This is a genomic window from Lysinibacillus sp. UBA5990, assembly GCF_002429815.1.
Taxonomy (GTDB): Bacteria; Bacillota; Bacilli; order Bacillales_A; family Planococcaceae; genus Lysinibacillus; species Lysinibacillus fusiformis.
Genome location: NZ_DJAY01000007.1, coordinates 115,344 through 173,014 on the forward strand (window position 1 = coordinate 115,344; position 57,671 = coordinate 173,014).

At 37.7% G+C, this 57,671-nt stretch carries 56 protein-coding genes (2 of these 56 cut by a window edge); 48 read left to right on the top strand and 8 right to left on the bottom strand.

All coding sequences use genetic code 11. The features are described 5' to 3' along the window. From B3D94_RS04790 to B3D94_RS04985, 40 genes are all read left to right on the top strand, one after another. Positions 1–294 carry the 3' portion of an ABC transporter ATP-binding protein gene (locus B3D94_RS04790; protein ID WP_069479982.1) on the top strand. The gene continues 501 nt to the left of window position 1, outside the view, so 294 of the gene's 795 nt are visible here — the last part of the coding sequence; its start codon lies beyond the left edge, outside the window; it ends in the stop codon at positions 292–294. Between the two features lie 46 nt (positions 295–340). Further along, a complete protein-coding gene (locus tag B3D94_RS04795) occupies positions 341–1,393 on the top strand; it encodes a FecCD family ABC transporter permease (protein ID WP_069479983.1) in 1,053 nt (350 codons plus the stop codon). Next, positions 1,390–2,424, top strand: a complete 1,035-nt coding sequence (locus B3D94_RS04800; RefSeq protein WP_069479984.1) for a FecCD family ABC transporter permease — start codon at positions 1,390–1,392, stop codon at positions 2,422–2,424. Before B3D94_RS04795 ends, B3D94_RS04800 begins: the two co-directional genes overlap by 4 nt. A 90-nt stretch (positions 2,425–2,514) precedes the next feature. Further along, complete coding sequence (locus tag B3D94_RS04805; protein ID WP_069479985.1) at positions 2,515–3,564, top strand: NAD(P)/FAD-dependent oxidoreductase; 1,050 nt, start codon at positions 2,515–2,517, stop codon at positions 3,562–3,564. 182 nt (positions 3,565–3,746) lie between these two features. Further along, complete coding sequence (gene rpmE / locus B3D94_RS04810) at positions 3,747–3,950, top strand: 50S ribosomal protein L31 (RefSeq protein WP_025114780.1); 204 nt, start codon at positions 3,747–3,749, stop codon at positions 3,948–3,950. Positions 3,951–4,066: 116 nt separating this feature from the next. Further along, positions 4,067–4,639 carry a thymidine kinase gene (locus B3D94_RS04815; RefSeq protein WP_069479986.1) on the top strand — a complete coding sequence of 191 codons (573 nt, stop codon included), beginning with the start codon at positions 4,067–4,069 and terminating at the stop codon, positions 4,637–4,639. Positions 4,640–4,809: 170 nt separating this feature from the next. Then, a complete protein-coding gene (prfA, locus tag B3D94_RS04820; protein ID WP_069479987.1) occupies positions 4,810–5,886 on the top strand; it encodes a peptide chain release factor 1 in 1,077 nt (358 codons plus the stop codon). Next, the gene (gene prmC, locus B3D94_RS04825) at positions 5,873–6,733 is read left to right on the top strand and encodes a peptide chain release factor N(5)-glutamine methyltransferase (RefSeq protein ID WP_069479988.1); all 861 of its coding nucleotides are present in this window, start codon (positions 5,873–5,875) and stop codon (positions 6,731–6,733) included. The genes prfA and prmC overlap by 14 nt, the downstream gene beginning before the upstream one ends. A 44-nt stretch (positions 6,734–6,777) precedes the next feature. Beyond that, positions 6,778–7,368: a stage II sporulation protein R gene (locus B3D94_RS04830; RefSeq protein WP_069479989.1), complete on the top strand. Its 591-nt coding sequence runs from the start codon at positions 6,778–6,780 to the stop codon at positions 7,366–7,368. A 101-nt stretch (positions 7,369–7,469) separates the two neighbouring features. Then, the gene (locus tag B3D94_RS04835; protein ID WP_069479990.1) at positions 7,470–8,504 is read left to right on the top strand and encodes an L-threonylcarbamoyladenylate synthase; all 1,035 of its coding nucleotides are present in this window, start codon (positions 7,470–7,472) and stop codon (positions 8,502–8,504) included. Positions 8,505–8,668: 164 nt separating this feature from the next. Continuing rightward, positions 8,669–9,166, top strand: coding sequence for a manganese efflux pump MntP family protein (locus B3D94_RS04840; protein ID WP_025114775.1), 498 nt, complete (start codon positions 8,669–8,671; stop codon positions 9,164–9,166). 27 nt (positions 9,167–9,193) lie between these two features. Further along, positions 9,194–9,628 (top strand): low molecular weight protein arginine phosphatase, encoded by a 435-nt coding sequence (locus B3D94_RS04845; RefSeq protein ID WP_291755281.1) that lies wholly within the window; start codon positions 9,194–9,196, stop codon positions 9,626–9,628. 14 nt (positions 9,629–9,642) lie between these two features. Continuing rightward, a complete protein-coding gene (locus tag B3D94_RS04850; protein WP_069479992.1) occupies positions 9,643–10,926 on the top strand; it encodes a methyl-accepting chemotaxis protein in 1,284 nt (427 codons plus the stop codon). 339 nt (positions 10,927–11,265) lie between these two features. Next, positions 11,266–11,703 carry a ribose 5-phosphate isomerase B gene (rpiB, locus tag B3D94_RS04855; protein WP_069479993.1) on the top strand — a complete coding sequence of 146 codons (438 nt, stop codon included), beginning with the start codon at positions 11,266–11,268 and terminating at the stop codon, positions 11,701–11,703. Between the two features lie 85 nt (positions 11,704–11,788). Beyond that, complete coding sequence (locus B3D94_RS04860; protein ID WP_069479994.1) at positions 11,789–12,331, top strand: TIGR01440 family protein; 543 nt, start codon at positions 11,789–11,791, stop codon at positions 12,329–12,331. Positions 12,332–12,359: 28 nt separating this feature from the next. After that, on the top strand, positions 12,360–13,601 hold the full coding sequence (glyA, locus tag B3D94_RS04865) for a serine hydroxymethyltransferase (RefSeq protein ID WP_069479995.1): 1,242 nt from the start codon (positions 12,360–12,362) through the stop codon (positions 13,599–13,601). A 269-nt stretch (positions 13,602–13,870) separates the two neighbouring features. Beyond that, positions 13,871–16,027: an EAL domain-containing protein gene (locus tag B3D94_RS04870; protein ID WP_291755292.1), complete on the top strand. Its 2,157-nt coding sequence runs from the start codon at positions 13,871–13,873 to the stop codon at positions 16,025–16,027. 124 nt (positions 16,028–16,151) lie between these two features. Next, complete coding sequence (upp, locus tag B3D94_RS04875) at positions 16,152–16,781, top strand: uracil phosphoribosyltransferase (RefSeq protein ID WP_008180557.1); 630 nt, start codon at positions 16,152–16,154, stop codon at positions 16,779–16,781. A 166-nt stretch (positions 16,782–16,947) separates the two neighbouring features. Beyond that, positions 16,948–18,069, top strand: a complete 1,122-nt coding sequence (gene wecB / locus B3D94_RS04880; RefSeq protein WP_291755297.1) for a non-hydrolyzing UDP-N-acetylglucosamine 2-epimerase — start codon at positions 16,948–16,950, stop codon at positions 18,067–18,069. Positions 18,070–18,605: 536 nt separating this feature from the next. Then, positions 18,606–18,977 (top strand): ATP synthase subunit I, encoded by a 372-nt coding sequence (locus B3D94_RS04885; RefSeq protein ID WP_008180553.1) that lies wholly within the window; start codon positions 18,606–18,608, stop codon positions 18,975–18,977. A gap of 36 nt (positions 18,978–19,013) precedes the next feature. Beyond that, positions 19,014–19,724, top strand: a complete 711-nt coding sequence (atpB, locus tag B3D94_RS04890) for a F0F1 ATP synthase subunit A (RefSeq protein ID WP_069479998.1) — start codon at positions 19,014–19,016, stop codon at positions 19,722–19,724. Positions 19,725–19,789: 65 nt separating this feature from the next. Then, entirely contained in the window at positions 19,790–20,014 is a 225-nt protein-coding gene (gene atpE / locus B3D94_RS04895) for a F0F1 ATP synthase subunit C (RefSeq protein ID WP_004269474.1), read from the top strand. Between the two features lie 173 nt (positions 20,015–20,187). After that, positions 20,188–20,709, top strand: a complete 522-nt coding sequence (gene atpF, locus B3D94_RS04900) for a F0F1 ATP synthase subunit B (RefSeq protein WP_008180548.1) — start codon at positions 20,188–20,190, stop codon at positions 20,707–20,709. Beyond that, positions 20,706–21,242 carry a F0F1 ATP synthase subunit delta gene (locus B3D94_RS04905; RefSeq protein WP_193830895.1) on the top strand — a complete coding sequence of 179 codons (537 nt, stop codon included), beginning with the start codon at positions 20,706–20,708 and terminating at the stop codon, positions 21,240–21,242. The genes atpF and B3D94_RS04905 overlap by 4 nt, the downstream gene beginning before the upstream one ends. 28 nt (positions 21,243–21,270) lie before the next feature. Further along, positions 21,271–22,779 carry a F0F1 ATP synthase subunit alpha gene (atpA, locus tag B3D94_RS04910; protein ID WP_008180544.1) on the top strand — a complete coding sequence of 503 codons (1,509 nt, stop codon included), beginning with the start codon at positions 21,271–21,273 and terminating at the stop codon, positions 22,777–22,779. A gap of 47 nt (positions 22,780–22,826) precedes the next feature. Continuing rightward, positions 22,827–23,684: an ATP synthase F1 subunit gamma gene (atpG, locus tag B3D94_RS04915; protein ID WP_008180542.1), complete on the top strand. Its 858-nt coding sequence runs from the start codon at positions 22,827–22,829 to the stop codon at positions 23,682–23,684. Positions 23,685–23,732: 48 nt separating this feature from the next. Beyond that, positions 23,733–25,148 (top strand): F0F1 ATP synthase subunit beta, encoded by a 1,416-nt coding sequence (atpD, locus tag B3D94_RS04920; protein WP_025114766.1) that lies wholly within the window; start codon positions 23,733–23,735, stop codon positions 25,146–25,148. 24 nt (positions 25,149–25,172) lie between these two features. Continuing rightward, a complete protein-coding gene (locus tag B3D94_RS04925) occupies positions 25,173–25,580 on the top strand; it encodes a F0F1 ATP synthase subunit epsilon (RefSeq protein WP_025114765.1) in 408 nt (135 codons plus the stop codon). Between the two features lie 77 nt (positions 25,581–25,657). After that, entirely contained in the window at positions 25,658–25,897 is a 240-nt protein-coding gene (locus B3D94_RS04930; protein WP_008180537.1) for a DUF1146 family protein, read from the top strand. A gap of 366 nt (positions 25,898–26,263) precedes the next feature. Next, a complete protein-coding gene (murA, locus tag B3D94_RS04935) occupies positions 26,264–27,577 on the top strand; it encodes a UDP-N-acetylglucosamine 1-carboxyvinyltransferase (protein ID WP_069480000.1) in 1,314 nt (437 codons plus the stop codon). 136 nt (positions 27,578–27,713) lie between these two features. Then, positions 27,714–28,598, top strand: coding sequence for a stage II sporulation protein D (spoIID, locus tag B3D94_RS04940; protein WP_254664216.1), 885 nt, complete (start codon positions 27,714–27,716; stop codon positions 28,596–28,598). A 37-nt stretch (positions 28,599–28,635) separates the two neighbouring features. Next, positions 28,636–29,313, top strand: a complete 678-nt coding sequence (locus tag B3D94_RS04945; protein WP_036123068.1) for a M23 family metallopeptidase — start codon at positions 28,636–28,638, stop codon at positions 29,311–29,313. Between the two features lie 156 nt (positions 29,314–29,469). Continuing rightward, entirely contained in the window at positions 29,470–29,730 is a 261-nt protein-coding gene (locus B3D94_RS04950; protein WP_025114760.1) for a sporulation transcriptional regulator SpoIIID, read from the top strand. A 210-nt stretch (positions 29,731–29,940) separates the two neighbouring features. Beyond that, on the top strand, positions 29,941–30,936 hold the full coding sequence (locus tag B3D94_RS04955) for a rod shape-determining protein (RefSeq protein WP_008180529.1): 996 nt from the start codon (positions 29,941–29,943) through the stop codon (positions 30,934–30,936). Between the two features lie 21 nt (positions 30,937–30,957). Continuing rightward, complete coding sequence (locus tag B3D94_RS04960; protein ID WP_069480002.1) at positions 30,958–31,791, top strand: flagellar hook-basal body protein; 834 nt, start codon at positions 30,958–30,960, stop codon at positions 31,789–31,791. 30 nt (positions 31,792–31,821) lie between these two features. Further along, positions 31,822–32,661 carry a flagellar hook-basal body protein gene (locus B3D94_RS04965; protein ID WP_291755326.1) on the top strand — a complete coding sequence of 280 codons (840 nt, stop codon included), beginning with the start codon at positions 31,822–31,824 and terminating at the stop codon, positions 32,659–32,661. Positions 32,662–32,703: 42 nt separating this feature from the next. After that, positions 32,704–32,988: a DNA-directed RNA polymerase subunit beta gene (locus tag B3D94_RS04970; RefSeq protein ID WP_069480004.1), complete on the top strand. Its 285-nt coding sequence runs from the start codon at positions 32,704–32,706 to the stop codon at positions 32,986–32,988. A 55-nt stretch (positions 32,989–33,043) separates the two neighbouring features. After that, positions 33,044–33,487: a 3-hydroxyacyl-ACP dehydratase FabZ gene (gene fabZ / locus B3D94_RS04975; protein ID WP_069480005.1), complete on the top strand. Its 444-nt coding sequence runs from the start codon at positions 33,044–33,046 to the stop codon at positions 33,485–33,487. 149 nt (positions 33,488–33,636) lie between these two features. Further along, entirely contained in the window at positions 33,637–34,020 is a 384-nt protein-coding gene (locus tag B3D94_RS04980; RefSeq protein WP_069480006.1) for a hypothetical protein, read from the top strand. A gap of 108 nt (positions 34,021–34,128) precedes the next feature. Then, the gene (locus B3D94_RS04985; RefSeq protein ID WP_069480007.1) at positions 34,129–34,521 is read left to right on the top strand and encodes a hypothetical protein; all 393 of its coding nucleotides are present in this window, start codon (positions 34,129–34,131) and stop codon (positions 34,519–34,521) included. A 189-nt stretch (positions 34,522–34,710) separates the two neighbouring features. Here B3D94_RS04985 and B3D94_RS04990 read toward each other — a convergent pair whose 3' ends face one another. Continuing rightward, on the bottom strand, positions 34,711–35,136 hold the full coding sequence (locus B3D94_RS04990) for a YwpF family protein (RefSeq protein ID WP_069480008.1): 426 nt from the start codon (positions 35,134–35,136) through the stop codon (positions 34,711–34,713). Between the two features lie 297 nt (positions 35,137–35,433). Here B3D94_RS04990 and B3D94_RS04995 point away from each other — a divergent pair, with 297 nt between their 5' ends. Next, a complete protein-coding gene (locus B3D94_RS04995; protein ID WP_069480009.1) occupies positions 35,434–35,832 on the top strand; it encodes a single-stranded DNA-binding protein in 399 nt (132 codons plus the stop codon). Between the two features lie 244 nt (positions 35,833–36,076). On the opposite strand, the gene B3D94_RS05000 is transcribed toward B3D94_RS04995, so the two are convergent. After that, positions 36,077–38,848 carry a DEAD/DEAH box helicase gene (locus tag B3D94_RS05000; RefSeq protein ID WP_414673975.1) on the bottom strand — a complete coding sequence of 924 codons (2,772 nt, stop codon included), beginning with the start codon at positions 38,846–38,848 and terminating at the stop codon, positions 36,077–36,079. After that, a complete protein-coding gene (locus B3D94_RS05005; protein WP_069480011.1) occupies positions 38,848–40,422 on the bottom strand; it encodes a hypothetical protein in 1,575 nt (524 codons plus the stop codon). Before B3D94_RS05005 ends, B3D94_RS05000 begins: the two co-directional genes overlap by 1 nt. Before the next feature lie 205 nt (positions 40,423–40,627). Between B3D94_RS05005 and B3D94_RS05010 the strand changes: the two genes are divergently transcribed. Together B3D94_RS05010 and B3D94_RS05015 are read left to right on the top strand one after the other, a co-directional pair. Next, entirely contained in the window at positions 40,628–41,104 is a 477-nt protein-coding gene (locus tag B3D94_RS05010; protein WP_069480012.1) for a transcriptional regulator, read from the top strand. Positions 41,105–41,307: 203 nt separating this feature from the next. Next, positions 41,308–42,138: a flagellin gene (locus tag B3D94_RS05015; RefSeq protein WP_291755339.1), complete on the top strand. Its 831-nt coding sequence runs from the start codon at positions 41,308–41,310 to the stop codon at positions 42,136–42,138. Positions 42,139–42,178: 40 nt separating this feature from the next. Here the strand turns inward: B3D94_RS05015 and csaB are convergent, their stop codons facing one another. The 5 genes from csaB to B3D94_RS05040 form a co-directional block, all read right to left on the bottom strand. Next, a complete protein-coding gene (gene csaB, locus B3D94_RS05020; RefSeq protein ID WP_291755343.1) occupies positions 42,179–43,258 on the bottom strand; it encodes a polysaccharide pyruvyl transferase CsaB in 1,080 nt (359 codons plus the stop codon). Continuing rightward, the gene (locus tag B3D94_RS05025; RefSeq protein ID WP_291755345.1) at positions 43,258–45,171 is read right to left on the bottom strand and encodes a DUF5693 family protein; all 1,914 of its coding nucleotides are present in this window, start codon (positions 45,169–45,171) and stop codon (positions 43,258–43,260) included. Before B3D94_RS05025 ends, csaB begins: the two co-directional genes overlap by 1 nt. Positions 45,172–45,191: 20 nt before the next feature. Continuing rightward, complete coding sequence (locus tag B3D94_RS05030; protein ID WP_069480016.1) at positions 45,192–46,748, bottom strand: putative polysaccharide biosynthesis protein; 1,557 nt, start codon at positions 46,746–46,748, stop codon at positions 45,192–45,194. After that, the gene (locus tag B3D94_RS05035; RefSeq protein ID WP_069480017.1) at positions 46,745–47,467 is read right to left on the bottom strand and encodes a WecB/TagA/CpsF family glycosyltransferase; all 723 of its coding nucleotides are present in this window, start codon (positions 47,465–47,467) and stop codon (positions 46,745–46,747) included. The genes B3D94_RS05030 and B3D94_RS05035 overlap by 4 nt, the downstream gene beginning before the upstream one ends. A gap of 347 nt (positions 47,468–47,814) precedes the next feature. After that, a complete protein-coding gene (locus B3D94_RS05040) occupies positions 47,815–49,662 on the bottom strand; it encodes an S-layer homology domain-containing protein (RefSeq protein ID WP_291755351.1) in 1,848 nt (615 codons plus the stop codon). Positions 49,663–50,286: 624 nt separating this feature from the next. Here B3D94_RS05040 and B3D94_RS05045 point away from each other — a divergent pair. From B3D94_RS05045 to B3D94_RS05065, 5 genes are all read left to right on the top strand, one after another. Then, positions 50,287–53,529: an S-layer homology domain-containing protein gene (locus tag B3D94_RS05045; protein WP_069480019.1), complete on the top strand. Its 3,243-nt coding sequence runs from the start codon at positions 50,287–50,289 to the stop codon at positions 53,527–53,529. Positions 53,530–54,032: 503 nt separating this feature from the next. Next, entirely contained in the window at positions 54,033–54,554 is a 522-nt protein-coding gene (locus B3D94_RS05050) for a tetratricopeptide repeat protein (RefSeq protein ID WP_069480020.1), read from the top strand. Then, positions 54,547–56,094, top strand: a complete 1,548-nt coding sequence (locus tag B3D94_RS05055; protein ID WP_291755354.1) for an O-antigen ligase family protein — start codon at positions 54,547–54,549, stop codon at positions 56,092–56,094. The genes B3D94_RS05050 and B3D94_RS05055 overlap by 8 nt, the downstream gene beginning before the upstream one ends. Positions 56,095–56,099: 5 nt before the next feature. Then, positions 56,100–56,867: an ABC transporter permease gene (locus tag B3D94_RS05060; protein WP_291755357.1), complete on the top strand. Its 768-nt coding sequence runs from the start codon at positions 56,100–56,102 to the stop codon at positions 56,865–56,867. Between the two features lie 12 nt (positions 56,868–56,879). Beyond that, on the top strand, positions 56,880–57,671 hold the 5' portion of the coding sequence (locus tag B3D94_RS05065) for an ABC transporter ATP-binding protein (RefSeq protein WP_069480023.1). 465 nt of this gene lie beyond the right edge of the window; the window shows 792 of its 1,257 coding nt (coding positions 1–792); its start codon is at positions 56,880–56,882; the stop codon falls past the right edge of the window.

Genomic DNA, 57,671 nt, shown 5'->3' on the forward strand with positions numbered 1-57,671 from the left:
ACATATTTAGATTTAGCCCATCAGCTAGATATTTTATTGCTTTTACAAAAGTTAAATAAAGAAGAAGGTCGAACAATAATCATGGTATTACATGATTTGAATCATGCATCACGCTTCTCCCACTTTATCATGGCCATGAGAGACGGGAATTTAATGGTGGATGGAAGTCCAGAAGAAGTGATGACAAAGGAAAATTTACAAAAAGTGTTCAATATTGATGCTGAAATGGCTGTTTGTCCATATAGTAAAAATCCAATCTGCCTATCCTATCAGCTATACGATATGAAGAAATAAAATCTAGTCTGTATGTTTATTGGGAAGTTTATAAGGAGGAAATAAAATGACTACGTCGACAGGAGTAGGAGAGCTCAACGATTTAGAGGAGCTACAGAAACGATCTCATCCGATCCGTGGAGTAGTAGCTTTAATTGTAGGAGTAATTGGATTAATTTTAGCTATTGGCTTATCGATCTCTTTTGGTGCAGCAGATATTTCACTGGGTACTGTTTGGACAGCAGTTACCCATTTTTCACCAGAATTAACTACACATCAAATTATTCATGATATCCGCTTACCTCGAGTACTCGGGGCAGCTCTAGTAGGAGCAAGCTTTGCAGTAGCGGGGGCGATTATGCAAGGTATGACACGTAACCCGTTAGCAGATTCGGGATTGTTAGGCTTGAACTCGGGAGCCGCATTTATGTTGGCAGTGTGCTTTGCCTTTTTCCCTGGTATGCCTTATATGTTTTTAATTTTATGGTCCTTTATAGGAGCAGGTCTTGGGGTGGCCATTGTTTATGGTATTGGGTCACTGTCTAAAGGTGGCTTAACACCTATGCGACTTGTTTTGGCGGGTGCAGCTGTTAGTGCGTTGCTTGGAGCGCTAGGAGAAGGAATTGCCCTTTATTATCGTATTGGTCAGGATCTTGCCTTTTGGTATGCGGGCGGTGTTTCGGGAACAAAATGGAGCCATCTACAAATATTATCACCTTGGATTCTTATTGCGATGATAGGAGCTCTTATTTTATCACGGTCAATCACTGTACTGAGCTTAGGAGAAGAAATTGCTGTTGGGCTCGGACAACGTACGGGTGTTGTAAAAGTATGGGGAATGATCATTGTGTTAATTTTAGCGGGTGCAGCAGTTTCTGTTGTAGGAGCAGTTGGTTTCGTAGGCTTAATAGTTCCTCATTTAACGAGATACATAGTTGGTCATGATTATCGATGGATTATCGTTTGTTCTTTAGTATATGGAGCATTGCTGGTTGTGTTAGCTGATTTAGTAGCACGTGTTATCAATCCACCTTATGAAACCCCGATTGGTGCTTTAATTGCCTTTATTGGTGTTCCTTTCTTCCTGTATTTAGCACGTAAAGGAGGGAAAGAACTATGAGAAACAGCTATTTAACGCCAAGTCAGCAGAAGACAAAAAAGAAAAATTTTATCATTATTGCTACATTGCTTGTTTTAATCTTCATTACCTTTGTTATTAGTATGAATACTGGGGTGATTAAGCTAACACCAATGGAGGTTTTTAAGACTCTTTTTGGACAAGGAGATGCACAACAACAATTAATCTTATTTGAATTTAGGCTTCCGCGAATTGTGATAGCTGTATTAGTAGGGATGGGCTTAGCTATATCAGGTGCTATTTTACAAGGTGTTTCCAAAAATGCTTTAGCAGACCCAGGTATTTTAGGGATTAACGCGGGTGCTGGTCTTGCAGTTATGCTGTATATTTCATTTTTTCCAACAACGAAGGCGGCACCTGTCTATTTACTGCCAGTACTTGCCTTTATAGGAGCAGGCTTAACTGCAGTTCTGATTTATTCACTTTCTTATAAACGACATGAAGGTATTACACCAATGCGTTTAATTTTAACGGGTGTAGCTGTAGCAGCAGGTATTAGCTCAGCGATGATTGTGCTAACACTACGCCTATCACCTGAAAATTATCAGTTTGTGGCAACATGGCTGGCAGGGAGCATATGGGGTTCAAATTGGAGATTTGTTCTTTCATTGTTACCATGGTTAGTGATCTTGTTACCATTTGTTTATGCGAAATCGCGGGTATTAAATATTTTGAATTTAGGTGAATTAACAGCTGTCGGATTAGGTGCCTCGATTGAAAAAGAGCGCCGTTGGTTATTAGCCGCAGCTGTTGGTTTAGCAGGCGCTAGTGTTTCTGTAAGTGGTGGCATTGGCTTCGTAGGACTCATCGCCCCACATTTGGCTCGCCAGCTGGTTGGGGCCAAACATCAATTTTTACTCCCTGCGGCGGCATTATTAGGTGGTTTTCTCGTATTAATGGCTGATACGATAGGTCGTTCTATTCTCGAGCCTTCAGAAATTCCAGCAGGGATCGTAGTAGCCGTTATAGGCGCTCCTTATTTCTTGTATTTATTAGCACGATTAAAGGAATAAAAAGCGAAGGCATCTTAGTGAATAAAATAAGTGGATTAGCCGAGTGCATGTAATATTTATGGATAAAGATGAAGGGGATGGAATCTAAAAATGGAGAAAGAACTATATGATGTAACGATTGTTGGCGGTGGTCCAGCAGGTCTCTATACAGCCTTTTATAGTGGTATGCGAGATTTAAAAACGAAAATTATCGAGTATAGCTCTCAGCTCGGTGGTCGTATGTTAATTTATCCCGAAAAGATGATTTGGGACGTTGGTGGAGTTACACCTATTTTAGGTGGACAGCTTATCAAACAGCTTGTTGAACAAGCTCAAACTTTCGATCCGACAGTTGTTTTAAATCAAAAGGTGGAAGGATTAGAAAAACAACCGGATGGAACATTTATATTAACTTCTTCAACGGGAGAAAAGCATTATTCCAAAACAGTGATTTTGGCAGTTGGTTATGGCGTTCTGACGATGCAAAAGCTTGAAATAGAAGGAGCAGATCGTTATGAAGTAACTAATTTACACTATACTGTACAGGAATTAGAGATTTTCCGGAATAAACATGTCTTAATTTCAGGCGGTGGTAATTCAGCTGTTGATTGGGCGAATGAGTTAGAGCCAATTGCAGCGAGTGTTACAATCGTTCATCGCAGAGAAGACTTTGGTGGTCATGAAAAGAACGTTTTACGGATGAAGGAATCCTCCGTATGTGTAAAAACACCATATGAAGTAGTGCAATTACATAGTGATGGAGATTTAATACAGTCTGTATCGATTATGAATAAAGAGACGGATGAGATAGAGCGAGTTGAAGTAGATGCCGTTATTGTGAACCATGGCTTAAAATGTGATTATGGTGCACTAGAAGAATGGGGATTACATATAAAAGATGGAGTAGCACTCGTCAATGAAAAGAGGGAAACTAATATAGAAGGAATCTATGGTGCAGGTGATTTTATTGATCATCCAAGTAAAGTTAGGTTAATAGCAGGGGCCTTTACAGATGGCATATTAGCGTTAAATAGTGCAAAACTATTAATAGAACCTGATGCACCAAAAGTTGCTTATGTTTCTTCCCATAATATCCGTTTCAAAGAGCGAAATGAAAAAATAGGGTTACACGACAATGATTATCGTGAAGTTCGTGGATAAAAACTATTGAAAACTTTCTTTTGATATTTTTTTCTTGAAAATAATAAAACGTCTATGCTATACTTCATAAGTATGCAACGTGTACATATATAGCTGATGGTTTCACTCATATTCGGGCTATGTAAGGTACAGTTCGATAATACTCTGTTCCAGATGGTTCAGGGCGAGAGGAGAAAACGAATATGAAACAAGGAATTCATCCAGACTACAAAGAAGCAACAGTAACTTGCTCTTGTGGGAACACTTTCAAAACTGGTTCAGTAAAAGAAAACATCGTTGTCGAGTTCTGCAACGAATGTCACCCATTCTATACTGGCCGTCAAAAATTCGCGTCTACTGATGGTCGCGTGGATCGTTTCAACAAAAAATACGGTCTTAAAAACTAATGTTAGTTTAATACCTGCCAAGCATGTGCTTGGCAGGTATTTTTTTCAGTAAATATGACACGTTGATGCAAGTCTTTTCAAAATACAGATCGACCAAAAGAAAGGGAGAAGACAGTATGGCGCAGCTATATTTTAAACATGGTGCAATGAATAGTGGAAAATCAATAGAGATTTTAAAAGTTGCTCATAATTATGAAGAACAACAGAAACCTGTAATGATGTTTACATCAGGTTTAGATACACGTGATGAGGTTGGTTTTGTTTCTAGTCGAGTAGGTTTAAGACAGCAAGCCATTCCTGTTTATGAAGATACAAATATTTTTGAACTTGTGCAAAGCAATGTGGTTAAACCATATTGTGTACTTGTGGATGAAGTTCAATTTTTAAAAAAAGCTCATGTTTTACAATTAGCTAACATTGTGGATGAATTAGATATTCCGGTCATGGGCTTTGGCTTAAAAAATGATTTTCAAAATGAACTGTTCGAAGGCAGCCAATACATGCTTACATATGCAGATAAAATTGAAGAAATGAAAACCATTTGTTGGTTCTGCCATAAAAAAGCAACGATGAATTTACGAGTAGATGGAAATGGACAGCCTGTATATACGGGGGATCAAATTCAAATTGGTGGAAATGATTCGTATTATCCAGTATGTCGAAAATGTCATGCTCATCCTTCGCTATAATGGAAGATCCTAGTATGAAGCACTAAGAAAAAGTGGCGTATATGCGAAAAGTTTTTTATACTAAGTAGTGGACATAAACATTGTAAATAACCATTATGCTTTAGCGTAATTTTAATGGAGAGCTCTTGGAAAATAGGAGCAATTTAAGAAACTAAATAGAGGTGAAATCCATGTTTGATCGATTACAAGCAGTGGAGGATCGCTATGAAAGGCTGACAGAGCTTTTAAGCGATCCTGATATTGTTAATGACAGTAAGAAATTACGTGAATATTCGAAGGAACAATCAGATATCCAAGAAACTGTGGATGCGTATCGTGAATATAAAAATGTCAAAGAACAATTAGTAGATACACGTGAAATGTTAGATAGCGAAAAAGATCCTGATATGCATGAAATGGTAAAGGAAGAATTTAACCTATTAAAAGCCCAGCAAGAAGAACTTGAAGAACGTTTACGTATTTTATTAATTCCCAAAGATCCTAATGATAGTAAGAACGTTATTATGGAAATTCGTGGAGCAGCTGGTGGAGACGAGGCAAATATTTTTGCTGGTGATTTATTCCGCATGTATTCCCGTTATGCAGAAACACAAGGCTGGAAAATTGATATTATGGAAGCCACTCCAAACCCAATGGGCGGCTATAAAGAAGTGATCTTTATGATTAACGGACAAGGTGCTTATTCAAAGTTCAAATTTGAAAACGGTGCACACCGTGTACAACGTGTACCAGCTACCGAATCACAAGGACGTATCCATACATCTACAGCAACAGTAGCATGTTTACCTGAGGTAGAGGAAGTAGACGTTGAAATTCATGAAAAAGACATTCGTGTAGACACATTTGCATCTTCTGGTGCGGGTGGTCAATCCGTAAATACAACGATGTCTGCGGTTCGTATGACCCATTTACCAACAGGTGTTGTAGTTTCCATGCAGGATGAGCGTTCTCAAATTAAAAACCGTGAAAAGGCAATGAAAATTTTACGCGCTCGTGTAGCAGATATGTATATGCAAGAAGCGCAAAAAGAGATCGATGCCACACGTAAGTCAGCTGTGGGTTCTGGTGATCGCTCAGAGCGAATTCGCACATACAATTATCCACAAAACCGTGTAACAGACCACCGTATCGGTTTAACAATTCAGAAACTAGATCAAATCGTCGAAGGTAGATTGGACGAAATTATCGATACTCTTATTTTAGAAGAACAAGCATCGAAGTTAGAGCGTTTAAATGATGACTTATAAAAATGTGATGGAGGCCCTTGAGTGGGCTTCTTCTTTTTTAATGGATAATGGTCGGGAGCAAACTGCGGCACGTATTGTTATGCAGCATATACTTGGTACAAGTTATTCAGAGGTTATGCTACATTTACAGGATACATTAACAGAAGAACAGCAAGTAAAATTTAAAGCCCTTATAGAGGAACATGTCAATGGCCGCCCAGTTCAGTATTGTGTGGGAAGTGAGGAGTTTTATGGTCGTTCATTTATAGTCGATGAATCAGTATTAATTCCTCGACCAGAAACGGAAGAACTGATTCTTGGCACTATTAATCGTATGACTAAACTATTTCAACATCAAGCATTGAAGGTAGCTGATATAGGTACAGGTAGTGGTGCTATTGCCATTTCAATGAAGCTGGAATGTCCTGCGTTAACGGTAGTAGCTACTGATTTATCCGAAGATGCATTAGCAACAGCACAAAAAAATGCACAGAGATTAGAGGCCGATATTGATTTTAGGTTGGGAGATTTAACGGCTCCGCTCGCAGGTGAGAAATTTGATATTGTTTTATCGAATCCTCCATATATCGCTTTTGATGAGGTACATGCTATGTCAGATGTTGTACTAAAGCATGAGCCCCATAGCGCACTATTTGCGGAGGAAGACGGTCTTATTTTATATCGACAATTAGCAGAGCAATTGCCAACGTATATGAATAGACCCGCATTAATTGGGTTAGAAATCGGTTATACACAAGGTGAAAAAGTAGCAAAGTTCTTTCAAGATAGTTTTCCACAGGCTACGATTTCGATAGAAAAAGATATTAATGGGAAACCGCGAATGATTTTTTGTGAAATTCATGTATAAAGTGTCTTGATCTTGCCAACAATGTTGAGCAAGGAGGGATTTACATGTTAAATGAATACAAGATTATTAGATTGCCTAAACAAAATATTTTTCTAGCGTTTGCTAGATTAGTAGTAGTGGCCATTGCCTTACAGCTATGTGTTTTATATATTCCATCATTAGTAGGTTTTGCAAAAGAGGCTACTAATCAAGAACAAGAAAACGATTTTAGAATTCGGGTAATTGCTAATAGCAATACAGCACAAGATCAGCATGAGAAAGAGCAGCTTGTTGAAGAATTAAAGCCTTATTTTATGCAAGTAGTAACTGCAGGAGTTGCAGGGAATGAGCAAATTCAAACGTTAAAGCAACAAATTGAAGCGGAATTAAGCGAAAATTATCCACAGATCGATACACAGGTAGTGGTTGGGGATAACTTATTTCCGCCTAAAAGACAGGGAGCAGTATTATATCCACAAAATGTGTATCACTCCATTGTAGTTAAAATTGGTGATGCGCGTGGTGATAACTGGTGGTGCAGTATATTCCCATCCATTTGCGAGCCAGAAAAAGAAGAAGTAAAAGCAGAAGAGCCAGAAGAGGAAGAGCAAGTAACATTCTTTATTTGGGAATGGATTAAAGGGCTTTTTGCATGAATTGTTCACAAATTCAGATAACTTATGCACATTTTTTAAGAAGTTATAAACAATATGTGGATAATTCAGTAAGAATCAATAATTGAAGGTAGGTTTTAATCATGGAAACCGTTTGCAAGGTTGTGGACAGTAATGTGAATAGTCAAATTAATTATACACAAGCTGTGGATATCTTAAATGCGGGAGAGGTAGTAGCATTTCCGACAGAAACGGTTTATGGGCTAGGAGCTGTTGCAACAAATGATGTGGCAGTGAAGAAGATATTTGAAGCGAAGGGCCGCCCTTCAGATAACCCTTTAATTGTCCATGTTGGTACAAAAGAGGAAGTAACGAACTATATAGAACATATTTCTGAAATAGCCAAACAATGCATGGATTTATTTTGGCCAGGACCATTAACGCTTGTGATGCCTGCTAAACCAAATATCCTGGCTCAAAGTGTAACGGCTGGATTATCGACTGTCGGCATCCGGATGCCAGACCATCCAGTAGCGCTTGCCTTATTACAGCAGCTACAAAAACCACTTGCTGCACCAAGTGCTAATCGTAGTGGTAAGCCGAGTCCAACAGAAGCTATCCATGTTTTAGATGATTTGGGAGGGTACATACCTTATATTTTAGATGGGGGTTCCACAGGTATTGGGCTAGAGTCCACAGTATTAGATGTGACACATGAGCCTCCGGTAATTTTACGTCCAGGTGGCATTACGAAGGAGATGCTTGAGGCTAAAATTGGCCTGGTTATTCAACCAACCAAAATAGAGCAGAAACTAGAAGAGACACCAAAGGCTCCAGGCATGAAATATACACATTATGCACCAAATGCGCCGGTATACTTAATCAATTGTCATGACAGGGAAGTAAGTGAAGCTGTTCAACAATTACAGCAGCAAGGACATGCCGTAGCACTTCTTGCACCTAAAAATTTCCAACATATTAAAGCTGATTTTTACTTTTCAATAGGTGAAGAGGGAAGTAAAGAAGAAATGGGTGCTTCGTTATACCATGCACTCAGAGCATGTGATAAAACAACAGCTACCGTTATTTTAGCTACGACAACTTCGACGGAAGGCGTTGGGGCAGCTATTATGAATAGACTTGAAAAAGCCTCTGGAGGAAAATGGTATTCATTATAAATAAAGTTGAGTGACAAAAGACATTGAAAATTCACATGTCTTTTGTCCTTTTTTTATATGCATGGTCATATTAATAAAAAGGAAAATCTTATGTGGACAAATATGATAATAATGTATTTTCGAGCATAAAATGATAAAATATTAGGGAGAGAAGGAGTGCATTCTTGCAGGGAATTCTTGCAGGTATATTAACGTCTGTAGATGTTATTGGTCTATATGTATTGCTGCCGAATGTTAGATATCGCTTATTTTTATCATTATGGACGGCTGCGTTGCATATGATTTTTCCTTTATTGGGATTTGAATTAGGAAACTATTTAGTTCGTTTTCTATTAGAATGGGGACAGTGGATATCGAGTATTTTGTTATTTTGCATTGGCGTGCATTTACTATTATTCTCTCATCGGGATGAAAAAGTTACAATTTCCCCCGTACTTTTAGCTGTGACTGCAAGCCTAGATACCTTTTCAGTTAGTGTTTCTTTTGGTATGCTAAACTTAGAAAAAACAATTTTTATTATGAGTGCAGGCTTGAGTGCCTTGATTTGCGCCTATGGGTCATTAGTCATTGCACGTAGGAGCCAAGTCTTTTTTGGGAATAAAATTCAAATCGTTGCTGGCATTATTTTTATAATCATGAGTATCCTAGCTATTCAGCAATAATTCATATAAAAATGGAGAGTGATAAGTGTGAAAATATTATTTGTTTGTACAGGCAATACTTGTCGCAGTCCAATGGCAGAAGTCATATTAAAACATAAACAAATAGACAATTTAGAAGTACGTTCTGCAGGTATTTATGCTATGCCTAATGCCCAAATGTCAGCACATGCGCAACAAGTGTTAAATGATGCCGGAATGTCTCATCAGCATTCTGCAACACAATTATCCATGGTAGAAATGGACTGGGCAGATTTAGTCCTTACGATGACTACCGCTCACAAAGACACTGTCATTTCAAGTTTCCCAGGAACTGATCATAAAGTATTTACATTGAAAGAGTATACGAATAAAGGCAGCCTGGAGAATGTAGTAGATCCTTACGGTGGTAATAGAGCAATATACGAAGCAACATTTGCGGAATTACATGAATTGGTTGATCAATTAATAAAAAAACTAAAATAGAATTGAGGAGCCCTATGAAAAAACAATTTGGTTTACGACTAAAATTGGTGTTATTTGTGAGCGTGCTAGCATTAATTACTTACAGTATCAGTTTTATATTTATTGAATATTTACAACCGACCTTCTTCCCAAGTATTAATGGAAAAGTGTTTCAAGTGGTGACTTATGCATTAGGAATTACATGGTCAGGCATATTGGCTGCCATTTTTAGCGTAATTTTAATTAAACCTTTACAACAACTTGAGCATTCTGCAACTCTAGTAGCAGAGGGAAAAATTGGACAGGATGTTCAAATGCCTAAAACAAACGATGAGATTCGTTCGGTTGCAGAGGCATTCCAACAAATGGTGCTAAATTTACGTCAAATGGTGGAAAGTATTGATCAAAATTTCCAACAGACCAACCAATCGATCATTCAGCTCTCAGATGAAGCGGGAGTCGCAACTCGAAAAGCAGAAGGTATTGCGAAAACAGTTAAGCATATTTCGGCAGGAGCTGAAGCATCTGCGACAGCTGTACAAGATACCGCTGAGGCAATTGAGGATGTACGAGCTCTTGCAACAGAAGTAAATAGTAGAGCAGAGGCATCTGCATCACAATCTACAGAGATATTACATAATTTATCGACAACAACAAACGCAATCGAAACATTAGTTAATAGTATTCAACAAATAGCTACTGGTAACAATGAGGCCTTAAAAAGCATCCATGCTTTAGAAGAAAATGCTGGACAAGTGGAGCGCATTATAGGCTTAGTTGGTGATATTGCGGCACAAACAAATTTACTAGCTTTAAATGCATCTATTGAAGCAGCTCGTGCAGGAGAACATGGAAAAGGTTTCGCTGTAGTTGCGGAGGAGGTTCGTGGTTTAGCAGATGAAAGTGCAAAAGCTGTCCAAGGGATTACAGCTCTGATCCAGTCTATGCAGCAAAACGTTGAGGTTGTAGTTAAACAAATGAATGAACAGGTAGCCTTTGCAACGAAGGAAGCAGATCGAGTATCAGAAACAACGACAGCTGTAGAAGGTATGTCATCTAATGTACATGAAATGGCAACAGCGATTGTAGAGATATCTTCACTAATTGAACAGCAAATGCATAATATTGAGACAACTGCACGTCAATCACAAGAAGTGGCTGCAATTGCAGAAGAAACATCAGCAGGTGCACAAGAAGTTCGTAGTGCGGCTGAAGAGCAAGCCTATGCTATTGAACAGGTAGAGCACCTAGCACAAAGTTTAAAAAAGCAATCAGAAGCTTTGCATAAAGTGATTCAACAATTTGATCGACAGGCTTAGTCCTTAAAGGCTGTTTATAAATGCGATGAAAAATCGGATTTATAGACAGTTTTTTTATTTTTGGAAAAAATAATGCTATAGTTTGTCCACTGTATATAAAAAGTGAAAAAAACTTTAGTAGATAGAATATTACAACAAAAGACCGTTATCCGAATTTATTAACATGATATTCACACTATCCACAGAAAAAACAACTTAAAAGTGAATGATTTTTAAATAGTTAACAATAAATGTTCGTCTTTTAGGAGAAATCAGCATAAAAAAACAAGAAAAATCGTGTTATTCTTCAGAAAGAAGTGGTACACTAAGGTTGACTATAATTCGAAAAGAGGGAACCCAGTGAGAATAGCAATTTCTTCTGATCACGGAGGCAACAACCTACGTCGTGAGATCATGCAGCTACTAGATGAGCTTCATATTAACTACGAAGATTTTGGTCCACAATCTGCGGATTCAGTAGACTATCCGGATTACGCAAAGCCAGTTTCTGAGGGTGTAGCGAACGGAGAATTTGATAAAGGCATTTTAATTTGTGGCACGGGAATTGGTATGTCGATTGCTGCAAATAAGGTGAACGGTATTCGTTGTGCGCTAGTACATGATGTATTTAGTGCGAAGGCAACGCGATGCCATAATGACTCTAATGTTTTAGCTATGGGTGAACGTGTTATTGGCCCAGGTCTTGCACGTGAAATTGTCCAAACGTGGCTAGAAACTGAGTTTGAAGGTGGTCGTCATACACGACGCATCGAAAAAATTACTGAACTTGAGCAATAAATGATTGTTATTCCATATATGGCATTCTTCAAGGATGTCATATATGGCATGATTTTAATGGATATAGATGAAGGAGCTGAGCTTAATGGTTGTAAAACAAATACGAACGCATTTGACTCAGTTACTCAGTGAATTTGAAGAGCAGGTAACATTACGACCTCATACTATTTTTGTCGTAGGTTGCTCTACATCTGAAGTGATTGGTCAGAAAATTGGCACAGCAGGTGCATTGGAGATAGGAGAAGCGATTTTTGAGCCGTTACAAGAATTTGCAATGAAACACCAGCTACATTTGGCGTTTCAAGGCTGTGAGCATATTAATCGTGCTATTACGATGGAGGCATCAACAGCTGAACGCTTTGGCTATGATCCTGTGGCGGTAGTTCCAGTACGTACTGCGGGTGGCTCTATGTCCGCATACGCCTATACGCGTCTTGCTAATCCAGTGGTTGTTGAAACTATTCAGGCACATGCAGGTATTGATATTGGACAAACATTAATTGGTATGCATTTGAAAGCAGTAGCTGTCCCAGTTCGCACATCAGTGAAAATGGTGGGAGAAGCAGTTGTGACGATTGCAACAACACGTCCAAAGCTAATTGGCGGGGAACGTGCTGTATATAAATAATAGAGGATACTAGGAGGCTTTTTCTAACATGGCATATGAAAAATTAGCAGTACAAGACAAAGCAGTATTAGAAGGAATTCTTGCAGAAAAAAAACGTCAACAAGCAAATATTGAGTTGATTGCATCTGAAAACTTTGTTTCTGAAGCAGTTATGGAAGCTCAAGGTTCTGTACTGACAAATAAATACGCAGAAGGTTATCCAGGCAAACGCTACTATGGTGGCTGTGAACATGTAGACGTAGTTGAAGATATCGCACGTGATCGTGTGAAAGAGATCTTCGGAGCAGAATACGCAAACGTGCAACCACACTCTGGTGCGCAAGCGAATATGGCTGTATACCACACAATTTTAGAACCAGGTGACACGGTTCTTGGTATGAACCTTTCGCATGGTGGTCACTTAACGCATGGATCTCCTGTAAACTTCTCGGGTATTCTTTATAATTTTGTGGAATATGGTGTAACAAAAGACACACAAGTTATCGATTATGAAGATGTGCGTCAAAAAGCATTAGAGCATAAGCCAAAACTTATTGTTGCGGGTGCTTCTGCATACCCACGTGAAATCGATTTCTCTAAATTCCGTGAAATCGCAGATGAAGTAGGTGCATACTTCATGGTGGATATGGCACATATTGCTGGTCTTGTTGCTGTTGGCGAACATCAATCTCCAGTTCCATATGCAGACTTTGTTACATCAACTACACATAAAACATTACGTGGACCACGAGGTGGATTAATTCTTGCTTCGAAAGAATGGGAGCAAAAATTAAACAAATCTGTATTCCCAGGAATTCAAGGTGGACCATTAATGCATGTCATTGCTGCTAAAGCTGTTGCATTTGGCGAAGTGTTACAACCAGAATTTAAAGACTATGCAAAACAAATAAAATTAAATGCAAAGGCTTTAGCTGAAGTACTTATTGAAGAGGGCGTTGAAATTGTATCAGGTGGTACAGATAACCACTTATTACTATTAAACGTTAAATCTCTTGGTCTAACAGGTAAAGTAGCAGAACATGCATTAGACGAAGTGGGTATTACAACTAACAAAAATACAATTCCTTTCGATACGGAGTCTCCATTTGTTACTTCAGGTATTCGTATCGGTACACCAGCCGTTACATCTCGGGGCTTTAAAGAGGAAGATATGAAAGAAGTAGGTGCAATTATTGCAGCTGTTCTTAAAAACCCTGAAGATGAAGTGGTTAAAGCGGACGCAAAAGATCGCGTAAAAGCATTAACAGATAAACATCCATTATACGCTTAATAGCATTTATAGACTGTGTTTAGAGTGGAAATTTCACTTTAAACACAGTTTTTTATTTCAAAACAACAAAATACATATTTTTCTAATTAAGTAGAATAACCATCTTTATTTTGAATAAATTTACATATAATCGGTAGAAAGGGATATATTATAGTAGGCTGAGGACGGATAGTGTCCAAGAAAAGAAGTTTTTTTTAATAAAAGTGAAAATTTAATTAAATATTATGTACAATGGAAATGGGATGAAGTGATAGAGACGGAGGGGTAGGATGGTCACTAAATCGATAGGTGTAGATAACGATGTTTTATTAAACAGTATTATTAAATTAGGGGATAATTCTAAGGAAAGCTATGTAATTTTTGATGCAACAAATCATCATATTATAGTAGAATGTAATGAATCTTTTTGTAACCTTACAAATGCTTCGAGGTCACAAATCCTAAAAACAAATTATTTTTCATGGCTATCAGATGAAAAGATGACAACCATTAAAATGATAAAAGAAAAAATACATAACGGTATCATGGTGCAAGCGAAGCTACATCATAAAGGTATCAATAAACCCCTATTTTGGGCAGAAATACAAGCACTACCATTTCGAAATGATGCAAATATTACGCAATATGTGTTAGTCCTTATGAAGGACGTTACGTATTATCATACAGAAGATTTCTTAATGCGTTTAGAAAATGATATGTATAAGGCGATAGAGAGAGATAGCTCTTTTGAGCAAAAGATGCATATTATTTGTCGTGGACTTGATGAGTTTTTTATGCCGAATACTTCAAGTATGGTTCTCATCAAAACAGAGAGCCATCTATTACAAGTTTTTACAGATAATTGTAGATCAAAAGATGTACCGAGATGCTGTGAAAATAATGATTTTTTTACGAAGGTTATGCAATCAGAAACCTCTATTTTCATTGAAAACCTGAATGAGATCCATGTTCCGGATGAACATAAACAGTTTGCTGCCTCTTCTCACAAACAGTATGGATTATTTATACCTATACGCAATCAACAGAGGCAAGTAATAGGGCTTTTTTCAATATATTATGAGCAAGCACATAATGACTCCGCATATTTCAAAAGTATGTTTCGTAAAATTAGTGCGCTTGTTGCCTTAGCATTTACGTATGCAAGAACACAAAGAAAAATATGGGATCTAGCCTATACTGACATTACAACAGGTTTACCTAATCGTCATAGCTTTGTGAATTTCCTCGAAAAAGAAGTTGAACGTGGACAAAATGGTTATATTAAAATTGTAAAGCCAAGTGAATTTCATCAAGTGGTTGAATTGTATGGGCGAGAATTTGGCGATGAATTATTAAGGCAGCTCGCCAAACGATTAGAGCAAGACAAACAAGCGGATCACGAATATCTTGCTAGATTTACAAGCTCTAGTCTTATTCTATCCACCATGACTTTCGATGAAAATTTAAATAATTATGAGATGCGTATCAAAGACACGATTCGGCAGCCCTTTATAATTGGAGGAAAGCAAATCTACATCACGTTAAAAACAGGCATTGCTTCCTTTAACGATGACATAAAGATTAATGATGCAATTCGGTTTGCGGATAATGCGCTCTCCTTTGCTACCGATAAACCAGGTACACATACTGAGATTTTTACGACAGAAAAAAATGACGTTCTTGTACAGCAAATGACTGTTTTAAATCATTTGTCACAAGCAATCAAAAATAAAGAAATTACAGTTCATTTACAGCCAAAAGTAGATTTACGGAATGGAGAAATTCAAAGTATAGAGGCACTTGCACGGTGGATATCCCCAAAGCTTGGCTTTGTGTCACCAGCAATCTTTATTCCAGTAGCGGAAAGTGCGGGAAAGGTTAGAGAAATTGACGTTTTAGTTTTAGAAACTGTGCTTTCATGGCTGGCAGAGCGGCAAAAGTTAGGAAAGAAATTAGTGAAAATAGCAGTCAATATTTCACCAGATCATTTTTACTATACACATTTTGTTCAAGATACGCTAAAGCTCGTTCGGAAGTATGGTATAGATCCAAGTAATATTATATTAGAAGTAACAGAAAATATAGGTTTAGTAGATTTCCAATCTGCCTATAAAATTATTCAAGAATTAAAAAGCTATGGTTTCAATACATCCGTGGATGATTTCGGGACAGGCTTTTCTTCATTGAGTTATCTGCAACAATTACCATTCACTGAATTAAAGATTGATCGAAGCTTTATTAATGCCTTAGAGGATCCTGCAACGCTTGCTATTGTACGCTCGATTATACAATTGGCATTAAACTTAGGAATGATTTCTGTGGCAGAGGGAATTGAAACAAAAGAACAGGTTGAAATACTCCGTGCATTAGGTTGTACAGTTGGACAAGGATTTTTCTATTTTAAACCAATGGCAATAGAACAGTTAGATTTCATTCTTGATCAATAACTTACTTTGTTCAAAGAAAATATAATAAAAGGAGTTGCCTTAAATTTATTTTTGAGGCGGCTCCTTTTTTCTGTTATACTAGTTGAGATAAAAATGAAATCCGAACGGTTAGGAGAGAATCCCTTTGAGCAAAGTCTATGTTTTTGATCATCCACTAATCCAACACAAATTAACTTATATTCGCGACAAGAATACAGGTACAAAAGAATTTCGTGAGCTAGTAGACGAAGTAGCAACACTTATGGCATTTGAAATTACACGTGATATGCCGGTGGAAGAAATTGAAATTGAAACACCTGTAACGATTGCGAAAACAAAAGTACTTTCTGGTAAAAAGCTAGCGATTGTACCGATCCTACGTGCAGGAATTGGTATGGTAGATGGCGTACTAAAGCTTATCCCAGCAGCAAAAGTTGGCCATATTGGTCTTTATCGAGACCCTGAAACATTAAAACCAGTTGAATATTATGCAAAGCTTCCAGCAGATGTGGAAGAACGTGATTTCATTATTGTAGATCCAATGTTAGCAACTGGTGGTTCAGCAGTGGAAGCTATCAACTCATTGAAAAAACGTGGAGCTAAAAACATTAAATTCATGTGCTTAATTGCTGCACCAGAGGGTGTCAAAGCTATTCAAGAAGAACATTCAGACGTAGATATTTACATTGCTGCTTTGGATGAGAAGCTAAACGATCATGGCTATATTGTACCAGGTCTAGGTGATGCCGGAGACCGCCTATTCGGCACAAAATAAAAATGTTGTTATGAATTTCCTCATTTAGGAAACTAATAATTTGTGAAAGCGTCCTTCAAATTAGAAGGGCGTTTCATAGTATGTCTAGGTAAGTACTCCTCATGTTGGACTTCAACTGGTGTGGTGTCCTTTTCATACAATAACAAAAAGGACGGTGCAGATCGTTTTGATGAAAAAATGGAAAGTAATGACGATTTTTGGTACAAGACCAGAAGCAATTAAAATGGCTCCTCTTGTTTTGGAGTTACAAAAGTATCCTGAGCAAATAGAATCTATTGTAACAGTAACAGCACAACATCGCCAAATGCTAGATCAAGTACTAGAGACATTTGAAATAACACCGAACTATGATTTAAATATAATGAAAGATCGTCAAACATTAATTGATGTGACGACAAACGCATTGCAAGGTTTAGATCAAGTAATGAAGGAAGCACAGCCGGATATCGTTTTGGTACACGGTGATACAGCAACGACTTTCATTGCAAGCTTGGCGGCGTTTTATAACCAAATCGCAATTGGGCATGTTGAAGCAGGACTGCGAACTTGGAATAAGTATTCACCATACCCGGAGGAAATGAACCGCCAGTTAACAGGTGTAATGGCTGATTTACATTTCGCACCAACAGAAGTATCTAAAAAGAATCTTTTAGATGAAAATAAAAACGCTGATACAATATTTGTAACAGGTAATACGGCTATTGATGCATTAGCTACAACTGTTAGCGAACATTACACGCATCCTGTATTAGACAAAATTGGCGAAGATCGCATGATTTTATTAACGGCACATCGTCGCGAAAATCTTGGTGAGCCAATGCGTCATATGTTCAAAGCAATCACTAGAATTTTAGCTGAGCATAATGATGTTCAAGTGGTATATCCGGTCCATATGAATCCTGCTGTAAGAGAAATCGCAAATGAAATTTTAGGTGACAATGAACGAGTACATTTAATAGAGCCTCTTGAAGTATTTGACTTCCATAACTTCGCCGCGAGCTCTTACATGATTTTAACGGACTCAGGTGGCGTCCAAGAAGAGGCACCATCATTAGGGAAGCCAGTTCTTGTCCTTAGAGACACAACAGAGCGCCCTGAAGGAATTGCAGCTGGAACACTAAAGCTAGCAGGAACTGAAGAAGATACAATTTACGCCTTAGCTAAAGAATTGTTAACAGATAAAAAGGCTTATGAGGCGATGGCACAAGCATCAAATCCATATGGTGATGGACATGCATCTAAACGAATTGTAGAGGCATTGCTAGGTTTTTTACAAAAAACTAAGTAATGTACTATATTTAATTCGAAAAAATAAGTCTAATGTACCTATTGAGTTGGGTAAGCTAATTTATGAACATAATTATGTCGTAAATTAGCTTTTTCTATGAGTCAAGAAAATGAGAACATTTGAAACTATGAAATTTCATACACAAATTTGTCAACAATTTGACAAGAGTATATAGGTTGTGAAGTTTTTCTCTATTACCAATTGACTTCAAATATCACCTATTGTATGCTTACAAAGGGTAAGAATGATAAGGGTTTCAGTCATTATTAGGACGTTGAAACACTTGTTATATCAACTTTCTACTAAATTGACAGTTCAAAATAAAACTGTCGATTTGCAACGTTTTGTGCGTTTCGGTTTTTACCGAGTTGGTAAGGGGTGTAAGTTATTTTTTGGGTATTTACACCTGTAATTGAAATGACTCTCCCATTACTATTCCGCTGTGAGTAGTGCCTTTCACTGCTCTTTTCTGATTTCACATGGTGGTCAGCAAACGCTTTCAATACTCGAAAATTTGATTCAGGAGATTACAACCAATGCTAGATTTGCATCACATTTTTGCTGTGCAGAAGAGGGCGTTATTTTTTTTGCTTGCACTCTGCGCATTAGGCTGGGGATTCACTTCCTTTCAAACTGTATTTGCGGGCATCGCAGTCGGTGCATTCTTTGGTACGTATAATTTTTGGATTCTAGTTCGCCGTATGGAGAAGTTTGACAGGTCCATTAGTGAAGGGAAGAAAATAGGCTCACTTGGTACAGCACTTCGCTTTGGATCAGGTGTTGCGGCAGTCGCAATAGCCATTTCGTTGCCAAACTATTTTCACTTAATTAGCACGGTCATAGGGCTAATGATTCCGTACGTTTTTCTCTTTGTCGAGAGAATTGTGTCACATGTAAGGAACCGCTAATGTGCTTTAAATTAGAAAGAGAGGTGAAAAATAACAATGACTCATGAAGCTCCGTTACTAGAAGTCGGTTTTTTAACTTTTAATTTATCGACAGTTATGATGTTACTAGTTGCTGCAATTATCGTATTTTTAATTGCCTTTATTTCAACTAGAAGCTTAAAACTAAAACCAACTGGTATGCAAAACTTCATGGAATGGATTATGGACTTCGTTAAGAATATCATCAAAAGCAACATGGACTGGAAAACTGGTGGTCGATTCCACATTCTAGGTATTACGCTAATTATGTTTATCGCAGTATCTAACTTATTAGGTCTTCCATTCTCAATCGCTTATGGTCATGAACTATGGTGGAAATCACCAACAGCTGACCCAACTGTAACGATGACGTTAGCAACGATGATTTTAGTTTTATCGCATTTCTATGGTGTAAAAATGAAGGGTACAGGCCATTATGCTGGTACATTCTTTAAACCAATGTCTTTCATGTTCCCACTTAAAATAGTAGAGGAATTTGCAAATACATTAACGTTAGGTTTACGTCTTTACGGTAACATTTACGCGGGTGAGATTTTACTTGGCTTATTAGCCGGTTTAGCATCATCAGGTGCTGTGGGATTCATCGGAGCAATCGTTCCAATGATGGCATGGCAAGGTTTCTCAATTTTCATCGGCTTTATCCAAGCCTTTATCTTCACAATGTTAACAATGGTTTACATGGCTCATAAAGTGAGCGATGACCATTAATATAAAGCATATATCATATGCTTGAACCACAAAAAAACAAACAATTCCAAGGAGGAAATTTTCAAATGACAGGTTCATTAGGTTTATTAGCAGCAGCAATCGCAATCGGTTTAGGTGCACTTGGTGCAGGTATCGGTAACGGTCTTATCGTATCAAAAACAGTAGAAGGTATCGCTCGTCAACCAGAAGCTCGTGGCGTTCTTCAAACTACAATGTTCATCGGGGTTGCATTAGTTGAAGCCCTACCGATCATCGCAGTAGTAGTAGCATTCATCGTAATGAACAAATAATTCAGTTGAACACTGAATTTTACTAGTGGCGAAGCAGGATTCTCCAGATGAAACTTCGCCCTTCATTTTGGAACGGATAAAAGCTATGTGTAAATATAGCTTTTTAAAATAGGTAGTTTTTTAAGTCCATAAATTATGTTGAAGTTAAAGCTCTTGAAGGGAGTGAAACAATCGTGTTTTTAGATAATCTTGTACTAGGTGCTGGCGCTGGTCAGTTCAACAGCGGAGACATCATCGCAACATTAGTTATCTTTTTAGTATTAATGTTCTTACTTAAGAAAGTCGCTTGGGGTCCACTTATGGGCATCATGCAACAACGTGAAGAGTTAGTAGCGAGTGAGATCGAAGCAGCTGAAAAAGCGCGTAAAGATTCGCACCAATTTTTAGAAGAACAAAAGAGCCTTCTTAAAGAAGCTCGTACGGAAGCACAATCGATTGTTGAAGGCGCTAAGAAGCAAGGCGAACTACAAAAAGATGAAATTCTTACTGCAGCTCGTAACGAAGCAAACCGCTTGAAAGAATCGGCTTTACGTGAAATTGAGTCTGAAAAAGAAAAAGCTATTGCAGCTGTACGTGATGAAGTCGTTTCATTATCTGTACTTGCAGCATCTAAAGTCCTTAGCAAAGAGATTTCTGAGGCAGACAACCGTGCTCTAATTGAAGAGACGATTGCGAAGGCAGGGGAAGCTCGATGAGTAATTCAGCTGTAGCAAAACGTTACGCTCAAGCGCTTTTTGAATTAGCGCAACAAAAAAATATTCTTGCTGAGGTTGGAGCAGACTTAAACGAGTTAACAAAGATTGTTAAAGAATCTCCGGATTTATTAACGCTTTTAAATGCTCCAAAGTTCTCTATCGAACGTAAGAAACAAATGGTAGCTGAAATCTTTGCAGGTGCAACTCCAGAGGTTTTACGCACAGTTCAACTATTAGTTGAGAAAAAACGTGTAAACGAAGTGAAGCTTATTGCGAATGCATATGCTGAGCTTGCTGCAAAGGCACAAGGTACTGCAGATGCAACAGTATTCTCTACTCGTGCACTTTCTGCTGAAGAAAGCGCTAATATTTCTACAACATTTGCGAAGCTTGTAGGGAAACAATCATTAAACATTACAAACGAAATTGATCCATCACTACTTGGTGGTATTCGTGTTCAAATCGGTAATCATATTTACGATAGCTCAGTAGCGAACAAACTTGAGCGCCTAAAACGTGAATTAATCGGTTAATAATTTAGAAATGTGAGAGGTGACATACATGGGCATCAAGGCTGAAGAAATCAGCAGTCTGATTAAACAACAGATTGAGAATTATGAATCTGAACTTAAAGTAAGCGAAGTTGGTACAGTTATCCGTATTGGTGACGGTATCGCTCTTGCTCATGGCCTCGACAACGCCATGGCTGGAGAACTTCTTGAGTTCTCTAATGGTGTTATGGGTATGGCTCAAAACCTAGAAGAAGGTAACGTTGGTATCGTAATCTTAGGTCCATACACAGACATCAAAGAAGGCGATGAAGTTCGTCGTACAGGTCGTATCATGGAAGTACCAGTTGGTGAAGAACTAATTGGCCGTGTTGTAAACCCACTTGGTCAACCAGTGGATGGACAAGGTCCAATCAACACAACTAAATCTCGTCCAATCGAAAGTCCTGCTTTCGGTGTAATGGCTCGTAAATCAGTACATGAACCATTACAAACTGGTATCAAAGCAATTGACGCTTTAGTACCAATTGGTCGTGGTCAACGTGAGTTAATCATCGGTGACCGTCAAGTAGGTAAAACATCTGTAGCAATCGATACAATCTTAAACCAAGATGGCGAAAATATGATTTGTATCTATGTTGCAATCGGTCAAAAAGAATCAACTGTACGTGGTGTAGTTGAAACTTTCCGTAAGCATGGTGCATTAGATTATACAATCGTAGTAACTGCTGCTGCATCTCAACCAGCTCCATTACTATTCTTAGCACCATTTGCTGGTGTTTCTATGGCAGAAGAATTCATGTTACAAGGTAAGCACGTATTAATCGTGTATGATGATCTTTCTAAACAAGCATCAGCTTACCGTGAACTTTCACTTCTTCTACGCCGTCCTCCAGGTCGTGAAGCTTACCCTGGTGACGTTTTCTACTTACACAGCCGCTTACTTGAACGTGCTGCGAAGTTAAATGAAACATATCAAAATGGTTCTATTACAGCACTTCCATTCGTTGAGACACAAGCTGGGGATATCTCTGCATACATCCCAACTAACGTTATCTCAATTACTGATGGTCAAATATTCTTACAATCTGACTTATTCAACTCAGGTGTACGTCCAGCGATTAACGCCGGCCTTTCTGTATCACGTGTAGGTGGATCTGCTCAAATTAAAGCGATGAAAAAAGTTGCGGGTACACTACGTCTTGACTTAGCTGCATTCCGTGAGCTTGAATCATTTGCTCAATTTGGTTCAGATTTAGATAAAATTACACTAGCTAAACTTGAGCGTGGTAAACGTACGGTTGAAGTTCTTAAACAAGACCTAAACAAACCACTTAAAGTTGAAAAGCAAGTTGCAATCCTTTATGCATTAACTAAAGGTCACTTAGATGATATTCCAGTACAAGATATCGTTCGCTTTGAAAGTGAATTCTTAAGCTGGTTAGATTCAAACCACACAAACGTTTTAGATCACGTTCGTACTACAAAAGAGCTTGCTCCAGATGCGGATTACGTAGCAGCTTTAACGGAGTTCAAAAAAACTTTCGCTAAATCAGAATAAGTTCGAGCTAGTCACTTGATTAAAAAACAAAAGGTGGTGAAATACCAGTGGTAAACTTACGCGAAATAAAAGGTCGTATTAATTCTACAAAGAGTACGAAGCAAATTACGAAAGCGATGCAGATGGTTTCTTCTTCTAAGTTACGTCGTGCAGAGCAAAACGCTAAAGCGTACGTTCCTTACATGGAAAAAATTCAGGACGTAGTAGGCGCGATCGCTTCAGGAACAAAAGACAGTGGACACCCAATGTTAACTGCTCGTCCTGTTAAGAAAACAGCTTACTTAGTCATTGGTTCTGACCGTGGTCTTGCAGGTGCTTACAACTCAAGTATCCTACGTCAAGTACAACGTACAATTGACGAGCGTCATAAATCTAAAGACGAATACGTGATTTTAGCAATAGGTCGTGTTGTACGTGACTACTTTGTGAAACGTGATCATAATGTCATCAGTGATGTTGTCGGTCTTCCGGACCAACCTACATTTGCTGATATTAAAGAAATCGCTCGTAATGCTGTTGGTATGTTCATTGACGGTACGTATGATCAACTTTATATGTACTATAATCACTTTGTCAGCGCGATTGCTAACGAAGTGACAGAGAAAAAACTTCTTCCATTAACAGATCTTGCACCTGCTAGCAGCAATGCTTCTTACGAATTTGAGCCATCTGGTGAAGCAATTCTTGAAGTGTTACTTCCACAATACGCGGAAAGCTTAGTTTATGGCGCATTATTAGATGGAAAAGCAAGTGAACATGCTTCTCGTATGACGGCTATGAAAAATGCAACTGATAACGCATCTGATCTTATTTCAGACCTTTCATTGCAATATAACCGTGCGCGTCAAGCGGCGATTACACAAGAAATTACAGAAATCGTTGGTGGAGCTGCAGCCTTAGAATAGGCCAGCTTCCCAATGTCGTATAAGAATACGATAGGAGGATACACAGTAATGAATAAAGGACATGTTATTCAAGTAATGGGTCCAGTTGTTGACGTAAAATTTGACAATGGCCAATTACCAGCAATCTATAACTCACTAACAGTTAAGATTGAACGTCCTAATGAAGAACCAACAATTCTTGCATTAGAAGTTGCGCTTCATTTAGGTGATGATTCTGTTCGTACAATTGCAATGTCATCTACTGATGGCTTACAACGTGGAGCAGAAGTAACAGACTCAGGAAAAGCTATCTCAGTACCAGTTGGTGAAGTTACTTTAGGTCGTGTATTCAACGTACTAGGTGAAGTAATCGACTTAGGTGAAGAGATTCCAGCTGACGCTCGTCGTGATTCAATTCACCGCGAAGCACCAACATTCGAAGAACTTTCAACTACAGTTGAAATTCTTGAAACAGGTATCAAAGTAGTAGACTTATTAGCACCATATATCAAAGGTGGTAAAATCGGTCTCTTCGGTGGTGCCGGCGTAGGTAAAACAGTATTAATCCAAGAATTAATCAATAACATCGCACAAGAGCACTCTGGTATCTCTGTATTCGCTGGTGTAGGTGAGCGTACTCGTGAAGGGAACGACTTATTCTTCGAGATGAGCGATTCAGGCGTTATCAAGCAAACAGCGATGGTATTCGGTCAAATGAACGAGCCACCAGGTGCACGTATGCGTGTAGCTTTAACTGGTCTTACAATGGCAGAATACTTCCGTGATGAGCAAGGTGCTGACGTACTTTTATTCATCGACAATATCTTCCGTTTCACGCAAGCAGGTTCTGAGGTTTCTGCCCTATTAGGTCGTATGCCTTCAGCGGTAGGTTACCAACCAACACTTGCTACAGAAATGGGTAAATTACAAGAGCGTATTACATCTACGAACAAAGGATCTGTAACTTCTATCCAAGCGATCTATGTACCAGCCGATGACTATACTGACCCGGCTCCAGCTACAACTTTCGCCCACTTAGATGCAACTACTAACCTTGAGCGTAAATTATCAGAAATGGGTATCTACCCTGCGGTTGACCCATTAGCTTCGACTTCACGTGCATTATCACCTGAAATCGTAGGCGCTGAGCACTATGCAATTGCTACTGGTGTACAACGTACAATCCAACGTTACCGTGAATTACAAGATATCATTGCAATTTTAGGTATGGATGAGTTATCTGATGAAGATAAACAAACAGTAGAACGTGCTCGTCGTATTCAATTCTTCTTATCACAAAACTTCCACGTAGCGGAACAATTCACTGGTCAAAAAGGTTCTTATGTACCTGTAAAAGAAACTGTTCGTTCATTCAAGGAAATCCTTGATGGCAAATGGGATCACCTACCAGAAGATGCTTTCCGTCTAGTTGGTTCAATTGATGAAGTAGTTGAAAAAGCGAAAAGCATGGGCGTAGAGGTTTAATACTAGGGACGAGGAGGAAAAAATATGAAGACAGTTCTAGTCAATATTGTCACTCCCGACGGCCCGGTATACGATTCTGAAGTATCAATGGTAATCGCTAAAACAACTTCAGGAGAAATCGGTGTTCTTGCAGGCCATATTCCAATGGTTGCTCCACTTGCAATTGGTGCAGTGAAGCTGAAAAAAGCAGACGGTTCTACTGACATTGTTGCTGTTAGCGGTGGTTTCATTGAAGTTCGTCCAGAAAAGATCTCTATTTTAGCGCCTTCTGCTGAAGTTGCTGTAAATATTGATGTTCAACGTGCAAAAGAAGCCGTTAAACGTGCTGAAGGACGTCTTCAAGGTAAACAAGACAACATTGATTTCAAACGTGCTGACCTAGCATTAAAACGTGCGTTGAATCGTATCAACGTTCATGAGGGTAATATCTAATTCATTTTTAACGGGCAGATATAGCATCTGCCCGTTTTTTAAAGTGCTTAAATTAAAGGACAGTTGGAGGGGGAAAAATGGAGCTTTATGAAGCAATAGGACAAGAAGCTTTATTGGGTATATTATCTCATTTGTTTTTTATAGCTATTACATTTTACGCATTACAGGCTTTTATGACAGAAAAATTATTCAAGAAGAATAGAGTATTTCAGATTCAACTTATTTATATTTTATTGAGTATTACAATTGGTTCTGCTGTATCCAATTTCTTTCTACAAATATCTAACTGGTCTGGAAAACTTCCATACTTATTTTAAAGCCTCGACAATATCAATTCGAATCTTACACCTCAGCACTACATACTTCAAAGGACTTTATAATAACATTTATGTGGCCCTTTGAACTATGTATAAAAAAACTTCTAAAAGTTGTTTTTTGTTCATACATCTTTGGGTATGTATTAGAAGCGAACTGGTTATTGGTCATTCACAAAAAAAATTTGATAGCGTACAATAAATAAATAGCAAAATATCTAATAATGCCTTAAAATAGTGATTTGGACGCTTGAATGGGCGTTAAAAAAGTTGTACTATAGAGTTGTTTGTTTACTGATTATGACATTATACTTCTTTATTAAAATAAAAATTCGGTAGGTTAATAGATTGAATTCGGAGGGACATAGGGTGGATAAAATAATAGTGACTGGCGGCCAAAAACTACAGGGAAAAGTACGTGTAGAGGGCGCAAAAAATGCAGTGTTACCAATCCTGGCAGCAGCTTTACTTGCTTCAAAGGGAGAAAATGTAATTAAAGAAGTCCCTAACTTAGCAGACGTCTTTACAATAAACGAAGTACTTAAAAGTTTAAACGCAGCAGTTACATATATACCTGAAGATAATGCCGTATATATAGATGCAACAAAAGAACTTTCTAGTGAAGCACAATTTGAGTTTGTTAGTAAAATGCGTGCATCTATTTTAGTAATGGGATCATTGCTTGCGCGTAATGGCTATGCTCGTGTTGCGTTACCAGGAGGATGTGCAATCGGTTCTCGCCCAATTGAATTACACTTAAAAGGTTTCGAAGCAATGGGGGCGAAGATTTCATTTGGTCATGGCTATGTAGAGGCAAAGACTGAGGGTCGTTTAAAAGGAGCAAATGTATATTTAGACTTCCCAAGTGTTGGGGCAACTGAAAATATTATGACAGCAGCATCTCTAGCAGAAGGGACAACTGTGATTGAAAATGCTGCAAAGGAGCCTGAAATCGTTGACCTTGCTAACTTCATTAATAGTATGGGTGGTCGTGTAATTGGTGCTGGTACAAATACGATTCGTATCGAAGGAGTCGATACATTATATGGAGTAGAGCATCATATTATTCCCGACCGCATTGAGGCTGGTACATTTATGGTAGCAGCAGCTATTACTAAGGGGGATGTGGTCATCGAAAACGCAGTTCCTGAGCATATGACAGCTTTGATTGCGAAGATGCGCGAAATGGGCGTAGAAATTATAGAATTGGATGAAGGTATTCGTGTACGTGTTCCTCAGACATTAAAAGCTGTGGATATTAAAACAATGCCACATCCAGGCTTCCCGACAGATATGCAATCACAAATGATGGCGTTAATGTTGACTGCAGAAGGTACGAGTATCATTACAGAGACAGTATTTGAAAATCGTTTTATGCATGTGGAGGAGTTCCGTCGCATGAATGCGGGTGCTAAAATAGAAGGACGCTCTGTGTTTATTGAGGGGCCAGTACAGCTTCAGGGTGCTGAAGTAATGGCAACGGATTTACGAGCTGCGGCTGCACTGATTTTAGCAGGTTTAGTATCAGAAGGAATTACACGTGTTACAAAGCTTCACCATTTAGATCGTGGATATGTTGATTTCCATGGTAAATTGGCTTCACTTGGGGCAAATATTGAACGTATTACGGATGAAGAAGTTGTGACAACTGAAGACATTTCTGTTGAATTACCTACAAACTAATATGATGTTAAAACCCTTTGCTTACAGTAGCAGAGGGTTTTTTATTTCTCATAACTAAATAGTATCAAGCATATTATTCCTTATGAAAAAATGGATGATTAGTATAGGTGTCCTTTGTTTATTGGGAGCGTTATATGTGCTTCCTGTTTTAGGATTAAGCGAAAGACGGGAGGAAGTGCAACCTCCAACAGCGGATGAAAAAGCTTGTGAACTATTTATAGAAGTGGAGGGACAAAAGGAAAAAATCCCTTTAGAGACGTATATAACCGGGGTAGTAGCGGCAGAAATGCCTGTTTCTTTTAAAAAGGAGGCATTGAAGGCACAGGCAATTGCAGCACGTACTTATGCATTAAAAACGACAAATTACGGTAAAAAAGCAATCGCACCGACTGTAGCAAAGCAAGTTTTCTATGATGAGAGTCAAAGAAAAGCGAATTGGGCTAGCAATTTCCTGGGAAATGAAAAGAAAATTGTCGAAGCCATCAATGAAACGAAAGGACAAGTTCTTCTTTATAATAATGATTTAATTACAGCTATGTTTCATTCAACAAGTAATGGACAAACAGAAAGTGCCTATGGCTATAGTGGAAATAATATTCCATATTTGCAAAGTGTTGCAAGTGTTTCAGATCAAACCTCTCCGAAATTCGAGGCAGAGCAAGAGTGGTCGCTAGCCCAATGGAATAAATTATGGCCAATACAATGGCAAGCTAGTGATTTTAATCGTATACAGCTATTTTACAATGACTCAGGGCGTGTGGAGCGTCTACAGTTAGGGAATAATGTTTGGACAGGGAGAGAGGTTCGAACGTTTCTTGGAATACCATCCACTGACTTTTCAATTGTTTATAATGGTAATACTAGAAAGGTTCATGTAAAAACTAAAGGATATGGTCATGGAGTAGGAATGAGTCAATATGGAGCAGAGGCTATGGCAAATGAAGGGAAAACTGCTGCTGAAATTTTACACTATTATTATCAAGATATTGAAATAAAAAAAATAGATGCATGTTTAAAATAACTTCTAGTTGTTCACACTGCAACTAGAGGTGATGAAAATGAGAGAGGATAAAAATAATAAAGCTTCTCAAAACCAGAATCCAAATCAAAAGGAAAATGGTCAGTTACAAAAGAAACCATGGTTTTGGCCAGTAGTTTACACAGGTGGTGCACTAGTTCTAGCAGGATTGTTATTTGGTTACAATAGTCTCGTATCTAAAGTAGAAGAGGCACCGTTACCAGATTTAGCAGAAGTTGATTCAGGTCCTGTTGTAGAAACAAATGCACGTACTGAAAACATGATGTATCCATTCAAAGAAGAGAGCCTTAGTAAAGTACAAATCTTACAAGAGTTCTATGAGCTAGAAGCGAATGAAGAGTCTCGTGAAAATGCACTAATGGTATTTAATCAAACATTTACAACGTCTTCTGGTATCTCTATTGCTATGAATGGTGAAGAATTTGAAGTACTAGCTGCTATGACTGGTAAAGTACTAGAAGTAAAACTAGACGCATTTACAGGCAATAAAATTGTCATCGAGCATCCAAATGGCATGCAAACACATTATAGCTCTGTAAAAGATATCGCTGTAAAAGAAGGCGATGAGGTTACTCAAGGTCAAGCTTTAGGAAAAGCGACTGATAACGAGTGGAATCAAGCGGCTGGCGTCCACATGCATTTCGAAGTAGTTGAAGACGGAAAATATATTAATCCGAAAAAATTACTAGCTTTTTAATTCTAAAAGCTAGTAACGCATAAAAAATCAGCATTTTATTAGGAAAATGCAAAACGTGTTCTGAATAGCTTTGTCCTCACATAAGGTGAAGAAATGCGCAAATGTGCATCTGATTGCCAAAGCATTTTGTGAAATTGTGTGGAAAGGACGAAGAACGTGCATGAGCACATTCGGAAGCGCTGCATACGCCTCGGTGAATTACTGATTGAGACGCGTGAGACTGTGCGAGTCCTCGCGAAAATGACTGGTTATTCAAAAAGTACGGTGCACAAAGATTTAACAGAGCGATTACCAACAATTCATGAAGGATTAGCTGACCAAGTGAAAGAAATACTCGCCTACCATAAGGCCGTACGTCATATTCGCGGAGGAGAAGCAACGAAAAACAAGTGGAAAGAAAGGGCGAGTCAAGATTGATTCGTTCTTTTTTGTTGTGTGAACAGGCATAAAATAAGTTTGTTTAAGGTAAAGTAATACTATGTTATTGCCGTCCAGAACGTGAAAAGAAAACAGTCTTTATCATTAAATTCAGGGTGAAATTACCAATAGAATATGATAAAATATTCTAGATAAAGAGATAAAATGAACGTTATGTAGTTGGAACTGGCGGGAAGGAGAAATTATAAAATGTTTTCGAAAGATATCGGCATTGACTTAGGTACTGCGAACGTATTAATCCACGTTAAAGGTAAGGGGATCGTCCTTAATGAACCATCTGTAGTGGCTATTGATAAAAAGACAAATAAAGTATTAGCGGTAGGGGAAGAGGCTCGCCAAATGGTAGGGAGAACGCCAGGTAATATTACAGCAATTCGCCCGCTTAGAGATGGAGTCATTGCAGATTTTGATGTGACTGAAGCGATGTTAAGACATTTCATCAATAAATTAAATGTCAAAGGATTTTTAGCAAAGCCACGTATTCTAATTTGTTGTCCAACGAATATTACAAGTGTTGAGCAAAAGGCAATTCGTGAAGCGGCAGAGAAATCAGGCGGTAAAAAAGTATATTTAGAGGAAGAGCCAAAAGTAGCAGCGATTGGTGCAGGCATGGATATCTTCCAACCAAGCGGGAATATGGTAGTTGATATCGGCGGTGGAACAACAGATATTGCCGTTCTTTCAATGGGTGATATTGTCACAAGTGAATCCATTAAAGTAGCAGGAGATGTGTTTGATAACGATATTTTACAATATATTAAAAAAGAATATAAATTGCTAATTGGTGAACGCACAGCAGAAGCCATCAAAATGACAATCGGAACAGTTTTCAAAGGTAGTCGTAATGATACAATGGATATCCGAGGTCGTGACATGGTGACAGGTTTACCAAGGACAATTTCTATTCATTCTGAAGAGATCGAACGTGCATTACACGAATCTGTAGCAATGATCGTTCAATCTGCAAAAAATGTTTTAGAAAAAACACCACCTGAGCTTTCGGCTGATATTATTGATCGCGGTGTTATTATTACTGGTGGCGGAGCACTTTTACATGGTATGGATCAACTATTAATTGAAGAATTAAAAGTACCTGTCTTCATTGCTGAAAGACCTATGGATTGTGTAGCTATTGGTACAGGCATTATGCTCGAAAATATAGATCGTGTGCCAGCGTCTTTATAAAAATAAAATGAGGTGATCTCTTTGTTTAAAGGTTTTTATACAGTTGCAACCGGTATGATCACGCAACAAAGAAGAACAGAATTACTATCCAACAATTTAGCTAATGCGAATACACCAGGATTTAAGGCAGACCAATCAACGATTCGTTCATTTCCAGATATGCTGATGTCTAGCATCGGAAAAACAAATGCGCCTGCCAATCAACAAGCTGGTGCCGAATATATGAATCAAGTAGGCGCTTTAAATACTGGGACATATTTACAAGAAACATTACCAAATTACATACAGGGCCAAATCTATAGCACTGATTTTACAACAGATATGGCATTGATTGATGGAAACTTACCACAAAATGAAGAGGGTGTATCTGGCTCAATATTCTTCAGACTAGCACATCCAGATGGTGGAGAAGCCTACACACGTAATGGTAATTTTACTTTGGATGGCCAAGGTTATTTAGTAAATGGGCAAGGCCTTTACGTGTTAAATGATGTTGGACAACGAATCCAGTTACCTAATGATGATTTTCGCCTCGATGAAAGTGGCGCCATATACATTAATAATCAGCAAGTAGCGCGAGTAGGCGTATCATATGCTGCCAATCCGAATATGCTACAGAAACAAGATAACGGTCTTATTCGGACAGAAAATGGCGTAAACCTGCCATCAGCCTATGGCGCGAATGGTGTTTCCTTTACATTACGTCAAAACTTCTTAGAAGGCTCCAACGTAGATTCTGGTCGTGCCATGACAGATTTAATGACAGCGTACCGAGCATTTGAAGCCAATCAAAAAGTATTACAAGCTTATGATCGCAGCATGGAAAAGGCTGTTAATGAAATCGGTAAAATTTAACGCACGAACAAAACAGGAGGCTTTTTATAAATGCTACGTACAATGATTACAGCAACTAATACAATGGGCCAATTACAAAATAAACTTGATACGATTAGTAATAACATTGCCAATAGTAATACAACAGGCTTTAAAGCGAAGGAAGCATCTTTCAATGAGTTACTCTATCAACAGTATAATAATGACAAACTGGATCGTGCTGAACGACAAACACCTGTTGGTATTCGCTATGGATCAGGCGCAATGCTTGGTCAAATTAAATCCAACCAAAAGCAAGGTTCTTTGCAGACGACTAATCGAGAATTGGACTTAGCCTTTACAACGGCAAAGCAATATTTCAATATTTTAATGCCAAATGATGAAAATGGAACCGAAACAGTGTATACTCGACAAGGTGACTTTTATTTATCGCCGCTAAATAATGGAACAGTTATGCTAGTAACGGCTGAGGGATACCCAGTGGCAAATGCCGCTGGACAAGCTATTACATTACCAGATAATGTGCAAAGATTTTCAGTACGAGATGGTGGTATACTAGAAGCATCTTATCCAAATGGCGATATCATTCGTACGGATTTAGCGGTAACAGAATTCCAAAAACCGCAACTAATGGAACATGTTTCAGGTTCTTATGTTGGATTACCAGACAACCTTGCTGAACTTGGCTTTACACAAGCTGAAGTTTTAACAGAGCTAGTAGGCGCAAACCGCCAGCAAATTGGCCTGCAAGGTGGTACTTTAGAAATGTCCAATGTTAACCTCTCAAAGGAAATGACAGAATTAATTCAAACACAACGTTCCTATCAATTCAATGCAAGAACGGTTACATTAGCAGATCAAATGCTTGGTCTAATCAATGGTATTCGATAGGAAGTCATCCTAAAAAGCAAGGAATGAAGAGGAGTACAATTTATGACAAACGATTCACGTCGACGTTCTGTGCCGACACAAGAAACCGATACGCAACCAGAAAATAAAGAACGCCGCTCAAATGGAGAGCAACGCGAGGTTCGATGGGTGCAAATCCGACTGATTCCGATTTGGTTACGCATTGTAATTGTTCTCATCTTAGTTGTTACTGCCGCAACATTAGGCGCAATGGTTGGCTTTAGTGTTATTGGAGAAGGAAATGCTGTGGATATTTTCAAAAGAGAAACATGGCAACATATATTCGATATTATGCATGGTAAAGAATAATTTTATTCTTTACCTTACTTTGTGTATACATACTTTATTTTGAGGGGGAAATGAAATGTTAACAGCAGAGCAAATTCAAGCAATTTTACCACACCGCTATCCATTTCTATTTGTAGATCGTATTATTGAATTAGAAGAAGGAAAACGTGCAGTAGGCTTAAAAAATGTTTCTATGAATGAAGACTTCTTTAATGGGCACTTCCCAGGATATCCAGTAATGCCAGGTGTGCTAATTGTGGAGGCGTTAGCACAAGTAGGTGGAGTAGCTCTTTTAAATGCCGAAGAATTTAAAGGACGTTTGGCATTTTTAACGGGTGTTGATAACTGCCGTTTCAAGCGTCAAGTAGTACCTGGGGACCAACTTAAATTAGAAGTGGAGTTTGTAAAACTTCGTGGTTCAATGGGTAAAGGACATGGCGTAGCAACTGTGGATGGGGAACTTGTATGTGAAGCGGATATTCTATTTGCAATTGGGCCGGCGCAGCCAAAGCAAGCATAATTTGCATTTATAGACCAAAAGATATAAAATAGATAAAGTCAAGTCAAAAAATGAGACTAGTAGGTTCTTAAATTGCGATGGCGATTATGCGATTGTGAATTGAAATAGATGTAATTTTAAGGTTTTACGAACGTAGGAGGATTATTAAGATGTATAAGGAATTGTCTTCAGGTATTAAAATTAGCATTACTCGTTCGATTTCAACATCTTTTGAAACATACTTAGCAAGTATTGGTTGGGATGAAGAGCGCTTTTCTATGGAAGACTTCATTGCAAGCTGGCAGACTTATTTCCAAGAGAATGCAGCATGGATCGAAAAAATTCCAGCCGAAACATTAATGAGTGCAGAGTTTCATGAAGAGATGGCACAAAAAATTGATGAGGTCATTGCCAAAATTTTAAGTGAAGAACCAACAGCACAGCAAGTTGAAACAATCGAGGCATTGCAAAATGAGCTAGGCACAGACTATAGCTATGACTGTAAAGCAGAAGCAGCATATATTGAACAGTTGTTAAAAGAAAAACAAAAATAGTTTAAACAAAAATCGGATAGTTCCCTCCTTTCTCGGGCAATCTATGTTAGATCACAAATACACATGATGTATTTGATGACATAGTACCAAGAAAGGAGGTTTTTTACTATGTGGAAAATGTCATTTTTAACCATTATTCTGGCTACTGTATTCCTTGGAGGATGTAACTGGGGAAATCGTGCAGTTGAAGATCATCCTGTGAGAGACGCAGAGACTGACGTTCGTAATGGTGTGGATCGTGTCGAGGATGCATTAGATCCGAATAATCGAAACGATGCATACGATCGAAATGTAAATGGTGTTGAACGAGGTACTGTAAATGAAAATACAACATTACCTGAAGCGACAACACCTGGGTCAAATGCTGATATTAACAGCACAAATGGCTATGACAACGTACCAAACGCGAATGGCGTAAACGGTGTTGATCGTAATGACAACATGGTGGATGAAAAAGCCAACGACACTGAGAAGTATCGTGACGGTATGAACAACCGATAATATCAAAAGAGTGTTTCCTACATGGAAAACACTCTTTTTTTATGAGTTGAGGAAGCAGAGTGGCTATGGGGATATAATATTTCAAGTCATTTATTACCCTGTAATTCAAAAAAACTTGTGCTTACAAGACCTCATTTCACAGAAAACCCTTCAAGAATTTCTAAAAAAACGATGCAAAAATTTGCATCGTCAGTCATTCTTCAATTTTGGTCGCTGCTTCATATCTTTTGTAAAGCGTTCCAGTAAATGTTCTAAAGAAACACCTTCAGCTAGTAGTTCAGAAAGCAATTGTTCAGCATATTTAGAGCGTTTTATTTTCAGTGTACCTTTTAAAAGTACTGATACATGGTCACCGATTTCTTGAACAGTATGTACGATTACCTGGAAAGGAGCGGGTTCATTATCGGGAAATGAAATAACGGCACGTACATTAAAAATAGTAGCAGTCGCTAAGAGCTCATCAAAGGTTGAGCGATATTGTTTTTCCATAAACAATTCGAGTACCCAAGACTGATGGCTATTTTCCTGATTAATAATAATGCCATCGACTAAAGGGAATGGTTGCACGCCATCTTTTGTGACAAGGTCAAAGGAAAGCATTTTAAATGTTTTCATTATGTATATTCCTCCTAAGTCTGTCATTCTTTTAGTATAACACATACGGCTACGGTTGTTGGTCATACGCACCTGCTTGTTAATTTCAATAAATGCGAAATTGCTGATTTCATGAAATAGCATTTGCCATTACTGCCTAAAGCATTCTGGTGAAAAAATAAGAAAAAAAAGAAAAATACAACAAGTAATTTACCTATTTTATGCTGAAGTATCGCAGTAAATTATCATTTTTCGGTTTTGCTAATATTGGAATCATTTTGTAAGATGAGAGCAATCCAAAGCAAAGGAGGTGAATGAATGAATCAAGTCGGACTGGTCGGAAGGTTTACGAAAGATCCAGTATTACGCTACTTATCTGGAAATCGTGTGCAGACTCATTTTTCAATCGCCATTAATCGCAATTTCAAAAATATTCATGGGGAAGTAGACACAGACTTCATATTCTGTACAGTTTGGGGAAGGCTTGCAGAACATATTGTCAAATATTGCGGTAAAGGCTCATTAATTGGTGCATATGGCCGTATTCAAACAAGGTCATTTGTAAATGAAGAAAACACTAAAATTTTTATGACAGAAGTAGTGGTCGAAGATGTTCGATTTTATCAGCTTAAACAAAGGGACAGTGACGAAGCTTCTATTGTGACGCCACCTCCTTCGAATGAACAGGAAGACTTAAAAGACTTTGTATTGCCATAGCATGCTACATACGGCGCAGGAAAAATTATTGTCTGATCCGCCATTCTCCTTAAACTTCTTGCACCGTTGTAACAGAAAGGAATGATGTGGACTAACTTTTACTGAAAAGTTGCTGTTGACCGCGCAGCAATGAAATTTTTTAACACAACTGAATATGAATATGAAGTAAGTAGGGAAGAGAAGAGAAGTAAACATGGTTCCACTGAAAAAGCGCCAAGAACACTTTTGTCCTTGGCGCTTGTCATTAATATATATCTAATGAAATAAGGTCACGAAGTTCTTGATCCTCTAATTCAGTTAACCACTGGCTTGATTGAATAAGTTCTTCTGATAGCGCTGATTTTTGCGCTAGCATTTTATCTATCTTTTCTTCAATTGTACCAAGTGTTACAAATTTATGGACTTGCACAAATTGTGTTTGACCGATGCGATAAGCACGATCGGTTGCCTGATTTTCGACAGCTGGATTCCACCAGCGATCAGCATGTAAGACATGATTAGCAGCTGTTAAATTTAATCCTGTTCCACCTGCTTTTAAGGAGAGAATAAATATTGGGAAATCTCCTGCCTGAAACGCCTCTACTAAGCGGTCTCGTTGCTGCTTAGGCATGGCACCTGTTAAAAAAGGTGCATCTACATTGTATAATTCACTTAAACAATGCTGTAGCAATTGTCCCATTCCAATATACTGTGTAAAAATCAGACATTGCTCGCCATTGTCCACAATTTCAGCCGCCATTTGCACAATGCGCTCTAACTTTGCCGAACGTGCAAGCATTGTTTCGGCATCCTCGAAAGGTTCCTTTAAATATAGGGCAGGATGATTACATAGTTGTTTTAATTTACTGAGCATTTTTAAGACGCGTCCCTTTTTTTGAAAGCCTGTTAACTCTTCTAGCTGATCAAGGGTTTCTAAAATATAGCCTTCATAAAGGGAAGCTTGCTCGGCTGTTAATGGGCAATACTCATTTGATTCTAGCTTATCTGGCAAGTTCAGCTGCAAATGCGGATCTCGTTTTGTCCTACGTAATAAGAATGGTTGAATTTTCGTTCGTAGCTTTTGTTTATGGGATTCAGATTCATCTCGTTCTATGGGCAATATAAATTCTTCATTAAAGCGACCAAAGCTACCTAAATAGCCTTTATGAATAAAATCAAAGATAGCCCAAAGCTCAGATAGACGGTTTTCTACAGGAGTGCCAGTCAGGGCAATGTGATGATCACCCAGTAATTTACGAATGGCTTTTGATTGTAAGGTCTGCATGTTTTTAATATTTTGAGCTTCATCTAATACAACAGTTGCCCAGTCAATATCCTGTAAAAATTCAGTATCCTGTGACACAGTACCATAGGTTGATAAAATGACATGTGGCTTATCAATCGATATCATTTTTTGGAAATCATCATCTTTTGCACGGTTAGTTTGGTAATGAGTATGGACAATTAGTGAAGGAGCGAATCGAGCAAGCTCCTTCTGCCAGTTACCAAGCACTGAGGTAGGGCAAATAATGATGGATGGTTTTGTGTAATCAGCTACTGTTTCATATATATGAAGTAAATAGGATATCATCTGAACCGTTTTACCAAGCCCCATATCATCGGCTAGGCACGCACCAAAACCTTGCTGACGCATAAAGACTAGCCATTCAAAGCCATCAATTTGATAAGGACGTAATTCTGTTTGTAATGACTCTGGAATTGGTACAGCAGGTAAACCCTTTTTGTCTAAGAGCTGTTCCATATAAGCCTTTAACGATTGTTGTATCTCCAATGCAAAGATAGGATCATCCCGAAGAGCATCGTCAGCATCCTCTTCTTCAAGAGGCGCAGATAAATCTTCGGGTAATTCCCTGAATAGTAATTCTCGGACAGTCCAGCTCTCATCTTCTGCCTGCTGCATTAGAGCACGCATTTCTTGCATCCAGTTAGCGTCAACACGGAACCATTCTGTACCTATTCGAATAAATTCACGCTTTTCTTCCACCAACTTTTTAAATTGCTCAGGTGAAATCGTCTGTCCATTCATCGAAAATTGCCACTTGAACGTTAAAATATCATCTAATCCAGCGACTTTTTTTGTGGATGCATTGCTAGTTGTAACACGGACCCGGAATTTCGATTGTTTTAAATCCTTTAGCCATGCAGGAAGTACAACATCAAAGCCAAGTGCCTGTAATCTGGCAAGATCCTCACGTAAAAAAGATCGTACCTCCATGTCTTCAAGTGTCACACGAATAAAGGCTTCGCTACTGATAGCATCTTTAGATAGTAGATCGACTATTTGTTGTTGTTGCTGCTCAATTTCAGTTGCAAACATTCGCCATTTTGTAGGCAGTGCATCTTCGATAAGTAATGACTGCTTACGAATGGCAGGTGTCCAGTAATTTTTTGTAGTAGCGGTACTAAGGACCGTTTCTAATAGCCAGACATCGGAATCTTCTTCTGGTTCACTTAATCGTAAAGACACTGTGATGGCACCGACTTGGCGAGTTTGATCTAATGGCCAGCCACCTCGTAAGAAAAAGGGCAATAGCTTTGGTAAATCAGAAAATAATAATCCTACTTGTGAAAGTTTTTGCTGCACCGCCATTTCTAATAATGCAGAATCTATATCATCTATAGGAAAGGTTAGTGTAGAAAAATCTTCTGCAATGACAGCATGTGACCAAAGGGAGGGCTCCTGCCAATAATCTTGTAAAGCCAATACTTTACCTAGCCATTCTTTACTATCTTCATTTACACCAACCCAGCTGATAAAGGGATGTTGATAGTTTGATGAAAAAATATCAAGAAGCTCAGCAGTGGACACCTCAATTGTTAAATCAGCCTGATTCGTTAGTAAGCCATAGATATTTGCCTCATACGTAAAGAACAATGAAGATTTGAATGTTTCTACGTCGATTGTTGTACCATTTTCAGTAAAGCCTCGCAACGTAAAATATCCTTCCCGAGCTACATCAATACGAAGCTGTTGAGTTTTAGAAAAAGGGGAAGGAGCATTGGCATTTATTATCATCATACTAAGTTTCCTTTCTCGATTTCTTCCTGTAACGCACGGAGTCGTTTATATTCTGAACGGATTGTTTGTATATACGTTTCAAAATAAGCTGTTTTACCAGCGCGTTTTGCGGCACTACGCATACTTTTCCAAATGCGCACTGCCTGTTTATAATTCATGCGTGATTTTTGGGCAATTTCCGCCATTGCATATACATGATATAAAGGTAAAACTGTAGCCGGTTCAACTTGTAACACATCCTTTAATCCACACATCTCTAAATAAGATAGTGAAGAAGGATTTAATTGATGTAGAGCTGCCCAATCTCGATAACGTCCTTTTTTAATCAAGAACGAAGAGAATGGCTGAAGGCCGTAGACTCCAAATGCGCTGTATAGAATGGCTTCCTCTTCCTCGGTAAGCTGTATTTCATCAAATAAAAGCTGGAATTGACGAACATACTGAGCTCGTTGTACAACTGGCACGACTTCCTGTAAAAAGGCTTCTGTCATTGGCAGTATCGCTCGTAAAATAATAGCCAGCGCATCTGATTCGCCAGCACGTTGAGCAAAAGTAGCGAGTTCAAATAGATCCTGCATATGATGCAAATTAGTATGTGTCAAACTTTCAAGCAGTAAGTCCTCTTTTTGTAAGAGTACATAAAATAATAATCTTAATGAATCTAAGGATATTTCTGCTGAAGGGTTTTCAAGATTATTTATATAATCTAATTCCTGCTCACGACGAGACTTTTCATAAAAAAGCACCGCCCAAAGTAGCATGTATAGGCGAAGTCGATTTGGAAATAATCCATGTCGTTCTAATAAAAACTTTCGTACTTCCTCTTGGAGAGCATCATAAAACGGATCAGTCGCGAAAAGTCGAGAACGATTAGTCAGTTCTGTTAGTATGCTCTCGAAAGATTGACTACTTTGATCAATAAAGTATTTCATATAAGGAGAATCCAATGAATGACCAGGTGTTTCATTTAAATGTCGCCAAATAGTATTGAAAATGGCTAACTCCATATACAGTTTATAAAGAGGTTGCCATTCACGCTCAAAGGGCATATGTCTACGCAGACGGTCCAATGCATCGGTCCTTATAGCAGAAAGGCCATAGCCTTCTAAAACGCGACCCGGTGGCAATAAACGTTTCATTACTTCTTCAACCATCATTGACCAACTTTGAGGGCTACGTTCATCAGCTAATGATTTTAACTGGACAGATTTTTGAGCACGCCAAGCACTAGACCAATTTTGAACTGAATCAAAGTACTGGTAGAGAGCAAGTAAAGTACCTACCTGATGTCGACACCATTTTGGCTGAGGACAGCTACAGCGTAACTCTTCCTTGGCGAAATCAATTTCAACAGAAGCGGGTCTGACATCCTGGACAGTTGCATATAATATAGAACTGGCTCCATTAAAACGGTCAAAAATAATGGACTTATTTCTAACCGAAAAGACAGCACGACGAACTAGTTCTTCATCTTCCGTAGAGGAAGGATGTAAATCATGTTCAGCTTCTTTTAATTTAGTTAACACGAATTCTTGATGTTCTTTAGCCAATTGCGATATTGACAATGCCATCACCTCACTCCTTTCTTCTTATATGGCTATGTTTAATATGGATTAATTGTAGTAAAGGAAAAAAGACTGTCCTTCCATTATACGATTAAAATGCGGCAATGATAAGCTGAATGATTAGAAAGAAATAAATTGATTCAAAGATAGTTAACAAGACTTTTGATTTGTGTTAAAATCTGAATAATCAGATAATTAGGAGGGATGAAGGATGATGCAAGTTCAATACATGAAGCCTTTTTATACAAAAATTACTGGAGACAAATTACGTCTCGTATTTGCTTATCAATATTTCTCTATTTTAAAAGAGAATGAGATTTTCCATTTCATTCCCATAGAAGGTAAAGAGATGATTATCAACATGAAGACACAGCAAATTGAAAATTTATCTGAGGTGTTTGTTTTCCAAAAAGGCAATCGATTTATTCGATTACCACTTTATCAGCTACTACTTATTACCAACGTCCATGATCATCTGGCACCTATACTTGAAAGCGCTACACCAAAACAACAACTTCCGCTTGTTTCTACAGTGACAGTAGGTGAAATTGATCAACTTATTACAGAGATTGAAATTAGAAATCTAGATAACTTAATCGATCAAGCATTATTAGAGAACAATAAATCACTCTTTTTTAATCTATTACAGCAAAAGAACCATCAACTTGGAGGTTTCACAATTGAATAGATGGTATGCCCATTAATAAGCGCCCACTTTTCTTACTAGGAGAAGGGGTGCTTTTATTATCAAGAGTAGGTCAAAAGTTTAGGATTAAGATTATTTTTTCTACAAATAGTTAATAAATCCTGATATATTGGAAACTATTCCCGAACTAAGTATTAAAAAAATGGAGGATAGACCGATATAAGTGACAAGAGGGTGGTGAGTAAATGTTAGGTAATTGGTCGGCTACGGGGATGTCGATCCTGAATAATATGAATCGACATTACGGTGCCATGAGTAAGGCAATGCTACGAATTTCTACAGGTTACCGAATTAATAGTGCAGCAGATGATCCAGCAGGTCTTGCCATTTCTGAAAAAATGCGTGCTCAAATTCGTGGATTGAATATGGCGGCAAAAAATATACAGGATGGCATCTCATTAGTGCAGACAGCAGAGGGGGCATTAAATGAGACACATGCGATGATTCAGCGTATGCGAGAACTAGCAGTGGAGGCAGCCAATGATACATTAACGGATGAGGATCGGAAACAACTTGATTTGGAGTTCCAAGAGCTAAAAAAGGAAATTCAACGTATATCAACTGATACCGAATTTAATACAAAAACATTACTGAATGGTGATTATGAAACAAATGGGATTAAAATTCAGGCAGGTGCCAACGCAGGACAGACCATTGAACTGTTGATCAATGGTGTCGGTTCAGAAGCACTTGGTTTGAAAGATGTTTCGATTGCTACTAGGGATGATGCAGAGAAGGCTATCTCTTCTATGGATGATGCTTTAAAACGCGTATCTAATGAACGCTCTCGTCTAGGTGCCTATCAAAACCGTTTGGAACACGCCTATAATGCCAATGTGAACACCGCAGAAAATTTACAAGCAGCCGAGTCACGAATTCGAGACGCTGATATTGCAAAAGAGATGATGAATATGGTAAAAGCCCAGATTTTACTGCAGGCCAGTCAATATATCTTGGCGATGCATATGCAGCAGGCACAGTCCGTTTTAAAATTATTAGAAGTCGGAAAAAAATGATGAATTTCAATTAATATTGAAATTCATCATTTTTTTATGTTTATTTAGAGAAAGTCTCAATCGCTAATTTAGCCGTTGCCGTAGCTTCGTGCTGTAATGGTAGCACAGCCTGACGCATATTTTCTTGAACTGTCGTATACGATTCTAGAATGGCGATAGCTCGTTCGAACAATGTGACACCGTTCCAATCATCCTTCTCGACATGTCCAATAACCGGTTGATCAACAATATCAGCAAACGCATCAATTTTTGGATCATACGAAATGGCGATAAAAGGTGTAGCATAAATGGCTGAAAAGATTAGGGAATGTAGTCGCATCCCAATTAATAATTGTGATTGTCCAATTACAGCAATTTTTTCCTCAATGGATAAATCAGAAGGAGCAATTAAGCTTTTTTCCTGCATGAGTGTTGCCACTTCCTGAGAAGTTTTTAAATCGTGTTCACCATGCATTGGTAAGAAGACGATTTGCTCACCCTGACGTACTAATTGGTCTAAGCTATGTGCAATTTTTTCTTTATACGCTATTGTAGATGGCCAATCACGAACACTAACAGAAATATAGCTTTCCGCTGTTAGGGCTTCTTGATCTAACCATTCACAATGAAAGTCGCCACCATTTAGCCCCATAACAGGATCCGGCACAATTTTAGTCTCTTTACGTACACCAATCTCTGTTAAAAGAGTTTGGGAGGCTTTATCTCTAACCGTAATTTGCTCAACCTTGCTAAAGGTTTTCCGCACGATAAATTTGCTAAGCGAGTTGTTGATTGGGCCCATACCTTGGGCGTAAACAAATACTGGCTTCTTCAGCCATTTTGCAATTTGAATCACGCCCGCATAGTAAGGAATAGTTTTCATGCCTGTTTGATCCTGCATTAGACTACCGCCGCCACTAATAAGTCCATCAGCTGTTTTTAGCAATTGACGGATTTCTTTCATTTTCCAACGATTGACGGCTTTAACGCCATACGTTTGCTCAGTAGCAGTTGGGTTATTGGATAATACAGTGATCTCTATATCACTTTGCCATTTCTTCAAAGCTTGAATAATGGACAGCAGAATAGCATCATCTCCGACATTATCGAATCCATAATAGCCAGATAAAACAATGTGCATTATGACCACCTCGCGATTGCCTTAGAAACCCAACGATAACCGAATTTAAAGATAAGGATAAATACTAGTCCTATAACGAAGCCAAGAGATACGCTGTATAGAGTACGTAATACTGAAACAGCTACTGGGATGTGTAAGTGTGTGAAAGTATTGACAATCGATAAGAATCCTATTACACCAGGTACAAGTAGGATGCTACCCCATTTGCGGTTGATGCCCATTACATATAACGCTAAAACAAAGAATGGGAAACCAATTAAGAATTCCTTCGTTCTTGGTCGTACATATAAGGTATTTTCTAGCCATTGTCTAAAAGCTAATTCTAAATCACTAACTGAGCCAGAGTTACCAGTTCTGCTAATGTAAAATAAACCGATACCCGCCACGACAATTAGTAGGAGCACATGCCAATATTTTAATTCTTTATTTAACAATGTTACGGTATTAGATAAAGATTTTTTAATATTTTGATCAGCTAGTCGGTTCATCTCAATTAATGTAAATAGTAGGACGCCCATAATTGGAATCAGATAAACTAACTTCACGCCTTTGAACGTAGCAAAGCCTGTCATAAAGGCATTGCCATTTAATAAGCCAATGACAATAACAATCCCGATAAGGCTAATCGCTACTGCCTTCAAGTATTGCACAAGTATTTTAGACATTTTCGTAGAACCTTGAGCCGATTTAATTACGGCATAGGTAGGTGCAAGGACTGCAATAATTAGTGCAAATGCCTGTAAGAATAGAGTGCTTTTCAGGATAAAGTACGCAATGGCTAGTACTGTCATAAATCCAGCTGCCGCAATTCGTAGAGGCATCCATTTGATTAATTCTGAAACGATAAAGGTAAATAAAATACCTGCTAATAATACTGCTGCTTTGACCCAGGCTGGTACAGCTACCTTATCAAACAGCTTTGGCTCGCCAGGTTGGAAATGATCTGGCATTGCGTCATGTACTCCATTTAAGTAGTCAATTGTTTGCTCCATATTTTCCTTGGCATTACCAGTTGTTTTAATATGGTAGAAGATAGAACGGATATTACGCTCTTTGACAGCTCTTGTTGTACGGTCAATACTTTCATTTAACTTTAATTTCGTTTGTCTGTTGATATTAATACTATGCAAACGAATCATATTGTAATCGGTTATTTGGGCGATTTTACTTTCGCCCTTCAATGGATTACTTTCGATTGTATAGAAGTAATAGCCCGCATCACTTAATTTTTCAACTAATTGATTGCCTTTTTTTTGTCCAAAGCCAATTGCTTCGTCACCTTGACCAAGCAAGCGACCAGATGAACCATCTTTTAATGCTAGTAATTGATTCACCAATTTATTGTTAGCCAATTCATTATCTGCATTTGCCACTTTAAAGACATAGCCTAGACCATGCTTACTAATCATATCAATAGCAGGTTGATCGTAGCCAATTGGTGTTTTTAAATCAAAGTTATGGTTAGAAGTAGGGAGAAAATAAAAAGCCTCTTCTCCTATTTGAACTTCCTCTGGTTCTACACTATCTTTAATCAGTTTTTGATAGTCTGTATTTTCAGGTACTCGAATATAAGAGCCACTCTTTGTAACATCAACAGCATCTTTATAAGGTGTAAATAATAATTGTGCTGCTAAGTCGTTTTCTTTATAGACAGTAATCAAATTTTGTTTTTCCATTTCCTTTAATGTTAAAGGCTCAAGACTAACAGTTGTCAGTCCAGCTTCTTTTAAGGAGGAAAGGATTTCATCCATTGTTAAATCACTGTTTTTATCTACAGTTTGTATTTCATCATAGGGAATCACAATTTCATAAGAATCATTCGATTGCTCCGCATTCCACCTCATCATGATACCTGTGGAGGAAACGACGAGTAAAAGAACAATGATCCCCCAAAGCCATTTCTGTTTCGACATAAGTGTCCTACCTCTCTTATTTATGAAAATCTTTTTCCGATAACAGGGATTTTCTTTAAATCTTGTTTATGAATAGCTTTCATTAGCCATAGTAAAAGGAAGTAAATAGCTCCTCCCACGATGATGGCAATAGTCAGATAGCCCATTGCCCACATACGAGACCAATGTGTAAAATCAAGCCAAAGCGTTGGTAAACCAACGGCTACTCCCATTACGATCGAAGAAACAATCATTTTCACCGTATCTTTTCCAAGAACAGTAAAGCGAATCATACGATATATAAAGACAGTATTCACAATAAATAACACAAAGTACACCAATAATGTTGCATAAGCAGCACCATCTAGACCGAATGCTTGAATGAAGAAGATGTTCGCAAACACCTTCAGAACAACGCCACTTAAAATAATAAGAGCGCCTGTTTTAGCAGCATTCATTCCCTGTAAAACGCCTGTTCCGAGAAGAGTCAGAGATGTAAAGACAGAGCTAAGGTTAATCATGGCTAACATTAAGCTTCCCTCTAAGTCCTTGAAAAGAGCTAGATTTAAAGGCAAGGTTAAGGCAAGCAATCCAATAGCAGCTGGCCATGATATAAGATGGGTCATACGATGTGTTTGTTCAATAATACTGCGTGTTTCATCCATTTTACGTTCCGCAATTTTAGTAGTAATCAATGGCACAAGCGGTAAAATAATCGAAGACGCAAATACAGTCGTAATTTGAACTAATGTCAGCCCTCGACCGTATATACCGTAAAGGAAGCTAATTTCACTTGCGTCAGCCCCTGCATTTCTCAACCCATATGTGACGGTAAAGGAATCCACAAAGTTGAAAAGTGCCATTGTAACAGAACCAATTGCAATCGGAATGGAGATCTTTAGAATAGTCTTACTATATGTGGAGAAATCCTTACTCGAATATTTCTCCTTGCTCGTTACTTTTACCGAAGATCGGAAATATTTATAGAGTAAATAAACAAGTGAACCGAGTGCTCCAAGGACAGAACCAGCCATAATTCCACCAGCTACAATATCATTTGAATAATCCATCGCAACTAGGAAATACGCAACAATTAGAATTAATGCAACTCGAACTAACTGTTCAATTACTTGAGAGATGGCAGTAGGTCGCATATCTCCAAATCCTTGGAAAAAGCCACGATAGACGGCCATATAAGGAGCCACAAGTAATGTCAGTGCCACAATAATTAAGGCAATTTCTGTTGATGGTCCACCAAGTGCATTCGCTATCTGTGCTGAAAAACCGTAAATGATTGTAAAACTAATGACGCCAAAGGATAGGGCAAGGATTCTTGCGGTCACATAAATTTTCTTTATTTTGGCAGTATCCTTACTTGAGTTAGCCTCCGCAATCAATTTAGAAATAGCGATAGGGATACCCGCAACAGATAAATACAAAGCCACCATATAGACAGGATAGACAAGACTGAAAATACCAAGTACTTCATCACCAGCAATATTTTGAAGTGGTATACGGAAAATACTACCGATTACCTTAGAAAGTAATGTCGCAATTGTTAAGACGAGTGTACTTTTGACAAATGTTGATTGACTCATTTTGCTGTGCCCTGCCCTCTAAGCTTTAATGAGAAAACCTTTAAAGCAAAACGTGGAAGAACAAGCATTCTTATAAATCGACTTGGCTGACGTAGCAGTCGATAAAGCCACTCAAGATTTAACTTTTGCCAAATGACTGGTGCACGTTTCACGGTTCCCGCGATGACATCGAAGGAGCCTCCTACACCGATAAATACGCCCTTTGAAAACTTGTCCAGGTTTTCAGTGATCCATTTTTCCTGTCTTGGTACTCCTAAAGCGACAAACACCAAATCAGGTTGTAAGGCTGCGATATCGTCCGCAATGTGATTGTTATTCCAATCAAAGAATCCATCATGATAGCCCACGACTTCAACATGGGGATAATTCTTATGAATATTGGCAATGGTCTTTTCAATTGTTTCTTTTTGTGCGCCCAATAAATAAACTTTAAAGCGCTTTTGTTGACCAACCTCCAACAGTTTCACCATAGTATCATAGCCTGTCACACGCTCTGGTAGTGAATCGCCAAGGATTTGAGCAGCCTTAACCACACCGATGCCATCCGCACATATGTAGGTCGCCTGATTTAAATATCCCTTCACAGTAGGATTTTCATTTGCCTGCATGACAACTTCAGGATTGGCCGTCACAACGAAAGTCTTTTCTTGCTGTTCAATACGATTAACAAGTAGATCTACAAACCCTTGCTGACTAATATGTAAAAAGGGTACGCCCATAATCGTTACATGCCTCATATAGTGTTCAAACCTTTCTGTAATTCCTTTTTCACTGCAATCTATCATACCATAAAAGCAATATTGACAGGAAATTTTCGATAATAGTTTACCTATTGTTGTAGGGTGTATAAACGGGGATTCATCTTCTTAAAAAGGAGGATCCTATTGCAAAAAACAAACAAATCACACTTAAAGATGCACTGAATTTTAGAAGGAAACAGAGGTGCTCATAACTGGATAATTTGAGTTTCTTCTATTATATAGTGTTTTTTATTTGTGCAAGGAAGACAACAAAAAAGAGTGCGAAACAAAGTCGCACTCTTTTTTTAGATTATCGCATGAAATCATCATTTTACAATATAATCGCCATGCACCCAGCCGGTTTTGCCGTTATAGATAACCTGATACCAGGCACCATTTTTCACGAATTCACCATTATCATCTACAGCACCGATAATAAAGCCGTTTGGTTTTACTGTACCTAAAATAGCCGCTGTCGTAGACGGTTCACTTCGGACATTGAGCATGATGTTCATGTTGACAATCTGTAAACCATTTTCTAGCTGAACATAATCATCAAATACCCAGCCCTCTTGTCCATCGACGTTTATTTTGAACCAACCACCATTTTCTCCAAGTACTTTGAAGGATGTATCTTTTGGTAAATTTGTCATAATGGATGTAGCATCCGCAGTATTAGGATATGTTCTCATATTGAGATTAGTAGTAGCTTTTCCAGTTGCCCCAGCTATATATGAATCTAAAGCATATTGCTTCGAAACGTTTGGTAACGATGGAGCGGAAGACTGACCTTGATAAGCAGGAATATCAAACACTAAATTCGTTGTTGTATGTGCACCAATTAATTCATAAATATCATAAATCTTTTTCGCTTGAATCACTGCCCACATAACATGTGTTGCATATTGATGGATGGTTGGATTCTCAGGGTTCCAGCGCATTTTATACAACGTATCTTGTCCTTTACTAATATACTGATCTTTTACAAATTGAGCCCCACCGATAATGGCATCCTGTACGGTAAACCAACCATTTGTATAAGCACGCTCAGCACCGTATTTATTGGCATCAGCATCAATAGCCCCAATACCATAAGTATTATAAGTCTTCTTAATCTCCGTTAAACTGCCTCGATTTTCTGGAGTGACCATCACTGGTTTTCCACTCGAGTCTAAGCCAACCTCAATCCCTTTAATGAGGGCAGAGGCACCATTCGCTGTTTCATGTAAAGCATGTGATAACAGATAGATAGCATTTACATTATTATCGACACCCGCCTGAATAAAAGCATCAGCCATACCTGCTAAGCTTCCTTTATTAGCAAGTACCTTTTCATTCAGTTCCTTGGCACTCAAATTATTGACGACAGTAGATAATTTTAAAAATTGATAAAAAGATGGGCTATCCTGCATAACGCTCTTTGGATGTACATAGTATGACACTAGTGCGTCGCTAGCTGTAAAAATGCCAGCACCGTCGACCTTTGGATTATTGGCAGCTTGTTTTTTAACCACCGAAGAGTAGTCATATGAGTAATTCGTCGTTGTATATTGCTTGCCGCCAGTTTCAGGTGCTTCCAAATGGATTAAGCGATAGAGCACGGTCGCTGCTTCAGCACGTGTTGTTTGTGCAAGAGGTGCAAATTGATTGTTTGGCTTCCCGACAAGTAGGCCTGATGTTACGACAGCTTGTACATCTGCGTAAGCCCATTCGGCGATACGGGCATTGTCACTAAAGTTAATAGGGGAGGAAGATGTGTTGATGTTTTGATAATTGAGGGCTCTTTTTAACATAGCCGCCATTTCCTGACGATTAATATGTGCGTTCGGGTTGAATTTGCCCTGCTCATCACCTTTAATCAATCCGTGATAGCTTGCTTGCTCGATCACTCCGTAATACCAGTCGCCTTTCTTTACATCTGAGAAGGTAGCTTGACTTGAAGAAGCAGGCAAGTTAAGTGTTCTAACTAGAAATGCTGCAAATTCAGCTCGCGTAACAGCATCATTTGGACGGTAATTGCCAAATTCATCACCCTTCATTAAATCGTTCGTAATCAGATAGTTCATTTCATGATAGGCCCAGTGCTTCGAAATATCTTCTGCTGAAGCGGTAGTAGGGGCAAGATATAGCATTCCTGCAAGCACTGCCCCGTAAAGAGGAAATTTTCGTTTCATTTTTCAAGCTCCCTTCAATAGCTGATAATTGTTCTATCAAACTAACAAAAGTGTAACATAAAAAAAGATAATCTATTATTACAACATAGGGACAGATAGACTTAGCTATTACTTAATAATGAAGAAACTCGAGAAAATGGAAGGATTGAGGCAAAATTCGCTAAAAAACTCTACCTATATTTCTGTTTCTTTACAAATATAACTAATATATTACGGGAGTCTTTAATTTTTGACAATTTAGTAACCATTCCAGAAAATGCTTGGTTATTATTGAGAGTCAGGTATAATAGGAAATGGAACTATATGTTACCAACCCATTCTAGGGGTAATTTAGTTGGTAGAGTAATGGTATCTATTAAATGCCATGGTAAAAAAATCTTCTACATCTAAATTTATGTCCCAATGCTTGAATTTAGGGAGAGATAGTGTTATATTATTGTAGAAAGTGAATAAACTTACTAGAATGGTATTCTACTACGCTTTTTCTAGTAAATTTACTAACAAATTTGCTTTAGTTTTGTATTATTCAAGAAAGCTATAATACATACATTTAGGTAACTAGGCGGTACTATAGTTTTCATTGGATTAATATCAATTTAAGGAATTTTAGGGAGGAATACATTAATGGCAAAGCAAAACAAAGGCCGTAAGTTTTTCGCGGCATCAGCAACAGCTGCATTAGTTGCATCTGCAATCGTACCTGTAGCATCTGCTGCGCAAGTAAACGACTACAACAAAATCTCTGGATACGCTAAAGAAGCAGTACAATCTTTAGTTGATAAAGGCGTAATCCAAGGTGACACTAACGGGAACTTCAACCCACTAAACACTGTGACTCGTGCACAAGCTGCAGAAATCTTCACAAAAGCTTTAGAATTAGAAGCTGACGGAGATGTAAACTTCTCAGACGTTAAAAAAGGTGCTTGGTACTACAACTCAATCGCAGCAGTAGTAGCTAACGGTATCTTCGAAGGTGTTAGTGCAAAAGAATTCGCACCAAACAAATCTTTAACTCGTTCTGAAGCAGCTAAAGTTCTTGTAGATGCTTTCGGTTTAGAAGGTGAAGCAGATCTTAGCCAATTTGCTGACGCTTCTCAAGTAAAAGGTTGGGCTAAAGAATCTTTAGAAATCGCTGTAGCTAACGGTATCTTCGAAGGTTCTGATACTAAGAAACTTAACCCTAACGGAGCAATCACTCGTCAAGATTTCGCAGTAGTATTCAATCGTACTCTTAATCTAGGTGATACTGAAACACCAGTTGATGCAGCTATTAAAGCAATCAACAATACAACTGTTGAAGTAACATTCGACGCTGAAGTTGATAACGTTCAAGCTCTAGACTTCAAAATTGATGGTTTAGAAATTAAAAATGCTTCTGTAAAACAAACAAACAAAAAAGTTGTTGTTTTATCTACTGCAGCACAAGAAGCTGGTAAAGATTACACTGTAACTTTAGATGGCGAAAAAATCGGTTCATTTAAAGGTGTAGCAGCTGTAATTCCAACTAAAGTTGAATTAGTATCTTCTGCTGTTCAAGGTAAACTTGGTCAAGAAGTTAAAGTTCAAGCTAAAGTAACTGTAGCTGATGGTCAATCTAAAGCTGGTATCCCTGTTACTTTCAACGTACCAGGTAACAACAATGATGGCGTTGTTCCAACATTAACTGGTGAAGCGTTAACAAACGAAGAGGGTATCGCAACTTACTCTTACACTCGTTATAAAGAAGGTACTGATGAAGTAACTGCTTATGCAACTGGTGACCGTTCTAAATTCTCACTTGGTTATGTATTCTGGGGCGTAGATACAATTCTATCAGTTGAAGAAGTAACTACAGGTGGTACAATTAACAACGGTGCTAACAAAACTTACAAAGTGACTTACAAAAACCCTAAAACTGGTAAAGCTGAATCTGGTAGAACATTCAATGTTGGCTTTATTGAAAACATGAATGTAACATCTGATAAAGTAGCAAATGCTACAGTTAACGGTGTTGCAGTAAAACAATTAAACAATTCTACTGCTCCATTAGCAGCTCAAGTTACAACTGATTCTAAAGGTGAAGCTACATTCACAGTTTCTGGTACAAATGCAGAAGTTACTCCTGTAATTTTCGCAGTAAATACTACTACTAATGAAAGTGCTAACCTTTACAAAACTTCTGCTTTACAAGCTACTGCTTCTAAAGTTAAATTTGCAGCAGTACAAGCAGACTACACTATCGAAGTAGCTCGTGATGGCGGCGAAGTAGCAGCAATTTATGCTGATAATGGTCGTGAATATAAAATCACTGTAAAAGATAAAGATGGTAAATTAGCGAAAAACGAAGTAGTTAATGTAGCATTCAACGAAGATTTAGACCGTGTAATTTCAACAGTTACAGATGCTAAATTTATCGATGCTGACAACAGTGTTTACTATCCAAACTCTGGTACAGGTAACACAGCTAAACAAATCTCTGTAAAAACAAATGATAAAGGTGAAGCTACATTTGTTATCGGTTCTGACAGAGTAGATGACTATGCAACACCTGTTGCTTGGATTGACATCAACACTTCTAATGCAAAAGAAGCTACTCTTGATGAAGGTGAACCAAAAGCAGTTGCACCAATTTCTTACTTCCAACGTGCTTACCTAGATGGAGCATCAGTTAAATCTTACGATGCTGCTGGTAAGAAACAAACTAAGTTTGAAGATACTCAAGTAGCAACATTTAAAGCAGAATTAGTAAACCAAAGTAATAGCGTAATCTCTGCTACTACTAAATCTGTATCTTATACAGTATTTAACACAGGTTCAAATGATATTGATGTAGCAGGAAGAACTGTTTCACCAAATCGTAGTATTACATTATCATACCCACGTGAGTTAGCTTCAGCAGATTTACAAGTAAAACTTGTTGATCCAAGTAAATCATCATCTGTACGTGTAATTGCTACTGGTGTTGCAATTAACCCTACTGATGGTAAAGATTTCGCATTTACTGCTAAAGAAGTAACTGCAACATTCACAGCTACAGCTGATGTAACTAACAATTATATTGGTCGAGTTGCGTCAGTAAATACTGCAGACAAAACTTTAACATTTGCTGGTAAAAAAGCAATTTCTTATAAAGATGCTAAATATGTAGCTGAAAATAACGCTTCACTTGAAGATGCAGATGCATTTGTTGCAGAATTGAAAAAATATACTACTAATGCAGCTGAAGTACAATACAGCAAAGATGCAGATGGTAAAGTAACATTTAAAATTGTTCGTACAGCAACTTCTGGTGGTCCAACAATTTTCGATGAATTCTCTTCTGTTTTAACTAAAGCTGTTGAAACTGTAGTTGGCAAAGTTGGTAAATATGCAACTGCAACTATTGACACTGCTGTTATTGATGCTGCAGATGGCAATACATTAGAAGTAGGCGGTGTTAAATTTACTCGTTATACTACGGGAACAGTGACACCTGAATCAAACTTCTATAGTTCTTTAAATGACTTAGCGTTCAAAATTAACAACCGTGTAACAGGTGTAACTGCTACAGTAAGTGGTTCTGTATTAGAATTAAAAGCTGTGAAAAATGGTACATTTGATTATGTTGTTAATGGAACTAAAGCAACTAGTGAAGCTGGTGAATTAGGTCAAGAACAACAAGTTACATTCACATTCTCTGAAGCATTAAACATTGCAAACGGAGATAAAGTTACAGTTAATAATACAACTGTTGGTACTGTAGCTGCTGTAAAAGATAGCAAGAAAACTGTCGTTGTGAACTTTGCAAGCCCAGGAATTACTGGTGCTGTTACTAAATTCACAGTTGATGATGCTGCTAAAAAGAATACAGTAACTATTGACCCTAAAGGTGTAACTGTTACTAAATAATCTATAATTAATTTTATGAAAAGACTTTGTGGAGCAATCTACAAAGTCTTTTCTGTTGTATGAGATCATGGCATTTTATTACTAAGCCTAATTTGAAAGCGAATACAGTTTTTTCATGCCTCCGGATACGATAGAGTATCAAACTAAAAGAAGAATTTTTTCAATAAGTAAAGTATCCCATTACATCCTCTTTTGCTGGTCACTTATCGGTGATTATCTTTTGTGATCCCCCTTCAAGAGTTTAATAAGGCAATACTTATAAACTAAATTTGAATTTCACTTAAAACCTTCATCCTATCATTTTTATATTATTTCAAGAGGGTTGTATTCTCGAGAGATTTTATATTCTGCATAAATAGGTAATCTACAATTTCTTTTATTTTAATTGAATAAAGTAATATCGTTCCAATTTTAATTGGCACTATATCCTATATATGACTGTAATTTTATAGTATAATGATTCTATGTGTAAAAATACATAATTCGAGGAAGGTAGACTTATAATGACATTCACGGAATCCATAAGAAAATATATTTTGTCAGGGATTGTCACATTGGTTGTAGTAGGATTAATAGTGGCGACTGTTTTAGCAAGCAAACAAGATGAAGAATTTTTGATGTCTGAGACTTTATATAATCAAGCTATACAATTACAAACAGATGGTGATTTAGAAGGTTCAATAGCAATGCTTTCAGAAGTATTAAAAAAACAGCCGAATTCAGAAGTTGGTAATTATGTAGCTGGTCTAATAAATGCCCGAAATGGTGATATGAAGCAAGCATCAATATATATGCAAAAAGTTTTAGATATTAATCCATATAAGGTAGAAGACCCGAAGTTTATGCTCCAAATGGGAGAAATATTTTTAGGTGCAGAAAAGTTTGAAGAAGCAAGAATCGTGTTATTACGTTGTCAGGAAGCGCAGTGGACATTGGAAGATATTCCTGACTATCAAGAATATGTAACATCATTATTAGCACAGGTTGAAAATTCACAATCAAAGGAAGGTACGGATAATGAGTAAGTTTTACGAAAAAGTTGCCTATCATGATGTTGAGGAGGATATTCAATCACAAAAATCTATGGATAAGTGGATTTTTGGGTTACTTCTTATTGTAATTGGATTTGTCCCACTAATTGTTTTGGGGAGTGTAATAGAGGTCCAGTCACCATTGATTACAAATATTAGTACATTAATGGGAGGGGAGAAAGGTGATCTTTTCACACACTACAAAGCACTAGTTGTTGTCATTATTACGGTGTTAGCAACATTACTATTTATGGCGAAAATTTTATTTATGAATGGCAGAATTCGAAAAACAAAACTAAATTATGCTATAGGAGCATTTGCTGTAATAATTGTGTTATCAACAATCTTTTCACCAAACATCACTATTGCATTACACGGTCAATATAACCGTTCAGATGGGGCTATTAGTTGGCTTTGCTATTTAGCATTATTTTTTATTGCGATGAATATCGAATATCCGAAAAAGGTAGTTAAATATGTAACTTATGCCTTTACACCATTAACAATCATTAATTTTATCATTATTAGTTTTAATTTTACTGGTAATGATCTTTTACAACATGGATGGATGAATAAGTTAGTAACTTTATTTCTTCCAGGTGATGTGAATCTTTCTGAAGGTTCTCATCTAGTAGGAACATTAAACCATGGTAACTATATGAGTGGGATGTTTGCAATTATAGCAACTATGTTTTTAGTGAATAGCATAGTAAGTAAAAATATGCTCGATAAAATTTCTAGCTTTGTTTTATCAATTTTGTCAATATTGATTGTATTAATGTCTCTATCAACAAGCGGTTTCTTAACTATGGTTGTCATGTTACCTATCATTTTATGGATAGCATTTAAGCATGACAAAAAAATGTTTGCTTTAGGGCAAGTAATTGTATTTTGTATAGCTTCTGTAGCAGGAGTTCATTTGCTTGCCAAGGAAAACGCTAAAGTATGGGATGAGTCATTTGGTTTCTTTATTTCAAGTAATCCATATCAAGAAGAATCAATATCTTTTAATAGTGACATATTTAATTGGGATAATCGTGTATATGCAGCCGATGCTCAATTTGAACTGCCAGCTCCTGCTGAGAGTGGAGTGGGTGCAGGTTCCGGACGTGTTTATATATGGTCTTATATAATCGATTTAGTAAAGGACCGACCAATGTTAGGTTATGGTTTAGACACATTAATTTATAATTTCCCTCACAATAATAAAGATGCAAGAGCGAATCTTGAAACTCAAGAAGTAATTGTAGATAAACCTCATAATATGTATCTGGGTATATTATATGGTACAGGAATTATTGGTTTTGTCGCATTTTTAGCATTGATTTTAATTGTAGTAGGAAGAAGCCTAAAGGCAGTTTTAAACGGAAAGACTAGCACTATTGTATTAGCCGTAGCCACGTTAGCATTTTTGTGTCAAGCCGTGTTTAATGATACATTGCCAGGAACAGCTGCACCGTTATTTATAATTTTAGGTATCATGCAAAAAAAAGGAAGCGAGGATTTAACTTCTGAGCATATCGATGAGGTATAAAAATTATGAGTAATATAAGACTATTAATAGATTTAACTTTAAAAGACTTTAAAAAGAAATATGTAGGTTCATATTTGGGTATACTATGGGCTTTTGTTACACCAATTATTACAATTGGTGTTTTCTGGTTTGTGTTTGAGGTAGGGTTTAAATCTGCTCCAGTAGATAATTTTCCTTTTATCTTATGGTTAACCTGTGGAATGATACCGTGGTTTTTTATAACTGATGTATTAAATAATGGAACAAATTCCGTTATTGAGAATGATTATTTGGTGAAAAAAGTAGTTTTTAAAGTTGAGTTATTACCTCTTGTTAAAGTAATTTCTGGATTAGTTATACATTTCGCTTTCATTATCTTTGTTATTGGGATTTTTCTCTCTTATGGGTATTCTTTGGATCTGTATAGTTTGCAAATAATTTACTACTGTTTGGCAGTATGTGTTCTAGTAACGGGGATTATTTTTATTTCATCTGCTTTAATAATATTTTTGAAAGATATAGGTCAAATAATAAGTGTAATTTTACAGTTTGGTTTCTGGCTAACACCTATCTTTTGGTCCTTAGAACAAATTCCAGAGAAGTACAATTTTTATTTAAAATTAAATCCTTTTTATTATATTATTAATGGCTATAGAGAGGCACTTATATATAAAACATGGTTTTGGGAACATCCTTATTTAACTATTTATTTTTGGACTATTACAATTATCATGTTGATAATAGGTAGAACTATTTTTAAAAGATTACGTCCGCATTTTGCTGATTCACTATAAGGAGCAAATAGAATGGAAAATGAAATTGTTATTAGTATAAAAAATCTTACAAAAGATTATAAATTATATGAAAATAAAATGGACCGTTTGAAAGAAGCTATCTTTATAAATAAAAAAAAATATTATAAAGAGTTCTCCGCTTTAAAAAACGTATCATTAGAAATAAAACGTGGGGAGACAATTGGGCTGATTGGTAAAAATGGTTCTGGAAAATCTACGCTTTTGAAAATACTTACAGGAATAATAACTCCAACAAGTGGAGAGTTAGAGGTTAAAGGTAAAATATCTGCGTTATTAGAGCTTGGGGCGGGGTTTAATCCAGAATACACAGGCCTTGAGAATATTTATTTAAATGCTACAATTCTTGGATTCTCAAAGAAGCAAATAGATGATAAGCTTCAGGAAATATTGGATTTTGCTGATATTGGTGATTTCATATATCATCCAGTAAAACTATATTCGAGTGGTATGTTTGTTAGATTAGCTTATGCAGTACAAGCATGCATAGATCCAGAGATTCTAATAGTTGACGAAGCATTAGCTGTAGGGGATGCGGCATTTTCACTAAAATGCATGAATCATATGAAAAAATTAGTAGCGAAAGGTGTTACCGTGATTCTAGTAACACATGATGTTCAGGCTATTCGTAGTTTTTGTAGTAGAGTTATTTGGCTTCAATATGGAGAGATTATTAAAGAAGGAAGCCCAAGTGAAATAACATCAGAATATGTAAAAAGTTTATTTTTAGAAGAAAAAGCTGAAAACTTGGCAAATGTTAAAAAGGTAAAGCTCAAAGAAAAAGAG

What these genes read in the sequence shown, in the direction of transcription:
- B3D94_RS05060 (WP_291755357.1), top strand. Translation starts at nt 56,100, where the DNA reads ATGAGTAATATAAGACTATTAATAGATTTAACTTTAAAAGACTTTAAA.
- B3D94_RS04835 (WP_069479990.1), top strand. Translation starts at nt 7,470, where the DNA reads ATGGAAACCGTTTGCAAGGTTGTGGACAGTAATGTGAATAGTCAAATT.
- B3D94_RS04800 (WP_069479984.1), top strand. Translation starts at nt 1,390, where the DNA reads ATGAGAAACAGCTATTTAACGCCAAGTCAGCAGAAGACAAAAAAGAAA.
- B3D94_RS04830 (WP_069479989.1), top strand. Translation starts at nt 6,778, where the DNA reads ATGTTAAATGAATACAAGATTATTAGATTGCCTAAACAAAATATTTTT.
- B3D94_RS05030 (WP_069480016.1), bottom strand. Translation starts at nt 46,748, where the DNA reads ATGAGTCAATCAACATTTGTCAAAAGTACACTCGTCTTAACAATTGCG.
- B3D94_RS04860 (WP_069479994.1), top strand. Translation starts at nt 11,789, where the DNA reads ATGGTTGTAAAACAAATACGAACGCATTTGACTCAGTTACTCAGTGAA.
- B3D94_RS04945 (WP_036123068.1), top strand. Translation starts at nt 28,636, where the DNA reads ATGAGAGAGGATAAAAATAATAAAGCTTCTCAAAACCAGAATCCAAAT.
- B3D94_RS04985 (WP_069480007.1), top strand. Translation starts at nt 34,129, where the DNA reads ATGTGGAAAATGTCATTTTTAACCATTATTCTGGCTACTGTATTCCTT.
- B3D94_RS04955 (WP_008180529.1), top strand. Translation starts at nt 29,941, where the DNA reads ATGTTTTCGAAAGATATCGGCATTGACTTAGGTACTGCGAACGTATTA.
- B3D94_RS05040 (WP_291755351.1), bottom strand. Translation starts at nt 49,662, where the DNA reads ATGAAACGAAAATTTCCTCTTTACGGGGCAGTGCTTGCAGGAATGCTA.
- atpE (WP_004269474.1), top strand. Translation starts at nt 19,790, where the DNA reads ATGACAGGTTCATTAGGTTTATTAGCAGCAGCAATCGCAATCGGTTTA.
- B3D94_RS04995 (WP_069480009.1), top strand. Translation starts at nt 35,434, where the DNA reads ATGAATCAAGTCGGACTGGTCGGAAGGTTTACGAAAGATCCAGTATTA.
- B3D94_RS04980 (WP_069480006.1), top strand. Translation starts at nt 33,637, where the DNA reads ATGTATAAGGAATTGTCTTCAGGTATTAAAATTAGCATTACTCGTTCG.
- atpD (WP_025114766.1), top strand. Translation starts at nt 23,733, where the DNA reads ATGAATAAAGGACATGTTATTCAAGTAATGGGTCCAGTTGTTGACGTA.
- B3D94_RS04905 (WP_193830895.1), top strand. Translation starts at nt 20,706, where the DNA reads ATGAGTAATTCAGCTGTAGCAAAACGTTACGCTCAAGCGCTTTTTGAA.
- B3D94_RS05035 (WP_069480017.1), bottom strand. Translation starts at nt 47,467, where the DNA reads ATGGGCGTACCCTTTTTACATATTAGTCAGCAAGGGTTTGTAGATCTA.
- csaB (WP_291755343.1), bottom strand. Translation starts at nt 43,258, where the DNA reads ATGCACATTGTTTTATCTGGCTATTATGGATTCGATAATGTCGGAGAT.
- rpmE (WP_025114780.1), top strand. Translation starts at nt 3,747, where the DNA reads ATGAAACAAGGAATTCATCCAGACTACAAAGAAGCAACAGTAACTTGC.
- B3D94_RS04970 (WP_069480004.1), top strand. Translation starts at nt 32,704, where the DNA reads ATGACAAACGATTCACGTCGACGTTCTGTGCCGACACAAGAAACCGAT.
- atpA (WP_008180544.1), top strand. Translation starts at nt 21,271, where the DNA reads ATGGGCATCAAGGCTGAAGAAATCAGCAGTCTGATTAAACAACAGATT.
- B3D94_RS04990 (WP_069480008.1), bottom strand. Translation starts at nt 35,136, where the DNA reads ATGAAAACATTTAAAATGCTTTCCTTTGACCTTGTCACAAAAGATGGC.
- B3D94_RS04805 (WP_069479985.1), top strand. Translation starts at nt 2,515, where the DNA reads ATGGAGAAAGAACTATATGATGTAACGATTGTTGGCGGTGGTCCAGCA.
- prmC (WP_069479988.1), top strand. Translation starts at nt 5,873, where the DNA reads ATGATGACTTATAAAAATGTGATGGAGGCCCTTGAGTGGGCTTCTTCT.
- B3D94_RS05045 (WP_069480019.1), top strand. Translation starts at nt 50,287, where the DNA reads ATGGCAAAGCAAAACAAAGGCCGTAAGTTTTTCGCGGCATCAGCAACA.
- B3D94_RS04965 (WP_291755326.1), top strand. Translation starts at nt 31,822, where the DNA reads ATGCTACGTACAATGATTACAGCAACTAATACAATGGGCCAATTACAA.
- B3D94_RS04815 (WP_069479986.1), top strand. Translation starts at nt 4,067, where the DNA reads ATGGCGCAGCTATATTTTAAACATGGTGCAATGAATAGTGGAAAATCA.
- glyA (WP_069479995.1), top strand. Translation starts at nt 12,360, where the DNA reads ATGGCATATGAAAAATTAGCAGTACAAGACAAAGCAGTATTAGAAGGA.
- B3D94_RS04795 (WP_069479983.1), top strand. Translation starts at nt 341, where the DNA reads ATGACTACGTCGACAGGAGTAGGAGAGCTCAACGATTTAGAGGAGCTA.
- B3D94_RS05015 (WP_291755339.1), top strand. Translation starts at nt 41,308, where the DNA reads ATGTTAGGTAATTGGTCGGCTACGGGGATGTCGATCCTGAATAATATG.
- B3D94_RS04885 (WP_008180553.1), top strand. Translation starts at nt 18,606, where the DNA reads ATGCTAGATTTGCATCACATTTTTGCTGTGCAGAAGAGGGCGTTATTT.
- B3D94_RS04850 (WP_069479992.1), top strand. Translation starts at nt 9,643, where the DNA reads ATGAAAAAACAATTTGGTTTACGACTAAAATTGGTGTTATTTGTGAGC.
- B3D94_RS05050 (WP_069480020.1), top strand. Translation starts at nt 54,033, where the DNA reads ATGACATTCACGGAATCCATAAGAAAATATATTTTGTCAGGGATTGTC.
- B3D94_RS05000 (WP_414673975.1), bottom strand. Translation starts at nt 38,848, where the DNA reads ATGATAATAAATGCCAATGCTCCTTCCCCTTTTTCTAAAACTCAACAG.
- B3D94_RS05010 (WP_069480012.1), top strand. Translation starts at nt 40,628, where the DNA reads ATGATGCAAGTTCAATACATGAAGCCTTTTTATACAAAAATTACTGGA.
- prfA (WP_069479987.1), top strand. Translation starts at nt 4,810, where the DNA reads ATGTTTGATCGATTACAAGCAGTGGAGGATCGCTATGAAAGGCTGACA.
- B3D94_RS04870 (WP_291755292.1), top strand. Translation starts at nt 13,871, where the DNA reads ATGGTCACTAAATCGATAGGTGTAGATAACGATGTTTTATTAAACAGT.
- atpB (WP_069479998.1), top strand. Translation starts at nt 19,014, where the DNA reads ATGACTCATGAAGCTCCGTTACTAGAAGTCGGTTTTTTAACTTTTAAT.
- B3D94_RS05025 (WP_291755345.1), bottom strand. Translation starts at nt 45,171, where the DNA reads ATGTCGAAACAGAAATGGCTTTGGGGGATCATTGTTCTTTTACTCGTC.
- B3D94_RS04925 (WP_025114765.1), top strand. Translation starts at nt 25,173, where the DNA reads ATGAAGACAGTTCTAGTCAATATTGTCACTCCCGACGGCCCGGTATAC.
- B3D94_RS04930 (WP_008180537.1), top strand. Translation starts at nt 25,658, where the DNA reads ATGGAGCTTTATGAAGCAATAGGACAAGAAGCTTTATTGGGTATATTA.
- fabZ (WP_069480005.1), top strand. Translation starts at nt 33,044, where the DNA reads ATGTTAACAGCAGAGCAAATTCAAGCAATTTTACCACACCGCTATCCA.
- B3D94_RS05055 (WP_291755354.1), top strand. Translation starts at nt 54,547, where the DNA reads ATGAGTAAGTTTTACGAAAAAGTTGCCTATCATGATGTTGAGGAGGAT.
- B3D94_RS05005 (WP_069480011.1), bottom strand. Translation starts at nt 40,422, where the DNA reads ATGGCATTGTCAATATCGCAATTGGCTAAAGAACATCAAGAATTCGTG.